15 protein-coding genes (2 of these 15 running past the window's edge) are annotated in these 57,671 nt (G+C 74.2%); 5 read left to right on the top strand and 10 right to left on the bottom strand.

What is annotated here, in order from left to right:
* The 6 genes from ABZV77_RS34075 to ABZV77_RS34050 form a co-directional block, all read right to left on the bottom strand.
* Positions 1 to 1,869: the start of a type I polyketide synthase gene (locus ABZV77_RS34075; protein WP_356265516.1), read on the bottom strand. The gene continues 8,547 nt to the left of window position 1, outside the view; the window shows 1,869 of its 10,416 coding nt (coding positions 1–1,869); it begins with the start codon at positions 1,867 to 1,869; the stop codon falls past the left edge of the window.
* A gap of 46 nt (positions 1,870 to 1,915) precedes the next feature.
* The gene (locus ABZV77_RS34070; RefSeq protein WP_356265513.1) at positions 1,916 to 13,912 is read right to left on the bottom strand and encodes an SDR family NAD(P)-dependent oxidoreductase; all 11,997 of its coding nucleotides are present in this window, start codon (positions 13,910 to 13,912) and stop codon (positions 1,916 to 1,918) included.
* 54 nt (positions 13,913 to 13,966) lie between these two features.
* The gene (locus tag ABZV77_RS34065) at positions 13,967 to 29,230 is read right to left on the bottom strand and encodes a type I polyketide synthase (protein WP_356265510.1); all 15,264 of its coding nucleotides are present in this window, start codon (positions 29,228 to 29,230) and stop codon (positions 13,967 to 13,969) included.
* A 16-nt stretch (positions 29,231 to 29,246) separates the two neighbouring features.
* A complete protein-coding gene (locus tag ABZV77_RS34060; protein WP_356265507.1) occupies positions 29,247 to 43,526 on the bottom strand; it encodes a type I polyketide synthase in 14,280 nt (4,759 codons plus the stop codon).
* 187 nt (positions 43,527 to 43,713) lie between these two features.
* Entirely contained in the window at positions 43,714 to 44,796 is a 1,083-nt protein-coding gene (locus tag ABZV77_RS34055) for an arylcarboxylate reductase (RefSeq protein WP_356265552.1), read from the bottom strand.
* Between the two features lie 13 nt (positions 44,797 to 44,809).
* Positions 44,810 to 45,778 carry an ACP S-malonyltransferase gene (locus ABZV77_RS34050; RefSeq protein ID WP_356265504.1) on the bottom strand — a complete coding sequence of 323 codons (969 nt, stop codon included), beginning with the start codon at positions 45,776 to 45,778 and terminating at the stop codon, positions 44,810 to 44,812.
* Between the two features lie 564 nt (positions 45,779 to 46,342).
* Between ABZV77_RS34050 and ABZV77_RS34045 the strand changes: the two genes are divergently transcribed.
* From ABZV77_RS34045 to ABZV77_RS34035, 3 genes are all read left to right on the top strand, one after another.
* A complete protein-coding gene (locus tag ABZV77_RS34045) occupies positions 46,343 to 46,822 on the top strand; it encodes a diadenosine tetraphosphate hydrolase (RefSeq protein WP_356265501.1) in 480 nt (159 codons plus the stop codon).
* 201 nt (positions 46,823 to 47,023) lie between these two features.
* The gene (locus ABZV77_RS34040; RefSeq protein WP_356265498.1) at positions 47,024 to 47,623 is read left to right on the top strand and encodes an HPP family protein; all 600 of its coding nucleotides are present in this window, start codon (positions 47,024 to 47,026) and stop codon (positions 47,621 to 47,623) included.
* Between the two features lie 321 nt (positions 47,624 to 47,944).
* Positions 47,945 to 49,120: an alanine--tRNA ligase-related protein gene (locus ABZV77_RS34035; RefSeq protein ID WP_356265495.1), complete on the top strand. Its 1,176-nt coding sequence runs from the start codon at positions 47,945 to 47,947 to the stop codon at positions 49,118 to 49,120.
* Positions 49,121 to 49,156: 36 nt separating this feature from the next.
* Here the strand turns inward: ABZV77_RS34035 and ABZV77_RS34030 are convergent, their stop codons facing one another.
* Positions 49,157 to 49,651, bottom strand: coding sequence for a DinB family protein (locus tag ABZV77_RS34030; RefSeq protein ID WP_356265493.1), 495 nt, complete (start codon positions 49,649 to 49,651; stop codon positions 49,157 to 49,159).
* 71 nt (positions 49,652 to 49,722) lie between these two features.
* Positions 49,723 to 50,433, bottom strand: coding sequence for a DJ-1/PfpI family protein (locus tag ABZV77_RS34025; protein WP_356265490.1), 711 nt, complete (start codon positions 50,431 to 50,433; stop codon positions 49,723 to 49,725).
* Positions 50,434 to 50,692: 259 nt separating this feature from the next.
* Here ABZV77_RS34025 and ABZV77_RS34020 point away from each other — a divergent pair, with 259 nt between their 5' ends.
* Positions 50,693 to 51,313 carry an L-threonylcarbamoyladenylate synthase gene (locus ABZV77_RS34020; protein WP_268769108.1) on the top strand — a complete coding sequence of 207 codons (621 nt, stop codon included), beginning with the start codon at positions 50,693 to 50,695 and terminating at the stop codon, positions 51,311 to 51,313.
* Positions 51,314 to 51,355: 42 nt separating this feature from the next.
* Here ABZV77_RS34020 and ABZV77_RS34015 read toward each other — a convergent pair whose 3' ends face one another.
* Together ABZV77_RS34015 and ABZV77_RS34010 are read right to left on the bottom strand one after the other, a co-directional pair.
* Positions 51,356 to 54,604 carry an amidohydrolase family protein gene (locus ABZV77_RS34015; protein WP_356265487.1) on the bottom strand — a complete coding sequence of 1,083 codons (3,249 nt, stop codon included), beginning with the start codon at positions 54,602 to 54,604 and terminating at the stop codon, positions 51,356 to 51,358.
* A gap of 82 nt (positions 54,605 to 54,686) precedes the next feature.
* On the bottom strand, positions 54,687 to 56,474 hold the full coding sequence (locus ABZV77_RS34010; RefSeq protein WP_356265484.1) for an immunity 49 family protein: 1,788 nt from the start codon (positions 56,472 to 56,474) through the stop codon (positions 54,687 to 54,689).
* Between the two features lie 393 nt (positions 56,475 to 56,867).
* Here ABZV77_RS34010 and ABZV77_RS34005 point away from each other — a divergent pair, with 393 nt between their 5' ends.
* A protein-coding gene (locus ABZV77_RS34005) for an alpha/beta hydrolase (RefSeq protein ID WP_356265481.1) crosses the window boundary here: on the top strand, positions 56,868 to 57,671 show its 5' portion. It continues 399 nt past the right edge of the window; only the first 804 of its 1,203 coding nucleotides appear in the window; its start codon is at positions 56,868 to 56,870; its stop codon lies off the right edge, out of view.

Raw genomic sequence — 57,671 nt, 5'->3', positions numbered from 1 at the left:
CTGGACGACGTCGACCCGGTCCAGGGAGGCGGCGCCGGGTGCGCCGCGCACGACGTCGCGCAGGGACCAGTCGACCAGGCCGGTCAGGGCTTCCTCGCAGGAGGCCATGGACCGGGCGAAGGCCGGTGCGGTGTCGAGGAGTTCGCGGCCCATGCCGGGCCACTGGGCGCCTTGGCCGGGGAAGACCAGGGCGACGCGGCCCGGCGGTGGTTCGGCGCAGCCGGTGACGGCGGCCGTGGTCAGCGTCTCGTCGCGGGCCAGTGCGGCGAGGCCGTCGGCCAGTTCCGCCCGGTCTCCCGCCGTCACGACGGCGCGGTGCTCGAAGGCGGTGCGGGTGGTGGCCAGCGAGTATCCGATGTCTTCCGGGCGGGCCCGGGGGTCGGCGGCGAGCCGGGCGCCCAGACGTGCGGCCTGGTCGCGCAGGGCGGCGGCGGTGCGCCCGCTGACCACGCAGGGAACGACGGCGGGGGCCGCCGGGCCGGGCTCCGCGGCCGCCGTCCGCTCGTCTTCGGGGGCCTGTTCGAGGATGACGTGGGCGTTGGTGCCGCTCATCCCGAACGAGGAGACACCCGCGCGGCGCGGCCTGCCGGTACGCGGCCACTCCTGGGCCTCGGCCAGCAGGGCGACCGCGCCCGACGTCCAGTCGACGTGCGGGGTCGGCTCGGTGAGGTGCAGGGTGCGCGGCAGCAGTCCGGCGCGCAGGGCCAGGACGGTCTTGATGACGCCCGCGACACCGGCGGCGGCCTGCGTGTGACCGATGTTGGACTTCAGCGAGCCGAGCCACAACGGCTGCTCCGCCGACCGGTGCCGACCGTAGGTGGCGAGCAGTGCGTCGGCCTCGATGGGGTCGCCGAGGGTGGTGCCGGTGCCGTGCGCCTCCACGGTGTCGATGTCGGCGGCGGTCAGGCCCGCGTCGGCGAGGGCGGCGCGGATGACGCGTTCCTGCGAAGGGCCGTTGGGGGCGGTCAGGCCGTTGCTCGCGCCGTCCTGGTTGACGGCGGAGCCGCGCAGCACGGCGAGGACCGGATGGCCGTTGCGTCGGGCGTCGCAGAGCCGTTCGAGCAGGAGCATGCCCACGCCCTCGCCCCAGCCGGTGCCGTCGGCGGTGGCGGAGAAGGGCTTGCAGCGGCCGTCGCCGGACATGGCGCCCTGGCGGCTGAACTCGGTGAAGACGGACGGCCGTGACATCACCGTCACGCCCCCGGCCAGCGCGAGCGTGCACTCCTCGTTGCGCAGTGCCGCAGCCGCCTGGTGCAGGGCCACCAGGGAGGAGGAGCAGGCGGTGTCGACGGTGACGGCGGGGCCTTCGAGTCCCAGGGCGTAGGCGACGCGCCCGGACATGACGCTCATCGAGTTGCCGGTCATCAGGAAGCCCTGGACGGTCTCGGGGGCTCCGGCGCCCAGTTGGGCGTATCCCTGGTCGATGGCCGCGGCGAACACGCCGGTGCGGGTGGCGCGCAGGGACGCCGGATCGATGCCGCCGCGCTCGATCGCCTCCCAGGCGCTCTGGAGCAGCAGGCGCTGCTGCGGGTCCATCGCCAGCGCCTCGTGCGGGGAGACGGCGAAGAACTCGGCGTCGAAGTCGGCGGCCCCGTCGATGAACGCGCCCTGGCACGGCACCCCGTCGGCGCCGAGGCCTGCGGTGTCCCAGCCGCGGTCGCCGGGGATGCCGGTGACGGTGTCGCGGCCCGCGACGAGCAGCTCCCACAGCTCCTCGGGGGTGCGGGCACCGCCCGGGAAGCGACAGCTCATCGAGACGACGGCGATCGGCTCCTGGTTCCTGGCCTCGGCCTCGCGCAGCCTGCGGCGGGTCTCCTTCAGGTCGATGGTGACGCGGTTGAGGTAGTCGCGCAGTTTCTGCTCGCTCACCGGGCTCCTCCGTCCGTCCGCACGGCGGTCACGTTCTGTACGGGACTCACGAGATGCCCAGCTCCTTGTCGATGAGGTCGAAGATCTCTTCGTTGGTGGCGGACTCGATGGCGTCCGGGCTGTCGGCCCCGCCCTCTTGGCCGTCGCCGCCCTCCCCCGCGGCGAGCCGGTCGAGGGCGCCGCGCAGTCGGCGGGCGAGCTCGGACCGGATCTCCCCACCGGCCGCGCCGCCGCGCGCCGCCTCGGTCACGAGCGCGTCGAGCCGGTCCAGTTCGGCGAGGGCCGCGGGAACGCCGGTCGCGTCGCCGGGCAGGACCGTGGCGGCGAGGTGGCGGGCGAGGGCCTCTGAGGTGGGGTGGTCGAAGACGAGCGCGGCGGGCAGGCGCTGTCCGGTCGCGGCCATCAGGCGGTTGCGGAGCTCGACGCCGGTCAGGGAGTCGAAGCCCAGCTCCTTGAACGGGCGGACCGGGCTGATCAGTTCGGCGGAGGTGTGGCCGAGTACGGCGGCGGCGTGGCCTCGTACGAGATCGACCAGGACCCGGTGTGCCTCGGCGGGGGGAAGTCCGGACAGCCGGTCGGCGAGCGAAGGGCCCGTCGGGGCGGCGGTCGGGGTGCGCCGCCGTGGGGCGCGGACCAGGGTGCTGAGCAGTGCGGGCACGGGCGTGCCGCTCGCCGCTGCCGCCCTGAGCGCGGCCGTGTCGACGTCGGCCGCGAAGGCGTACGGCGCTTCGGCGCGCAGCGCCGCGTCGAAGAGCCGCAGGGCCGCCGCGGTGCTCAGGGCGCCCACACCGCCACGGGCCATCTTGCGCACGTCGGCGTCCGTGAGGTGCGCGGTCAGGGTGCTGCGCTCCTCCCACATGCCCCAGCCGATGGACACGGCGGGCAGTCCTTCGGCGCGGCGCCGGGCCGCCAGGGCGTCCAGGGCGGCGTTGGCGGCGGCGTAGCCCGCCTGGCCCGCGCCGCCGAGCAGGGCGGCGCCGGAGGAGAAGAGCACGAACGCCGCGAGGTCGCTGCCGCGGGTCGCCTCGTGCAGGGCGAGTGCGGCATCCGCCTTGGGCCGCATGACGTGGTCGAGGCGGTCGGGCGTCAGAGCGGTCAGGACGCCGTCGTCGAGGACACCCGCGGCATGCACGACCCCGGTGAGCGGGTGCTGTGGGTGCACACCGGACAGCAGGTCCGCGAGGGCGGCCGGGTCGGTGAGGTCGCATGCCACGACGCGGGCCTCGGCGCCCGCCGCGGCGAGTTCGTCCTGGAGTTCCGTGGCGCCGGGGGCTTCGGCTCCCCTGCGCCCGGTGAGCAGGAGGTGGCGTACGCCGTGTGCGGTGGCCAGGTGGCGGGCGACGCGGGAGCCGAGGGTGCCGGTGCCGCCGGTGATGAGGACGGTGCCGTCCGGGTCGAGGGGCGCGGGCAGGGTCAGGACGTTCTTGCCGATGTGCCGCGCCTGGCCGAGGTGGCGGAACGCCTCGGGGGCCTGCCGCAGGTCCCAGCAGGTGAGGGGCAGCGGGGTGAGTACGCCCTGTTCGAAGAGGGAGAGCACTTCGGTGAGCATGGCGCCGATGCGTTCGGGGCCCGCCTCCATCAGGTCGAAGGCCCGGTAGTGCACGCCGGGGTGTTCGCGGGCCACCGTGTCGGCGTCGCGCACGTCGGTCTTGCCCATCTCCACGAAGCGTCCGCCGCGCGGCAGCAGGGTCAGGGACGCGTCGACGAACTCCCGTGCCAGGCAGTCCAGTACGACGTCGACTCCCCTGCCGTCGGTGGCGTCGAGGAAGTGCTCGGCGAAGTCCAGGGTGCGGGTGGATGCGGTGTGCGCGGCGTCGAGTCCGGCCGCCCGCAGGACGTCCCACTTGGCGGGGCTCGCCGTGGCGTAGACCTCGGCTCCGGCGTGCCGGGCCAGTTGCACGGCGGCCGTGCCGACCCCGCCGGTGGCGGCGTGCACCAGGACCGACTGGCCGCGCTTGAGGCCGCCGAGGTCGAACATGCCGTAGTAGGCGGTGAGGAAGGCGATGGGCACTGCCGCGGCCTGCGCGTAGGTCCATCCGGCGGGGATGCGGGCCAAGGTGCGCCGGTCGGCGACGGCGACGGGTCCGAACGCCCCGCCGAACACGCCCATCACCCGGTCGCCGGGCGCCAAGTCGTCGACTCCGGGCCCCACTTCGAGGACGGCGCCCGCGCCTTCGCTGCCGAGCACCGGCTGGTCGGGGTCGAGGCCGAGCGAGACGACCACGTCGTGGAAGTTGAGCCCGGCGGCGCGCACGGCGACGCGGACCTGCCCTTCTTCGAGCGGCGCCTGGGCGGTGGGTGCGGGGACGACGCTGAGCCCGTCCACGGCGCCCTGCCCCGCGAGCCCGATCTGCCAGGGCTCGTCCGGCGGTGGTGCGAGGGTGCCCTTGGGCGCGTCGGCGGTCAGGCGCGGTACGAGCATCTCGCCCGCACGCAGGGCCAGTTGATCCTCACCCGCCGCGCGGGCCGCGGCGAGCGCCTCGGTGACGGCGGCGTGCGACTCGGGCCGGTCGTCGAGGTCCACCAGGACGAAACGGCCGGGGTGCTCGCTCTGCGCGCTCCGCAGCAGACCCCACGCCCCGGACTGCGTCCAGGCGCCCGCCGCTGTCCGGTCACCGGGGTTGGTGCGTACGGCACCGTGGGTGAGAACTGCCAGGGTGGTGTCCGCGCACCGCTCGTCCGCCAGCCATTCCTGTACGAGACCGAGGCACGCGGCGGTGGTGGCGCGCAGCAGCCCGGCCGGGTCGCCGTTATCGCCGTCGTCGCCGTCTTCGGAGGGGAGCGGGCAGTCCGTGACGACGAGGGCGGGAGCGGTGGTGTCCGTGTCGGCCCGGAAGGCGGTGAGCGAGGGCCAGCGGGTGGCGTCGTCCGTGGCGACCCCGGAGAGCGCGTCGCCGAGCAGCCCCCAACTCTCGTACTCCTCTGCGCCGTTGACGGGGGCGGGCACCCACTCCAGGCGGTGCAGTCCGTCCCGGCCCGGTCGTGTCGGGGTCAGGGCGTCGGCCTCGACGGGGCGCAGGTCGAGGGAGGCGGCCGCGAGGATTTCCTGGCCCGCGAGGTCGTACACGGTCAGGCCGACGGCCGTCGGTCCGTCGGCGGTGACCCGGGCCCGCAGGCTGGTGGCCCCGGTGCCGTGGACGGTGACGTCGTTCCAGCTGAACGGGAGGCGTGCGGCGCCGTCCTGGCCGGGCAGGAGCGCGGCGCTCTGCAGGGCGGCGTCCAGGAGCGCCGGATGCAGGAGGTATCCGGCGGCGTCCGCGTGCTGGCGCTCGTCGAGGACGAGGTCGGCGAAGATCTCACCCTCGCGGTGCCAGGCGGCGCGGATGCACTGGAACGTGGGCCCGTAGGCGTATCCGGCGGCGGCGAAGCGTTCGTAGAGGTCGGCGGTGTCGACGGGTTCGGCGCCGGGGGGCGGCCAGGCGATCAGGGCGGGGCCCGGCTCCCGGGCCGCGGTGGCGACGGTGCCGGTGGCGTGGAGGGTCCAGGGGGCTCCGGACGCGGCGTCCCCTTCCGTGCGGGAGAAGAGGCTCAGCGCCCGGCTGCCGTCCGCGTCGGCGGCCGTGAGCCGGACCTGGACGAGGACGGCGCCCTCCTCGGGCAGGACGAGCGGCGCTTGGAGGGTGAGCTCGTCCACGCCCGTGCCGTCGGCGCCGGTTGCGGCGCGCAGGGCGAGCTCCAGGAAGGCGCTGCCGGGCAGCAGCGCAACGTCCTGGACGGTGTGCTCGGCCAGCCAGGGGTGGGTGCGCAGCGAGAGCCTGCCGCTGAACAGCAGCTCGCCGGAGTCGGCGAGTTCGACGGCGGCGCCGAGCAGGGGGTGTCCTGTCGCGCCGAGTCCGGCGGAGGCGACGTCCCAGCTCGTGGCCGGTACGTCGAGCCAGAGGCGTTGCTCCTGGAAGGGGTAGGTGGGCAACGCGACGCGGGCGGCTCCGGTGCGCGCGAAGACAGGCGTGAAGTCCACCTCGACGCCGTTGGCATGTGCCTGGCCGAGGGAGAGGAGCACGCGGTCCATGCCGCCCTCCTCGCGCCGCAGCGTCCCGGACACCGCGCCGGGTGCGTGCACCGCCTCCAGCGTCTCCTCGACCGCCATGGCCAGTACGGGATGCGGGCTGATCTCGACGTAGGCGGCGAAGCCTTCCGCGGCCAGGGTGCGTACGGCGTCTTCGAAGCGCACCGTGCCACGGAGGTTGGTGTACCAGTAGCGGGCGTCCATGGCGGAGGTGTCCAGCCAGTCGCCCGTGACCGTGGAGAACAGCGGGATCCTGCCGGTGGCCGGGGCGAGGCCGTCCAGCGCCGTGTGCAGTTCCGTCTCGATCCGCTCCACGTGCGCGGAGTGCGAGGCGTAGTCGACGTCGATGCGGCGGGCCCGGACGCCGTCGCTCTCGCAGCGGGCGAGGAGTTCGTCCAGAGCTCGCGGGTCGCCGGAGACGACGACCGTGGAGGGGCCGTTGACGGCCGCCACGGACAGGCGCTCGCCCCAGGCTGCGATGCGTTCCCCGGCCGCCGCCTCCGTCAGGGCGAGGGACACCATTCCGCCGTCCCCGGCCAGTCGGGCGGCGATGGCCCGGCTGCGCAGCGCCACGACCCGCGCGCCGTCCTCCAGGGTCAGCGCACCGGCCACCACCGCGGCGGCGATCTCGCCCTGGCTGTGGCCCACCACGGCGTCCGGGACGACCCCGAACGTCTCCCAGAGGCGGGCCAGGGACACCAGGACGGCGAAGAGGGCGGGCTGCACCACGTCGACCCGGTCGAGTCCGGTGCCGTCACGTACGGCACCGGTCAGCGACCAGCCGTCGGCGTAGGGCGCGAGCGCGGCCTCGCAGCGGCGCATGGACTCGGCGAACTCCGGTGACTCCGCGCGGAGTTGCCGGGCCATGCCCGCCCACTGCGAGCCCTGCCCGGGGAACATGAACACGGTACGGCCACCGGCGGCCGTGGCGGTGCCCGTCACGACGGACGCGTCCGGCTCGCCCGCGGCCAGTGCCCTCAGGCCTGCGAGGAGTTGCTCACGGCCGCCGACCAGCACGGCGCGGTGCTGGTGGCGGGCGCGGGTGACGGCGAGGGAGAGGCCGATGTCGTCGGTGCGGACCTCTTCCGTGCGGAGGGTTTCCGCCTGGAGGTCTTCCGTGCCGTCGGTTTCCGTTTCCGTGTGAGGGCTTTCGGTGCACTGGGCCAGCAGTTGGGCGGCCTGGGCCCGCAGGGCCTCGGGGGTCTTGGCCGACAGCGTCCAGGGCATCGGCGTACGGGGGTCGGGGGCCGGGCGTGCGGGCGGCTGCGCCTCGGCGGCCCGTTCCAGGATGACGTGGGCGTTCGTGCCGCTGACGCCGAAGGAGGAGACACCGGCCCGGCGCGTCCCGTCGCCGCCCGGACCGCCGTCCCAGGGGCGCGCCTCGGTGAGCAGCCGTACGCTGCCCGCGTCCCAGTCCACCTGGGGTGTCGGCTCGTCCAGGTGCAGCGTCCTGGGAAGCAGGCCGTGCCGCATCGCGAGGACCATCTTCATGACGCCACCGACACCGGCGGCCGCCGAGGTGTGCCCGATGTTGGACTTCAGCGACCCGAGCCACAACGGCCGCCCCTCGGGGCGCTGTTGGCCGTACGTGGCGAGCAGGGCCTGCGCCTCGATGGGGTCACCGAGCGTGGTGCCCGTGCCGTGCGCCTCCACGGCGTCGACGTCCTGGGCGCCGAGCCCGGCGTCGGCGAGGGCCGCACGAATGACGCGCTGCTGGGAGGGGCCGTGGGGTGCGGTCAGGCCGTTGCTCGCGCCGTCCTGGTTCACCGCGGAGCCGCGGACGACCGCGAGGACGGGGTGGCCGTTGCGCCGTGCGTCGGAGAGGCGCTCCAGGACCAGCATGCCCGCGCCCTCGCCGAACGCGGTGCCGTCGGCGGCCGCCGCGAACGACTTGCAGCGCCCGTCGGCCGCGAGGCCGCCCTGTCGGCTGAACTCCACGAACAGTTCGGGGCTCGACATCACCGTGACGCCGCCCGCCAGCGCCAGTTCGCACTCCCCGCGGCGCAGCGACTGCACCGCGGTGTGCAGCGCCACCAGCGAGGAGGAGCAGGCGGTGTCGATGGTCAGCGCGGGACCTTCGAGACCGAAGGTGTAGGCGATGCGGCCGGAGACGATGCTGCCGGAGTTGCCGGTGCCGAGGAAGCCTTCGACGTCCTCGGGGATGTGGGGCAGGAGCCGTACCGCGTAATCCTGCTGCATGAGCCCGACGAAGACCCCGGCGGCCGTGCCGCGCAGCGCGGCCGGGTCGATCCCGGCACGCTCGATCGCCTCCCAGGTGATCTCGAGGAGCAGGCGTTGCTGCGGGTCCATCGCGATGGCTTCGCGCGGGGAGATGCCGAAGAAGTCGGCGTCGAAGTCCCCCGGGCCGCTGAGGAAGCCGCCCTCGCGGACATAGGAGGTGCCGGTGTGGGCGGGGTCGGGGTCGTAGAGCGCGTCGAGGTCCCAGCCGCGGTCGGCGGGAAAGGCCCCGATGCCGTCGGTGCCGGAGGCGATGAGCCGCCACAGGTCGTCCGGTGTGCGCACGCCGCCGGGGAAGCGGCAGCCCATCGCGACGATGGCGACCGGTTCGTCGGCGCCGGGGGCGGGGGCCGCGCCTGCGCTGTACGGCGCGCTCGCAGGCGTATCGCCGCCTGCCAGTTCATCGCGCAGCTGGGCGGCGAGCGCGGCAGGTGAGGGGTGGTCGAACACGAGCGTGGCGGGCAGGCGCAGTCCGGTGGCGGCGGTGAGCCGGTTGCGCAGCTCCACCGAGGCCAGCGAGTCGAAGCCGAGGTCGCGGAAGGCGCGCGCCGGGTCGACGGTGTCGCCGGGGGCGTGCCCGAGGACGGCGGCGGCCTGCGCGCAGACCAGTTGCACCAGGGTGCGCAGGCGTTCGGCCTCCGGCTGCGCGTCGAGGCGCTCGGTCAGGGAACCGGCCCCGGGCGTGGCGGGTCCGGCCGCCGCGGCGCGCCGGACGGGGACGCGCACGAGGCCCCTCAGCAGCGCGGGCACCGGCTCGCCCGCCGCGGCCCGGGCGCGCAGGGCCCGGGTGTCGAGCCGGAGCGGCACGAGCGCCGGGGTCTCGACGGTCAGGGCGGTGTCGAAGAGGGCGAGGCCCTCTTCGGTGGTGAGCGGCGGCATGCCCGAGCGGGCCAGGCGGCGCACGTCGGCGTCACCGATGTGCCCGGTGAGCGCGGAGCGCTGCTCCCACAGGGGCCAGGCCAGGGAGTGCGCGGGCAGGCCGAGCGCGTGCCGCCGCTGGGCCAGGGCGTCGAGGAAGGCGTTGGCGGCGGCGTAGTTGCCCTGGCCGGGTCCGCCGAAGGTGCCCGCGGCGGAGGAGAAGAGGACGAACGCCGCGAGGTTCGACTCCCGTGTGAGCTCGTGCAGATGGAGCGCGGCGTCGGCCTTGGGGCGCAGCACGGTGTCCACCCGCTCGGGGGTCAGCGAGGTGAGGACGCCGTCGTCGAGGGCGCCCGCGGCGTGCACGACGGCCGTCAGCGGGTGTTCGGCGGGGATGCCGTCGAGGAGGGTGGCGAGCGCGGCACGGTCGGCCGCGTCGCAGGCGGTGACGGTGACCTGGGCTCCGAGCGCGGTGAGTTCGTCCGCGATTCCGGCGGCGCCGGGGGCGGCGGGCCCGCTGCGGCTGGTCAGGAGCAGTCGGCGGACGCCGTGCCGGGTCACCAGGTGCCGGGCGACGTGGGAGCCGAGGAGTCCGGTGCCTCCGGTGACCAAGACCGTGCCCTCCGGGTCGAGGGCGGCCGGGACCGGGTCGGCGGCCGGGACCCTGGCCAGGCGGGGCGCGCGCACGATGCCGCCGCGCTGGGCGAGTTGGGGCTCTACGGCGGCCAGGACCGCGGCGACGGCCGCGCCCCACGACCCGCCGGGCTCCCCATCGGCCGACTGCGGGTCCGGGTCCAGGTCCAGGAGGCCGAAGCGCCCGGGGTGTTCGGACTGGGCCGAGCGCACCAGGCCCCACACGGCACCACGGGCCGGGTCGGCGGGGCTCCGGCCGGGGTCGGTGGACACCGCGCCCCGGGTGACGAGGACGAGGCGGGTGCCGGAGAGGCGTTCGTCGGCGAGCCAGGTCTGCAGGGCGTCCAGGGCGTGGTGGACGGCCGCGTGCACGTCTCGCAGGTCATCCGGTACGTCGTCGGGGGCGCCGCCGGACAGGGACGGCACCGGCAGGAGGGCAACGTCCGGGGCGGCGGCACCGGCGTCGAGTGCGGCGAGGAAAGCGGTGACGTCGGCGTGGGCCGTCGGGGCCGCCGCGGTGCCGTCCGGTACGGCCCAGTCGCCTTCGGTGTCTTCGGCGCCGATGACCGCCCAGGCGGTGTCCGGGCGCGCCGCGGGGCAGCCGGCCTCCACCCACTCCACACGGAACAGCGCGTCATGGTGCGCCGGTTGCCCGGCGGGAACCGCGGCGGGCCGCAGCCTCAGGGAGGCGACGGAGACGACGGGGCTGCCCGTGGCGTCGGCGGCTTCGAGCGCAAGGGTGTCCTCGCCCGTGCGGGTGAGGCGGATGCGCAGGGCGGCGGCGCCGGAGGCATGCAGCGTCGTGCCGCTCCACACGAACGGCATGCGCCCGCCGCCGCTCCCCTCGTCCACCGCATCGTCGGCGGTCAGCCCGCTGACGTGCAGGGCGGCATCGAGCAGCGCCGGGTGCAGGGCGAACGCGGTGGCGTCCTGGCGCGTTTCGGCGGGGAGCACGGCCTCGGCGAACAGCTCGTCGCCGTGCCGCCAGGCGGCCGTCAGGCCCTGGAAGACGGGGCCGTAGGCGAAGCCGCCCTCGGCGTAGCGCTCGTACATGCCGTCGAGGTCGAGGGGTGTGGCGCCGGGCGGGGGCCAGGCGGTGAGGTCCGCGCTCGTGTCCCGCGCGGGGGTCGGTGCGGTGGGGGTGAGGACGCCGGTCGCGTGGCGCGTCCAGTCCTCGTCGGTGTCGGGGTCGTCGGGCCGCGAGTGCAGGGTGAGGGCCCGGCTGCCGTCGGGGCCGGGGGCGTCGACGGACAGGCGCAGCATGACGCCGCCGAGGGGCGGCAGCACCAGAGGTGCTTCGAGGGTGAGTTCGTCGACGTGGGCGCAGCCGGTGCGGTCCCCGGCCAGGACGGCCAGTTCAAGGAAGGCGGTGCCGGGAAGCAGGGCACTGCCCTGCACGGTGTGGTCGGCGAGCCAGGGGTGGGTGCGCAGCGAGAGCCTGCCGGTGAGCAGGAGACCGTCGCTGTCGGCGAGGGTGACGACCGCGCCGAGGAGGGGGTGGCCGGAGGGGACGAGTCCGACCGAGGCCGCGTCACCCGTGGGGCCTGCGCCGTCCTCCAGCCAGTAGCGCTGCCGTTGGAAGGCGTAGGTGGGCAGGTCGGCCCTGCGGGGGTGCAGCCCGCCGAAGACGGCCTGCCAGTCGACGGGGACGCCGCGCGTGTGCAGTTCGCCGAGGGAGGTGAGGAAGCGTCGCGGGCCGCCGTCGCCGCGGCGCAGGGTGCCGGTGGCAAGGGCGTCGGTGGCGGCGACTGCGGCGGTGTCCTGGAGGGCGCCGGTCAGCACGGGGTGCGGGCTGACTTCGAGCAGGACGCGGTGGCCGTCGGCGAGCAGGGCGCGTGTGGTCTGCTCGAACTGCACGGTGTGGCGCAGGTTGGTGAACCAGTACGCGGCGTCGAGTCCGGTGGTGTCGAGGAGGCCGCCGGTGACCGTCGAGTAGAAGGGCACGTCGGCGGGCCGGGGCGTGATGTCCCGCAAGTCGAAGTGCAGTTGGTCGCGGATCGCCTCGACCTGGGGGCCGTGCGAGGCGTAATCGACATCTACGGAGCGGGCTCGTACGCCCTCCGCGTCCAGGGCGGCGAGCAGGGCGGCGAGCGCTTCGGGGGCGCCGGAGACGACCACGGATTCGGGGCCGTTGACGGCGGCGACCGCCAGCCGCTCGCCCCAGGGCGCGATGCGTTCGCGTACGCGGTCCACGGGCAGGGACACCGAGGCCATACCGCCGTCTCCGGCCAGCGCGCGGAGCGCCTTGGCGCGCAGCGCGACGACCTTGGCCGCGTCGTCGAGGGTCAGCGCCCCGGCCACGCAGGCGGCGGCGATCTCGCCCTGACTGTGCCCGGCCACGGCGTCGGGCTCGACGCCGTGCGCGCGCCACATCGCGGCGAGGGAGACCATCACCGCGAACAGGGCGGGCTGGACGACGTCCACGCGGTCCAGCCCGGGCGCGCCGGGTGCCTCGCGGATGACGTCGGTCAGGGACCAGTCGACGTGCGGGGCGAGGGCATCGGCGCAGGCGTTCATGCGGGCGGCGAACTCGGTCGAGCTGTCGAGGAGTTCGCGGGCCATGCCGGGCCACTGGGCGCCCTGGCCGGGGAAGACGAAGGCGACCGCCTCGCCCGGGCGGGCGGCCCTGTGCGCCCCGGCGTCCGCGTCGGCGTCGGTTCCGTCGGCCAGTGCGTGCAGCCGGTCGAGCAGGGCGTCCTGGTCGTCGCCGACCAGGACGGCCCGGTGCTCGTGTGCCGCGCGGCGGGTCGCCAGGGTGTGGCCGATGTCCACGGGGTCGAGGCCGGGCGAGCTCTCCAGGTGGGCGTGGAGGAGGGCCGCTTGGGCCCGCAGTGCCTCGACGCTGCGGGCCGAGAGCACCCAGGGCAGCGGGCCGGTGTCCCGGAGGCGGTCGGCGGGCTCTTCGGCGGCGGGCGCCCCGTCGGCGGCTTCGGCCTGTTCCAGCAGGACGTGGCCGTTGGTGCCGCTGACCCCGAAGGACGACACGGCGGCACGGCGGGGACGCCCGGTAGCGGGCCACGGGACGGTCTCCGTGACGAGCCGTACGGTCCCCGGGGACCAGTCGACCTGCGGTGTCGGGTCCTGGGCGTGCAACGAGGGCGGCACCACCCCGTGCCGCATGGCGAGGACCATCTTGATGACGCCGCCCACTCCGGCGGCGGCCTGGGTGTGGCCGATGTTCGACTTCAGGGAGCCGAGCAGCAGCGGCTGCCCTGCCGAGTGCGCACGGCCGTAGGTGGCCAGCAGCGCCTGGGCTTCGATGGGGTCGCCGAGCGGGGTGCCGGTGCCGTGCGCCTCGACGACGTCGATGTCGGCCGCGGCGAGGCGGGCGTTCTCCAGGGCCTGACGGATGACGCGCTGCTGGGAGGGGCCGTTGGGGGCGGTGAGGCGGCTGCTCGCGCCGTCCTGGTTGACGGCGGAGCCGCGGACGACGGCGAGGACGGGGTGGTTGTTGCGCCGCGCGTCACTGAGGCGCTCCAAGAGGAGCATGCCGACGCCCTCGCCCCAGCCGGTGCCGTCGGCGGTGGCCGCGAAGGACTTGGAGCGGCCGTCGGAGGCCAGGCCGTTCTGGCGGCTCATCTCGACGAACGGCACGGGTGTCGACATCACCATGGCGCCGCCGGCGAGGGCGAGCGTGCAGTCGCCGTGCCGCAGCGCCTGGCAGGCCAGGTGCAGGGCGACGAGCGAGGAGGAGCAGGCCGTGTCGACGGAGACGGCGGGCCCTTCGAGGCCGAAGGTGTAGGCGATGCGGCCCGAGGCGACGCTGTCGGAGCTGCCGTTGCCGAGGTAGCCCTGGATGTCGTCGGGCACCTGGCCGAGGCGGGCGGCGTAGTCCTGGTACATCACTCCGGCAAAGACACCGGTGCGGCTGCCGCGCAGGGTGTGCGGGTCGATCCCGGCGCGCTCGAAGGTCTCCCAGGTGGTCTCCAGGAACAGCCGCTGCTGCGGGTCCATGGCGAGCGCCTCGCGCGGGGAGATCCCGAAGAAGGCCGGGTCGAACGCGGCGACATCGTCGAGGAAGCCACCTTCGGCGCTGTAGGTGGTGCCGGGACGCTCCCCCGCCGGGTCGTGCAGGGCGTCGAGGTCCCAGCCCCGGTCGGCGGGGAATCCGGTGATCGCGTCGGTGCCCGAGGCGACGAGCCGCCACAGGTCCTCGGGGGTGCGTACGCCGCCGGGGTAGCGGCAGCCCATCGCCACGACGGCGACCGGTTCGCGGTTCCTTGCCTCGGCCTCGCCGAGACGCTGCTTGGTGCGGTGCAGGTCGGCTGCCGCCCGCTTGAGGTAGTCCCGGAGCTTGTCGTCATTCACCGTGCATCGTCACCTTTGTGTGCGCGGGGTCGGGGGGCGGGGCGTGGGGCGGTGTCACGGCCTGCCGATTTCCTTGTCGATGAAGTCGAAGAGCTCGTCGTCGGTGGCGGATCCCATCCGCTGTTCGACCTCGCCGCCTTCCGGGGCCGCGCCTGCTCGCACGGCTTCCAGGAGGCTCTGGAGGCGGTCGGTGACGGCGGTGCGTGCGGCGTCGTCAGGCACGCCGCCCCGCAACGCGGCCTCCACGCGGTCGAGTTCGGAAAGGAGTGCCGGTGCCGACTCGGCGTCTTCGGACCCCCCGGGCTGCTCGGGGGCGATCTCCTCGGCGAGGTGCCGGGCCATGGCTTGTGCCGTGGGGTGGTCGAAGAGCAGCGTGGCGGGCAGGTGCAGGCCGGTCGCGCCGCGCAGCCTGTTGCGCAGTTCGACGGCGGTCAGCGAGTCGAAGCCCAGGTCAAGCAGGGCCTGTTCGGTGTTGACTGCGGTGGCGTCGGGGAAGCCGAGGACCAGGGCCGCGTGGGTGCGGACCAGGTCCAGGAGGATCCGCTCGCGCGGCGGCCCGGTCAGGCCGGACAGGCGGCGGCGCAGCGCCTCGGCGGCATCGGGTCCCGGGCCTTCGCCCGCGGCGGCCCTGCGCGCCGGGGTGCGGACCAGACCGCGCAGGAAGGCAGGGACACCGCCCGCCCCCGCCTGTGCGGCGAGCGCACCGGTGTCCAGGCGCAGCGGCAGCAGTACGGGGGCGTCGAGGCCGGTGGCCGCGTCGAAGAGGGCGACGCCCTCGGCGGGTGCGAAGGCGACGATGCCGCCCCGGGCGATGCGGGCGAGGTCGGCCTGTCCGAGGTGTCCGGTCATGCCGCCGCCGGTCGCCCACAGGCCCCAGGCCAGCGAGGTGCCGGGCAGGCCCTGGGCGCGGCGCCGGTGGGCGAGGGCGTCCAGGAAGGCGTTGGCCGCCGCGTAGTTGGCCTGCCCCATGCCGCCGAAGACACCGGCGATGGAGGAGAACACCACGAACGCGGACAGGGGCCTGTCGGCGGTCAGCTCGTGCAGGTTCACCGCCGCGTCGACCTTGGGCCGCAGGACCTTCTGCAGCTGTTCGGGGGTCATGTCGGCGACGACGCCGTCGTCGATGACGCCCGCCGCGTGCACGACGCCGGTCAGCGGCCGCTGCAGGCCGCGCAGGAGTTCGTGCAGGGTCTCCCGGTCGGCGGCGTCGCAGGCGGCGATGTCCACGTCGGCGCCGAGCGCGGCGAGTTCGGCGCGCAGCCGGTCCGCGCCGTCGGCGGCCGGGCCGCTGCGGCTGGTGAGCAGCAGGTGCCGTACGCCGTGGGCGCTCACCAGGTGCCGGGCGATCAGGGCGCCGATGGAGCCGGTGCCGCCGGTGATCAGGACGGTGCCTTCGGCGTTCCAGCAGGGCTCGGCGGCGGGGACGGTGCCGGGGACGTGGGTGAGCCGGGCCGCATGCACCTGGTCGCCGCGCAGGGCGAGTTGGGGCTCGCCTGCCGTGCGGGCGGTGTCCAGGGCGGCGGCGAGGACGTCCGGGCCGTGCCGGTCACCCTGTTCGCCTGCGCCGTCCTCGTCGATGTCGGTGTCGAGGAGCACGAACCGGTCGGGGTTCTCGGTCTGCGCGGAGCGGATCATGCCCCAGACGGCGGCGTGTGCGGGATCCGGGACGTCGTCGCCCGCGTCGACGGGCACTGCGCCGGTGGTGACCAGCACCAGCTTCGCGTTCTCGAGGCGGTCGTCGGCGAGCCAGGCCCGCACCAACTCCAGCGTACGGGCCGTGTGTACGTGCACCGCGTCGGCCAGGTCGCCCGCACCGGTCGGGGGCAGCGCGGTCACCACGACGTCGGGCACTGCTGCGCCCGCGTCGAGCGCGGCGCCCAGGGCGGCCAGGTCCGCGTGGACCGGGCCGAGCCCGGAGGTGACGGCCGCGGTGCCGAGCACGGCCCGGACAGCCACGGCTGCCGGTGCCTGTGCCGGTGTCTGTGCCTGTTCTGGTGTCTGTGTCTGTGCGAGGACCGGCCATTCCAGGCGGTACAGCTCCTGGTACGAGGACGTACGGGCCTGCTGGATGCGGTCCGCCGTCACCGGCCGCAGCACCAGGGAACGGGCGGTGGCGACGGGCCGCCCGGCCGGATCGGCCACGGTCAGGGCGACGGCATCGCGTCCCGTGGGCGTCATGTGCAGACGTACGGCCGAAGCACCCGATGCGTGCAGCCGCACGCCGTTCCAGGCGAAGGGCAGCCAGCCCTGGTCACTGCCCTCCAGGACCCCGAAGGCCAGGGAGTGCAGCACGCTGTCCAGGAGCGCCGGGTGGAGGCCGAACTGCGGGGCGTCGGGGTGCTGCTCCTCGGGGAGCCCCGCCTCCGCGTAGACGTCGTCGCCGAGGCGCCACACTGCGCGCAGGCCCTGGAAGGCCGGTCCGTAGGCGAAGCCGCCGTCGGCGAGGCGCTCGTAGAGGCCCTCGATGTCGACGGGTTCGGCCCCCGGGGGCGGCCAGGCGCCAAGGTCGTCCGGGGCGTCGTGCACCCCGGTGGTGAGCCTGCCGCTGGCGTGCCGGGTCCAGTCCTCGCCGGGCGGGGCGTGCTCGGGCCGCGAGTGGACGGCGAAGGCCCGGCTGCCGTCCGTATCCGGTGCCTGGAGGGTGAGTTGCAGGGTCACCGCGCCCTGGTCGGCGAGGGTGAGGGGCGCCTCCAGGGTGAGTTCTTCGACCTCGTCGCAGCCCACCTGGTCTCCCGCGTGGACGGCGAGTTCGAGGAAGGCGGTGGCGGGGAAGAGCGCGCCGCCGAGCACGGCGTGGTCGGCGAGCCAGGGGTGGGCGGACACCGACAGCCTGCCGGTGAACAGGAATCCCCCGGTGTCGGCGAGCGGGGATCCCGCGCCGAGCAGCGGATGCCCGCCGGGCAGCAGACCGGCCGCAGGCATGTCCCCGGCGGGCGGGGTGGGCGCGAGCCAGTACCGCTTGCGCTGGAAGGCGTAGGTGGGCAGCTCAGCCGCGACCCCGGCAGCACCGCGCCCGGCATCGGCATCGGTGTCGGCTCCGGCTCCGGCTCCGGCTCCGGCTCCGGCTCCGGCTCCGGCTCCGGCTCCGGCTCCGGCTCCGGCTCCGGCTCCGGCTCCGGCTCCGGCGAACAGCCGCGCCCAGTCCACCGTTACGCCGTGCACGTGCAGCCGGGCCAGCGCCCCGATGGCCGCGGGCGCTTCCGCCTCGTCCCTGCGCAGCAGGGGCAGCGCGGTGGCGTGGCCGGGAGCGGTGAGGCAGTCCTGGCCGAGCGCGGTCAGGGCCCCGTCGGGCCCGAGCTCGAGGAAGGCGGTGACGCCCTCGGCCTCCAGTGCGCGCACGGCGTCCTGGAAGCGGACGGTGCCGCGCACGTGGCGTACCCAGTGACCGGGGTCGCGCAGTTCGTCGGCGGTGGCCAGGGCTCCGGTCAGGTCGGAGACGACGGGGATCGTCGGCTCCTGGAAGGTGAGCTGCTCGGCGACCTTGCGGAAGTCGTCCAGCATGCCGTCCATGTGCGGGGAGTGGAAGGCATGGCTGACGTTCAGCCGCTTGGTCTTGCGGCCCTCGGCCCGCCAGTGGTCGGCGATCTCCTGGACAGCGCCTTCGTCGCCGGACAGCACGGTGACGGCGGGCCCGTTGACGGCCGCGACGGCGAGCTCGGCCTCCCTGCCCACCAATTGGGGCAGCACATCGGCTTCGGGGACGGTCAGGGAGACCATCGCCCCGCCGGTGGGCATCGCCTGCATCAGCCTGCCGCGCGCGGCCACCAGGCAGGCGGCGTCGGGCAGGGTGAGGACACCGGCGACGTGCGCGGCGGCCACCTGTCCGATGGAGTGCCCGGTGACGAAGTCGGGCCGCACCCCGTACGACTCCACCAGGCGGTACAGGGCCACTCCGACGGCGAACAGCGCGGGCTGGGTGAAGGCCGTGCTGTCGAGCAGCGCCGCCTCGTGCGTCCCGGGGGCCGCGTGCACGATGTCGCGCAGTGGCCGGTCCAGGTACGGGTCGAGCTCCGCGCACGCCGCGTCGAAGGCATCGGCGAATACGGGGAAGCGCTCGTAGAGTCCGGCGCCCATGCCCGGGCGCTGGCTGCCCTGCCCGGGGAAGAGGAAGGCGGTCTTGCCCCGGCCCGCCGCCGTGCCGGTGATGACGGCGGCGGAGGGCTCCTCGGCGGCGAGTGCGCCCAGTGCGGCGAGGAGTGCGGCGCGGTCCTCGCCCACGAGCACGGCACGGTGCTCGAAGGTGCTGCGGCCGGTGGCCAGGGCCTCGCCGATGGCGTCGGCGGGCAGGGAGGGGTCGGTGCCGACGCGGTCCAGGAGGCGCTGGGCCTGGGCGCGCAGGGCGTCCTCACCGCGTGCGGAGAGCAGCCAGGGCAGGGCGTGCGCGGCGGGTTCGGGCGAGGCGGGCGCAAACGGCGTCGTCGGCGTGGTCGGCGTGGTCGGCGTCGTCGGCGCCTCCTCGCGCAGCCCGTCCCGCACGCCCTGTCGTACGCGTTCTCGTGCGCCCTCTCGTACGCCGTCCGGCGCGGCCTCGGACACGTCGTCCCGTGCGTCGTCCGGAACGTATTCCAGGATCGTGTGCGCATTGGTGCCGCTGACGCCGAAGGACGAGATTCCGGCGCGCCGCGGGTGGGCGCCGTCCGGCCAGGCGGTGTTCTCGGTCAGGAGCCGCACGGCGCCCGCCGACCAGTCCACGAACGGGGTCGGCTCGTCGACGTGCAGCGTGCGCGGGAGCGTCCCGTGCCGCATCGCGAGGACCATCTTGATGATGCCCGCGATGCCCGCGGCAGCCTGGCTGTGGCCGATGTTGGACTTCAACGAGCCGAGCAGCAGCGGCCGTTCGGCGGGGCGGCCCTGCCCATAGGCGGCGAGCAGGGCCTGCGCCTCGATGGGGTCGCCCAGCTTGGTGCCGGTGCCGTGGGCCTCGACGGCGTCGACGTCGCCGGGGGCGAGCCCGGCCCCGGCGAGGGCCTGGCGGATGACGCGCTGCTGGCTGGGCCCATTCGGTGCCGTCAGACCGTTGCTGGCGCCGTCCTGGTTGACTGCGGAGCCGCGCACCAGGGCGAGGACGGGGTGGCCGTTGCGCCGCGCGTCGGAGAGGCGCTCTAGGAGCACCATGCCCGCGCCCTCGGCCCAGGCGGTGCCGTCCGCCGCGGCCGCGAAGGGTTTGCAGCGGCCGTCGGGGGCGAGGCCCCGCTGGCGACTGAACTCGATGAACGCCCCCGGTGTCGCCATCACGGTCACGCCGCCCGCGAGCGCGAGCGAGCACTCGCCGCCGCGCAGCGCCTGAGCGGCCAGGTGGACGGCGACCAGCGAGGACGAGCAGGCCGTGTCCACGGTGACGGCGGGCCCTTCGAGGCCGAAGGTGTACGCGATGCGGCCGGAGGCGACGCTGCCCGCGCTGCCGATGCCCAGATAGCCCTCGAACTCCTCGGAGGGTTCGGTGACCCGGGAGCCGTAGTCGCGGTAGCTGGAGCCGACGAAGACGCCGCCGTCGCCGCCGCGCACGGAGTGCGGGTCGAGGCCCGCCCGTTCGAAGGCCTCCCAGGCCAGCTCAAGGAGGAGACGCTGCTGCGGGTCGATGGCCAGGGCCTCGCGGGGCGAGATGCCGAAGAAGGCGGGGTCGAAGTGGTCGGCGTCGTAGAGGAATCCGCCCTCGCGGGCGTAGGTGCGGCCCACTCGCCCGGGGTCGGGGTCGTAGAGGCCCGCCAGGTCCCAGCCGCGGTCGGTGGGGAACCCGTCGATGGCATCGCCGCCGTCGCGGAGCAGCTTCCAGAACTCCTCGGGGGTGCGCACGCCGCCGGGGAAGCGGCAGCTCATGGCGACGATCGCGATGGGGTCGTCGTCGACTGCGGCGACCGGCACGCGAGGCGCTGCGACGGCGGGGGTGGTGGTGCCGAGCAGCTCTTCGTGGAGATGGTCCACGAGGGCGGCGGTGGTGGGGTGGTCGAAGACGAGCGTGACGGACAGGCGCAGGCCGGTGGCCTGGGCGAGCTGGTTGCGCAGTTCCACTGCGGTCAGCGAGTCGAAGCCGAGGTCCTTGAACACCCGCTCGGGGCCGATCGCGGACGGGTCGTCGTGGCCGAGGACGGCGGCGGCCCGCTCCCGCACCACAAGGGTGAGGTGCGCCATGCGTTCGGCGGCGGAGAGCCCGGCGAGCCGCTGGGCGAGGGTGTCCTCGCCCGGGCCGGTGCCGGGTGCGGACGCGCTGTCGGCGAGGGCGCGCCGCGCCTCGGGCACGTCACGGAGCAGGGGGCTCGGCCGCAGCGCGGTGTAGGCGCGTACGAAGCGGTCCCAGGCGAAGTCGGCGACGATCAGGTGGGTTTCGTCGTCCGCCAGGGACTGCCACAGGGCGTCGACGGCGAGTTCGGGGTCCATGGCCGGGAGGCCGTTGCGCACCAGCCGTTCACCGACCGCGCCCGATGCGAGGCTGTCACCGCCCCACAGTCCCCAGGCCAGGGAGGTGGCGGGCAGGCCGCGGTCGCGGCGCGCCTGGGCCAGCGCGTCGAGGAAGGCGTTGGCCGCGGCGTAACTGCCCTGCCCGGTCCCGCCGAGGGTCCCGGCGAGGGAGGAGAACAGGACGAACGCCGTGAGGTCCTTGTCCCGCGTCAGGGCGTCCAGGTGCAGCGCGGCATCGGTCTTGGGGCGCAGCACCCCGGCGGCGCGCTCGGGAGTGAGGGAGTCGAGGACTCCGTCGTCCAGGACGCCCGCGGCGTGGAACACCGCGCGCAGCGGCCGGTGCGCGGGGATGGCGTCGAGGAGCCGGGCCAGGTCGTCACGGTCGGCGGCGTCGCAGGCCACGACGGTGACCTCGGCGCCCAGTGCGGTGAGTTCGGCGGCCAGGGCCTGGGCGCCCGGTGCGTCCGGGCCGCGCCGTCCGGTCAGGAGCAGATGTGCGGCGCCGCCGCGGGCGAGCCTGCGGGCGATGTGGGCGCCGACACCACCGGTGCCGCCGGTGACCAGGACGGTGCCGTCGGGTGTCCAGGCGGTGGCGGTGGGTTCGGGGCGGGCGGCGGCACGGGTGAGGCGCCTGGCGAACAGCCCGGAGGCGCGCAGGGCGAGCTGGTCCTCTCCCCCGCCTCCGTCGCCCCCGTCCGGAGTGCCGCTGCCCTGGGCCAGCGCGTCGGCGAACCGGGCGCGGGCCCGGGCATCCAGGTGTGCGGGCAGGTCGAGGAGACCGGCCCAGCGCTCGGGGTACTCGACGGCGGCGACCCCGCCGAGGCCCCAGGCGAGGGCCTGGAGCGGCGCGTCGAGCGGGTCGGAGCGGCCCACCGAGACCGCTCCGCGGGTCACGCACCACAGGGGCGCCTTCACCTCGGCGTCGCCGAGGCCCTGGAGCAGGGCCGTGGTGAGCACGAGACCGACGGGCAGCGCGCTCCCTCGGCCGTACGGGGCCTCGTCGAGGGCGAGCAGCGACACCACGTTCTGTGCGGGCTCCTGTCGGGCCAGCTCGCGCAGCCGGGCGGCGAGCACCGCACGGTCGGCGTCCCGGGACGCGACCTCGACGACGACCGGACTCGCCCCGTGTTCCCTCAGGGCCTGCACGCACCCTTCGACCGCCGGGTCCTGTGCGGCCTCGGCGGGCACGGCCACCCACCAGGTGCCGGTCAGGGCGGGGGTGCCGTCCTGAGGCAGTGCCTTCCAGGTCACGCGGTGGCGCCAGGCGTCCAGAGTGGTGCGGCCGCGGCGCTCGCGCCGATAGGTGGCCAGCGCGGGCGCGAGCGCGGTTATCGCATCCCGTATGCCGTCCTGTTCGCCGCCGAGGTGGAGTGCCGAGGCGAGCGCGTCGAGGTCCTGTCCCTCGACGGCTGCCCAGAAGCGTTCGTCGGCGGCGCCCGTGCCCGCGGGCGCGGGTGCCGCGTCGGCGGTCGGCTCCAGCCAGAAGTGGCGCTGCTGGAAGGCGTACGTGGGCAGTTCGCAGCGGCGGGCGCCGGTACCGTCGAAGACCGCGTCCCAGTCCAGCGGGTGGCCCAGGGTGTGGAGTTCGGCGAGCGAGGTGAGCAGCCGCCCACGGCCGCCCTCGCCCCGGTACAGGGTGCCGACGGCTCCCCCGGCTCCCCCGGCCGCCTCCAGTCCTTCCTGGAGCCAGACGGTGAGTGCGGGGTGGGTGCTCGTCTCGACGAACAGGCGGTGCCCGGCGTCGATGAGGGAGCTCAGTGCCCCGTGGAAGTCGACGGGTTGGCGCAGGTTGCGGTACCAGTACTCGGCGTCGAGCCCGGTCGTGTCGGCCTTGGTGCCGGTCACGGTCGAGTAGAAGGGGACGCTCGAGGGGCGTGGTGCGATGTCGGCGAGGAGAGCGAGGAGTTCCTCGTGGATCTCCTCGACCTGCGGCGAGTGGCCCGCGAAGTCCACGCCGGGGATGGGCCAGCACAGCACGCCGTCGTCGGCGAGCGCGCGCTGCAACTCGTCCAGGGCCGCGGGGTCCCCGGAGACGGTCACGGTGGTGGGGCCGTTGACGGCGGCGATGCTCAGCCGGTCGGGCCAGGGGGCGAGGCGGGCTGTCACGTCGCCGGGCGCGAGGGGGACGTAGAGCATGCCGCCCCGTCCGGTGAGGGCGCGCAGGGCCTTGCTGCGCAGGGCGACGATCCGGGCGGCGTCCTCCAGGGAGAGCGCCCCGGCCACGCAGGCAGCGGCGATCTCGCCCTGGGAGTGGCCGACGACCGCGGCGGGCTCGACGCCGTGGGCGCGCCAGACCTCGGCGAGCGACACCATGACGGCGAACAGGACCGGCTGGACGACGTCGACGCGGTCCAGCGGTGGGGCGCCGGGGTCCTCGCGAAGGACGTCGAGCAGCGACCAGTCGGTGTGCGGGGCGAGCGCGGCGGCGCAGTCGGCGATGCAAGCCGCGAAGACCGTTGAGGTGTCGAGGAGTTCACGGGCCATGCCGGGCCACTGGGAGCCCTGCCCGGGGAAGACGAACACCGGGCGCGGGTCCGGGACCGCCGTGCCCCGCACGGCCGCCGGGCCGCCGCGGCCCTCGATCAGCAGGTCGAGCCCGGCGACGAGCGCGTCCCGGTCGGCGCCGACGACGGCGGCGCGGTGCTCGAAGGGAGAGCGGGTGGTGGCCAGTGAGTGGCCGACGTCGACGGGGCGCAGCCCGGGGTGGTCCTGTAGGTGGGCGCGCAGCCGCAGTGCCTGGTCTCGCACGGCGTCGGCGGTCCTGCCGTAGAGCACCCACGGCACGGCGGCGGTCTCCTGCGCCGGGCCGGGCTCCGCCAGGAGGGCCTCGGCGGGCGGCTGTTCGATGATGACGTGGGCGTTGGTGCCGCTGAGGCCGAAGGAGGAGACTCCGGCGCGCCGGGGGTGGCCCTTCGCGGGCCACGGCACGGCTTCGGTGAGCAGGGACACCTCGCCCGTGGACCAGTCGACGTTCGGTGACGGCTCGTCCACGTGCAAGGTCGCGGGGAGCAGTTCATGGCGCATGGCCAGGACCATCTTCATGATGCCCGCGACACCGGCGGCGGCCTGGCTGTGCCCGATGTTGGACTTCAACGAGCCGAGCCGCAGCGGCCGTTCGGCGGGCCGGTCCTGTCCGTAGGTGGCGAGGATGGCCTGGGCCTCGATGGGGTCGCCGAGGGTGGTGCCGGTGCCGTGGGCCTCGACCACGTCGACGTCGGCGCCGCTCAGGCGGGCGTCGGCGAGCGCCTCGGTGATCACGCGCTGCTGGGCCGGGCCGCTGGGTGCGGTGAGGCCGTTGCTGGCGCCGTCCTGGTTGACGGCGGAGCCGCGCAGGACGGCGAGGACGGGGTGGCCGTTGCGGCGGGCGTCGGAGAGCCGTTCCAGGAGCAGCAGGCCGACGCCCTCGGCCATGCCGAAGCCGTCCGCGCCCGCGGCGAAGGACTTGCACCGGCCGTCGGCGGCGAGGCCGCGCTGGCGGCTGAAGCCGGTGAAGGTCAGCGGGGTGCCGATGACGGTCGCGCCGCCCGCGAGGGCCAGCGAGCACTCGCCGCGGCGCAGCGCCTGGGCGGCCGTGTGGACGGCGACCAGCGAGGACGAGCAGGCGGTGTCGACGGTCACGGCCGGGCCTTCGAGGCCCAGGGTGTAGGCGATGCGGCCGGTGAGGACGCTGGTGGAGATGCCCGCGACGAAGAGGCCTTCGAGCTCGTCGGGCACGTCCTTCATGCTGCCGCCGTAGCCCTGGTAGGCGGCTCCTGCGAAGACTCCGGTGCGGCTGCCGCGCAGTGTCGCGGGGTCGATCCCGGCCCGTTCCAGGGCTTCCCAGGAGGTCTCGAGGAGGAGGCGCTGCTGCGGGTCCATGGCGCGGGCCTCGCGGGGCGAGATGCCGAAGAAGCCTGCGTCGAAGCGGCCCGCGTCGTAGACGAAACCGCCCGCTGCCGCGTAGCTCTTGCCGGGCCGGTCGGGGTCGTCGTCGTAGAGGTCGTCGAGGTCCCAGCCGCGGTCGGCGGGCAGCCCGGCGATCACGTCGCGGCCCTCGGCGACGATCCGCCACAGCTCTTCGGGGGTGGCGGCGCCGCCCGGGTAGCGGCAGCTCATCGACACGATGACGACGGGGTCGTCGTCGACGGCGGTGGCGGGAGGTGCCGACGCGGAAGGCGTCGGCGCGGCCTGTCCGCCGAGGAGTTCGTCGTGCAGGTGGCGGGCGAGGGCGCCGGGCGACGAGTAGTCGAAGACGACGGTGACGGGCAGCCGGAGCCCGGTCGCCGTGTTGAGGCGGTTGCGCATCTCCACGGCGGTCAGCGAGTCGAAGCCGAGGTCGCGGAAGGCGCGCCCGGGTGCGATCGCGTCGTGCTCGTCATGGCCGAGGACACCGGCGGCCTCGGTGCGCACGAGGTCCGTCAGCTGGCGTTCGCGCTCGGATTGGCTCAGTTCCCGGAGCCGGTCGCGGAGCGTGTCCGTGGTCGGGTCGCCGTCGTCCTGTGCCGTCCGGTCCCGGTCCGGGGCGAGTTCGGCGCGTACTTCGGGGATCGATCCGATCAGGGGGCTCGGTCGGCCGGTGGTGAAGACGGTGGCGAAGCGGCTCCAGTCGATGTCGGCGACCAGGACGAGCGTCTCGTCGTGGTCGAGGACCTGTTGGAGGGCGCTCACGCAGGTGGCGGGCGGCATGAAGACGATGCCCTGGGCGCGCAGTTGGTCCTCGACGAGGTTGGCCGCCATGCCTGCGCCGTTCTCGGGGCTCCAGATGCCCCACACCACGGAGGTGGCGGCGAGGCCGCGGGCGCGGCGGTTCTCGGCGAGGCCGTCCAGGTAGGCGTTGGCGGCGGCGTAGGCGCCGTGGATGGCGCTGCCCCACACGCCGGAGATGGAGGAGAAGAGCACGAAGGCGTCGAGGGTGTCCCGGTCGAAGAGTGCGTCCAGGTGCGCGGCGCCGCCCGCCTTGGCGTGCAGGGTGTCGGCGAACTCGGGCAGGTCCGTGTCGGCGAGGGGCACGAGGGATCCGGCACCCGCGGCGTGCATGACGGAGCGGATCTCGCAGCCGTCGGCCTCCAGCGTCGCGACCAGCGCGGCCAGGGCGTCGCGGTCCGCGATGTCGCAGGCGGCGACGGTGGTGCGGGTGCCCAGGGCGGTGAGTTCCGCGGCGAGTTCCGCGGCGCCGGGCGCGTCGGGCCCGCGGCGGCTGACCAGGACGAGGTGCTCGGCTCCGCCGCGCGCGAGCCAGCGGGCGACGTACGCGCCGAGGCCGCCCGTGCCGCCGGTGATCAGGGTGGTGCCGCGCGGGCTCCAGGTGCGGCGCGGCTCGGCGCCTTCCAGCGGGGCCCTGACGAGTCGGCGTGCGTGCACGGCGGAGCCGCGTACCGCCACCTGGTCCTCGTCGCCGAGCCCGGCGAGCACGGTGCGCAGCCGGGCCGCGGTGCGGTCGTCGAGGGCCGGGGGCAGGTCGACGAGGCCGCCCCAGCGCTGCGGGTACTCAAGGGCGGCGACCCGGCCGAACCCCCATCCGACGTGCTGGGCGGGGCTGACGATCCCGTCGCCGCGGCCGACGGAGACCGCGCCGCGGGTCGCCCACCACAGCGGCGCGTCGATGCCCGCGTCGCCGAGGGCCTGCACCAGGGCGAGACCGAGCGCGGTGCCCACGGGCACCGACGGGTGGTGCGGGTGGGGCCGTTCGTCGGTGCCGAGGAGGGAGAGGACTCCGCTGACCGGCTCGGCCGCGTCGGCCAGCGCCTCGGTGAGCCGGTCGGCGAGCGGGGCCCGGTCGGTGTCTCCGTGCTCGAGTACGAGGGTCAGCACGGCCGCTCCGCCCTCTTCGAGGGCGTGGACGCAGGCCCGGGTCTCGGCGTCGTCGGCGAGGGGTCCGGGCAGCAGGACGAGCCAGGTCCCCGACAGCATCGCCGCAGCTGCGTCGGGCAGCGGCTGCCAGGTCAGGCGGTAGCGCCAGGACTCGACGGCGGCGAGCTCCGCGCGCCGTTCGCGCCAGGTGGCCAGGGCGGGCAGGACGGCGCTGAGCGGGTCCTCGGGGCCGACGCCGAGGGTCGCGGTCAGCTCCGGCAGGTCACCGGTGCGCACGGCCTCCCAGAACCGGTCCTCGACGGGGTCCACCGGTGCGGCCGGGGCGCGGTCCGCGGTGGGTGTGGGCTCCAGCCAGTACGGGCGGCGGAGGAAGGCATAGGTGGGCAGCTCCGCGGCCGCGCCGTGCCCGGTGAACACCCGGGACCAGTCGGGCGAGAGGCCGCGCGCATGGGCCTGGCCGAGGGCGAGCAGGAAGCGGTCGAGGCCGCCCTCGTCGCGGCGCAGCGTGGCGAGCACGGCGACGGGCTGCTCCGGCGCGGCGTCCTCGGCGGTCTGTGTCACGCCAGGGGTGAGCACGGGGTGGGCGCTGGCCTCGACGAAGAAGCCGTAACCGTGGTCGATCAGGTCGCGCACGGCTTCTTCGAAGCGCACGGTGCGGCGCAGATTGCGGTACCAGTACGCGGGGTCGAGTGCGGTGGTCTCCAGCCAGCCGCCGTCGACGGTGGAGTAGAAGGGGACGGTGGCGGCCTGGGGTGTGATGCCCGCGAGGGCGCTGTGCAGCTTGTCCTCGATCTCTTCGACGTGCGCGGAGTGCGAGGCGTAGTCGACGGGCAGGACCCGCGCCTGGACGTCGCGCGCCACCAGCTCGGCCACGATCCCCTCGATGGCGTCGACGTCACCGGAGAGCACGGTTGCGGCCGGGCCGTTGACCGCGGCCACCGACAACCGCCCGCCCCACCCGGCCAGGTGGGCCTCCACGTCGGTCACGGGCAGCGCGACCGAGGCCATGCCGCCGCGCCCGGACAGGTCCGCGAGGGCGCGGCTGCGCAGCGCGACGACCTTCGCCGCGTCGTCGAGGGACAGGGCACCCGCCACGCACGCGGCGGCGATCTCCCCCTGCGAGTGCCCGATCACCGCGTCCGGTTCGATGCCGTACGCGCGCCACAGCTCCGCAAGGGACACCATCACCGCGAACAGCGCGGGCTGCACGACGTCCACCCGCTCCGGCGGCGGTGCGCCCGCGCCGCCGCGCAGCACGGCGTCGAGCGACCAGTCCACGTATGCGGAGAGGGCCCGCTCGCAGGCGGCCATGCGGGCGGCGAACACCGGTGAGGATTCGAGCAGTTCGACGGCCATGCCGGTCCACTGCGAGCCCTGCCCGGGGAAGACGAACACGGTCTTGCCGACGGGCCCTGTGGTGCCCTGGGCCAGGCGCGGGGCGGGAGTTCCGGCGGCCAGGGCGGCCAGGCCCTCGGTGAATCCGGCGCGCTCGTCGGCCACGACGACCGCGCGGTGCTCGAAGGCGGCGCGTGTGGTGGCAAGGGCGCGGCCGATCTCCCCGTCGGTGGCCGTGGCGCCGCCGACGTGGGCGAGCAGCCGGGCGGCCTGGGCGCGCAGGGCGTCCTCGCTGCGGGCGGAGAGCACCCAGGGCGCCCATCCCGTGGCGGGCGCGGTCAGGCCGTTCTCCGCGGCCTGCGGAGTCCCGATCCCGTCCTCCGGTCCGGCTGCACCCCCTTCGCCCCCTTCGCCCCCTTCATCCTCTTCGAGTATGAGGTGGGCGTTGGTGCCGCTGACCCCGAACGCGGAGACTCCGGCCCGTCGCGGCCGCCCGTCGGCCTCCCAGGGCCGGGCCTCGGTCAGGACACGTACGTTGCCCTCGGACCAGTCCACGAACGGCGTCGGCTCGTCGACGTGGAGGGTCTTGGGCAGCCGTCCGTGGCGCAGGGCCAGGACCATCTTCATGACGCCGCCGACGCCCGCGGCCCCGGAGGTGTGGCCCACGTTGGACTTCAGGGAGCCGAGCCACAACGGCCGCTCGGTGGAACGCTGCTGCCCGTACGTGGCGAGCAGGGCCTGCGCCTCGATGGGGTCGCCGAGGCGGGTGCCGGTGCCGTGTGCCTCCACGGCGTCGATGTCGCCGGGGGCCAGTCGGGCGTCGGCGAGGGCGTCGGTGATGACGCGCTGCTGGGAGGGGCCGTTGGGTGCGGTGAGGCCGTTGCTCGCGCCGTCCTGGTTGACGGCGGAGCCGCGGATGACGGCAAGGACCTGGTGGCCGTTGCGGCGCGCGTCGGCGAGGCGTTCCAGGACCAGGACGCCGACGCCCTCGGACCAGCCGGTGCCGTCCGCGGCGGCCGCGAACGCCTTGCAGCGCGCGTCCGCCGACAGGGCCCGCTGGCGGCTGAAGGCGACGAACGCGTCGGGGGTCGCCATGACCGCGACGCCGCCCGCGAGCGCCATCGTGCACTCGCCGCCGCGCAGGGCCCCGACCGCGAGGTGCAGGGCGACCAGGGAGGACGAGCAGGCGGTGTCGACGGTGAGCGCGGGGCCTTCCAGGCCCAGGGTGTAGGCGACGCGGCCGGAGATCACGCTGCCGGCCGTGCCGGTGTCCAGCAGTCCCTGGATCTCGGGGAGGTGGCGTGCGTCGCTGCCGTAGTCGTTGCGCATGGCGCCGATGAACACGCCGGTCCGGGTGGCGCGCAGCGCGGTCGGGTCGATGGCCGCCCGTTCGACGGCCTCCCAGGCGGCCTCGAGGACGAGGCGCTGCTGCGGGTCCATGGCGAGCGCCTCGCGGGGCGAGATGCCGAAGAAGCCCGCGTCGAAGTCGGCGGCGTCGTGCAGGAATCCGCCGTGCCGGGTGAAGGAGGTGCCCGGGTGATCGGGGTCGGGGTGGTAGAGGGCCTCGGTGTCCCAGCCGCGGCCCGTGGGCCATTCGGTGATGGCGTCGCGTCCGCTGTCCAGGAGGTCCCACAGCCGCTCCGGGGTGTCCACGCCGCCGGGGTAGCGGCAGCTCATGGACACGATCGCGATGGGGTCGTGGCGGGCGTCCTCCGCCTCGCGCAGGCGCCGCCTGGCGTCTCCCAGGTCGGCGGTGGCGCGCCTGAGGTATTCGAGGAGCTTCTCGTTCTCCGGCATGTTTCTCGGCTCTCCCTCAGGCCCCGTAATTGTTGTCGAGCAGTTCGAAGAGTTCGTCGGCCGTCGCGGTGTCGACCGCGTCCGCGCCGTCGGCCCGTGGACCGTCGGGCGGCACTCGTTCACTCCAGGCCCGCAGCAGGTTCCGCAGCCGGGTGCCGATCTCGTCGGCGTCCTGTGTGCCGGTCCCGGTGGTGGCGAGGGTCTCGGCAAGACGGTCGAGCTGGGCGAGGACCGGCTCGGCGGGCCCGGGTGCCGCGCGCAGCTGCCGGTAGAGGTGGTCGGCGAGGGCCGCGGGCGTGGGGTGGTCGAAGACGGCGGTGGGCGGGATCCGCAGCCCGGTGGCCTCGCAGAGGTGGTTGCGGAAGGACACGGCGAGCATGGAGTCGAATCCGGAGCCCACGAAGGGCCGTTCGGGCTCGACGGCGGAGCCCCCGGAGTGCCCGAGGACGGCGGCGGCATGCGCGGTGACCAGCCGGAGCACGGCACGTCGGCCGTCGGTCTCGTCCAGCGCGGCGAGCCGGGCGGTGAGTTGCGCGGCGGGATCGGCCTGCGTGCCGTCGGTGCCACCGGTGGCGTCCGTGGCGGGCTGCCCGGGACGGGCGGGTGCGGGCGGGGCGGCATGGCCGGACCGGCCCGGGGTGGGCAGCCAGTAGCGCTCCCGCTGGAAGGCGTAGGTGGGCAGGTCCGGGTGTGCGGTCACCGGGCGGGGCAGGGCCGCCGCCCAGGCCACGGGGGCGCCGTGCGTCCACGCCTCGGCGAGCGCGGTGAGGATCCGTCCGGCGCCGCCGTCCTCGCGCCGCAGGGTGGCGACGGTGGCGGCGGACGCCCCGGCGCGCTCGGCGGTGCCTGCTGTCGCGGCGGTGAGGACCGGGTGGGGGCTGATCTCCAGGAACAGCTCGTGCCCGGCGGCGAGCAGGGTCTCGGTGGTACGGGCGAACTCGACCGGCTCGCGCAGGTTGCGGTACCAGTACCCGGCGTCGAGCAGCGCGCCGTCGACGGCCTCCCCGGTCACGGTGGAGAACAGCGGGATGTCCGCGGACCGCGGGCGTACCCCGGCCAGCGCGGTACGCAGCTCCCCGGCCACTTCCGCGACTTGGGCGGAGTGGGCGGCGTAGTCGACGGGGATCCGGCGGGTCCGCACGCCCTCGTTCGCGCAGTCGGACTGCAGGGCGTCGAGGGCGGCGGGCTCCCCGGCGACGACGACGGCCTCCGGGCCGTTGACGGCGGCCACACCGATCCGTTCCCCGTAGGGCAGGAGCAGTTCGCGGGCCCGGTCCTCGGACGCGGCGAGTGAGACCATGCCGCCGCGGCCCGCGAGGCGGGTCAGTTCCCTGCTGCGCAGTGCCACGACCATGGCGGCGTCGTCGAGGGTGAGTGCCCCGGTGACGCAGGCGGCGGCGATCTCTCCCTGGCTGTGTCCGACGACCGCGTCGGGTGTCACGCCGTACGCGCGCCAGACCTCGGCCAGGGCGACCATGACGGCGAAGAGCACCGGCTGCACCACGTCGACGCGGTCCACGGGCGGCGCGCCGGGCTCCGCGCGCAGCACGGCGCGCAGCGACCAGTCGGTGTGGGGTGCGAGGGCTCGCTCGCACTCGGCGATGCGGTCGGCGAACACCGGGGAGGTGTCGAGGAGTTCGCGGGCCATGCCGGTCCACTGGGAGCCCTGGCCGGGGAAGACGAACACGGTGCGGGTCCGCCGCGCCCGGCCCGAGGCGACGCCGGGCGCGGGCATGCCGTCGGCGAGGCCTCCCAGCGAGGCGAGCAGTTCGTCACGGGTGGTGCCCGTGACGGCGGCGCGGTGCGGGAAGGCGGTGCGGGTGGTGGCCAGCGCATGGGCGACGTCCCCCGGCGGCGCGTCAGGGGCGGCTTCGAGGTGGTCCAGGAGACGGCGGGCCTGGGCGCGCAGCGCGGGTGCCGATGCGGCGGACAGGAGCAGGGTGTGCGCGTCGGTGGCCAGCGGTCGCGCCGCGGGGACGTCGGCAGAGATCTGTTCGGGCACCGGAGGCTGTTCGAGCACCACGTGGGCATTGGTGCCGCTCATTCCGAACGACGAGACCCCGGCCCGGCGCGGGCGCCCCGCATCGTCCCAGGGGCGGGCCTCGTCGAGCAGCCGGACCGCGCCGGTGGACCAGTCCACCTTGGTGGACGGCTCCGCCGCGTGCAGAGTGCGCGGCAGCACGCCGTGCCGCAGCGCCATGACGGTCTTGATGACTCCGGCGACGCCCGCGGCGGCCTGGGTGTGCCCGATGTTGGACTTCAGCGAGCCCAGCCACAACGGCCTTTCCGTGGGCCGCTGTTGCCCGTAGACGGCCAGCAGTGCCTGCGCCTCGATGGGGTCGCCGAGGGTGGTGCCCGTGCCGTGCGCCTCCACCAGGTCGACGTCCGCGCCGGTGAGTCCCGCGGCGTCGAGCGCACGGCGCAGCACCCGCTGCTGCGCGGGGCCGCTCGGCGCGGTCAGGCCGTTGCTCGCCCCGTCCTGGTTGACGGCGGAGCCGCGGATGACGGCGAGGACCTGGTGGCCGTTGCCGAGCGCCCGCGAGAGCGGTTCGACGACCAGGACGCCGACGCCCTCTCCCCAGCCGGTGCCGTCGGCGGTGTCCGCGAAGGAGCGGCAGCGGCCGTCGGCGGACAGGCCGCGCTGGCGGCTGAACTCGACGAACACGTCCGGCGATGCCATGACGGCGGCGCCGCCGACGAGGGCGAAGTCGCACTCCCCCGCACGCAGCGCCTGTCCCGCGAGGTGGAGGGCGACGAGCGAGGAGGAGCAGGCGGTCTCGACGGTGACGGCCGGGCCCTCGGTGCCCAGGGTGTAGGCGATGCGGCCGGAGGCGACGCTGGTCACCGTGCCGCTGAGCAGGTGTCCTTCGACGTCGGCTGCCGGGTCCCGGGGTCCGGTGCCGTACCCCTGGGAGGCGACGCCCAGGTAGACGCCGCCCTGGCTGCCGCGCACCGCACCGGGGTCGATGCCCGCGCGTTCGAGCGCTTCCCAGGACGTTTCCAGGAGCAGCCGTTGCTGCGGGTCCATGGCCAGCGCCTCGCGCGGGGAGATCCCGAAGAATTCCGCGTCGAAGTCCCCTGCCGCGTCGAGGAATCCGCCGCCGCTGGTGTAGAACGTGCCCTCGCGCTCGGGGTCGGCGTCGTAGAGGGAGTCGAGGGGCCAGCCGCGGTCCGTGGGCAGCGCGCCGATGGCGTCCCGCTCGCCGACGACGAGGTCCCACAGGTCTTCCGGCGAGCGCACGCCGCCCGGGAAGCGGCAGGCCATCCCGATCACGGCGAGCGGCTCGTCGGTGGCCGTCCGCGCGCTCGGCCCCGTGGCGGGGACGCGGGTGGCGGCGGTGCCGGTCAGCTCGGCGTGCAGCCGGGTGGCGAGGGAAGCAGCCGTGGGGTGGTCGAAGGCGATGCTGGCGGCCAGGTCCAGCCCGGTGGCCGTGGCGAGGCGCCCCCGCAGTTCGACGGCCATGAGCGAGTCGAACCCCAGGTCGTGGAAGGGTCGTTCGGCTTCCAGGGCCGCCGCCGAATCGTGGCCGAGCACGACCGAGGCCTCGGTGCGCACGAAGTCGGTCAGGGTGCGGTGCTGTTCCGCTTCCGGCAGGGCGGCGAGCCGGTCGCGCCAGCGGGCGGTGACGTCGGAGCTGTCGCCTTGGGCATCCGCGGAGTCCTGCGGGCCGCGGGGGCCGTCGGGCACGTCGTCCGGGCCGGAGGTCCCGGATCCGGTGCGGGTGGCCACGAAGTCCGGTCTGGCGTCCGGCAGTTCACTCAGCAGCGCGCTGTTGCGCCGTGCCGTGAAGGCGGGCGCGAAGCGGGCCCAGTCCATGTCGGCGACGACGGCGTGGCCCTGGTCCCGGTCCAGTACGTCTTGGAGCGCGGCCAGCGCCGTTGCGTGATGCATGGGGACGAGGCCGAGGCGGCGCAGCGCCGTGCCGACCTCGCCGCGTGCCATGCCCGCCCCGGCCCAGGGGCCCCACGCCACGGATGTGGCGGCCAGTCCGCGGGCGCGCCGCCGGTCGGCGAGGGCGTCCAGGTAGGCGTTGGCGGCCGCGTAGGCGGCCTGTCCCGCGCTGCCCCAGGTCGCGGAGACGGAGGAGAACAGTACGAAGGCGTCGAGGTCCTCGTCTTCGCCGAAGAGGGCGTCGAGATGGGCGGCGCCGTCTGCCTTGGCCGTCGTCTCCTCGGCGAGTCGGCCAGGGGTGCAGTCCTCGATCCGGGTGTCCGAGGTGACCCCGGCGGCGTGGAAGACCGCGCGCACGGTGTCGCCGTCGGCTTCGAGCCGGTCCCGCAGGCCTGCCAGCGCGGCCCGGTCGGTCACGTCGCAGGCCGACAGGGTGACGCGGGCGCCCAGTCGGTCCAGCTCGGCGGCGAGCGCGTCGGCGCCCGGGGCATCCGGGCCCCGGCGGCTGGTCAACACCAGATGCCGGGCACCCTGCCGGGCGAGGTGGCGGGCCACGTGAGCGCCGAGGCCCCCGGTGCCGCCGGCGATCAGGACGGTGCCACGCGGGGTCCAGCCGTCCGCACCCGAGGACGACGCGCCCGCATCCCTGAGGAGCCGTCGTCCGTACAGACCGTCGGGCCGGACGGCCAACTGGTCCTCGGCGCAGCCGTCCTCGGCGGCCCGCACGTCCCCTGCCAGGGCGGCGCACAGTCGGCGCAGCACACCGGCGTCGAGTCGGCCGGGGCCCGCGGAGTCCCCCAGCCCCGCGGGCAGGTCCACCAGTCCGCCCCAGCGGTCGGAGTGTTCGAGTGCGGCGACCCGTCCGAGTCCCCATACCTGCGCCTGCTCCGGATGGGCCGGACCCTGGTCCGCCGCCCCCACGGCCCCACTGGTGACGCACCACAGCGGAGCGCGCAGCCCGGCGTCGCCCAGGGCCTGCACGAGGAGCAGGGTGGCCCGTGCCCCGCCGTCAGAGCCTGCGCCCGGGGCGAGCAGCGACAGCACGCCGTGGCCGTCACCCCGCACCAGCGCGGCGAGCCGGTCCCTCGTCACGTCTGCCGGAACGGAGACGGTGCGCACCTGGGCGCCGTGCTCGGTCAGGGCCCGGCCGCAGGCCTGCGCCAGCGGCGTCCGCTCGGCACCGGCGGGCGTGACGAGCAGCCACGTCCCGTTGAGCCGGGGCTCGCAGGGTTCAGGCAGGGCGCGCCACTCGACGCGGTAGGTCCGGTCCTGCGCGGCCTCGGCCGTCGGCACGCCGGGCACGGCGGGCCAGAACCGCCGGTGCTGGAAGGGGTAGGTGGGCAGGGTCACCCGGGGTGCGTGGGCGGGCAGTCCGGCGGTCCAGTCGACGGGCACGCCCCGTACGTGCAGGCCCGCGAGCGCGGCGGTGAGCGACTCCGCCTCGGGCCGCCCGTCGCGCAGCAGGGGCAGGGCACGGCAGTCGGCGTCGGCGGGCAGGCACTCCTGCACCAGTGCGGACAGGACGCCGCCAGGACCGAGTTCCAGGCAGCTGGCGGTGTTCTCTGCGTGCAGCTGCCGGGCGCTGTCGAGGAAGCGGACGGTGTCGCGGACGTGCCGCACCCAGTACTCCGGGTCGCACAGCTCGTCGGCGGTGGCCCGTTCCCCGGTGAGGTTGGAGATCACCGGGATGCGGGGCGCCGCGTAGGTCAATTGCTTGGCCACGGAGCGGAATTCCTCCAGCATGGCGTCCATGTACGCCGAGTGGAAGGCGTGGCTGACCTTGAGTTCCTTGACCCGGCGGCCGCGGGCACGGAACTCCTCGGCCAGGCCCAGGACGGCCTCACGGGCGCCGGACAGGACCGTGGAGCGCGGGCTGTTGAGGGCCGCGATGCCCACCTCGTCGGCGCCGTCCGGCAGGGCGGCGAGGATCTCTCGTACCTCTGACTCGTCGGCTTCCACGGCTGCCATGGCCCCGCCCCCGGGCAGCATGTCCATCAGGCGGCCGCGGGCCGCGACCAGCGTGCAGGCGTCCGTCAGGTCGAGGACTCCGGCGGTGTGGGCGGCGGCCAGCTCGCCGATGGAGTGCCCGATCAGCAGATCGGGCCGCACGCCCCAGTGCTCCATCAGCCGGAACAGCGCCACTTGGAGGGCGAACAGGGCGGGCTGGGTGCAGCGGGTGCGGTGCAGCAGCGCTTCCTGGTCCGTCCCGGGCTCGGCGAACATGACGTCGCGCAGCGGTACGTCCAGGTGCGGGGCGAGGTGGCTGAGCACGTCGTCCAAGGCGTCGGCGAAGACCGGCTCGGTCCGGTACAACTCGGCGCCCGCGCCTGCGCGTTGGCTGCCTTGGCCGGGAAAGAGGAAGGCGGTCCTGCCGGGGTTGCCCGCGTGTCCGGTGGGCACGTGGCCCACGGAGGTGCCGTCGGCCAGTGCCCGCAGGGCCGCGTCCGACGCGGTGCCGTCCCGGCCGAGGACCGCCGCGCGGTGGTCCAGGGCGGTGCGCCGGGTGGCCAGGGCGTGGACGACGTCGGCCAGGCTGTGGGTCTCCGGCCCCTCGCCGTACCCGTTCAGGGAACGGCGGCCCTCGGAGTCGCCGAGGCAGGTGCGCAGTTGCCCGGCCTGCGCGCGCAGCGCTTCGGGGGTGTGGGCGGACAGCAGCAGCGGGACGGTGACGGCGGTGTCCGGCGGGCCGTCGTCCGGGGCGGCAGCGGCCTCCCGCTCCTCGCTCCCGGCGGCCTGTTCGAGGATGACGTGGGCGTTGGTGCCGCTGATGCCGAACGAGGAGACGCCCGCCCGGCGCGGCTCGTGCGTCGCGGGCCAGACGGTGTGGCCGGTCAGCAGCCGGACGCCGCCCGCGGACCAGTCGACGTGCGGGTTCGGCTCGTCGGCGTGCAGCGTGCCGGGCAGTTCACCGGCCCGCAGCGCGAGCACCATCTTCATGACCCCGGCGACGCCCGCGGCGGCCTGGGTGTGCCCGATGTTGGACTTGACGGAGCCGAGCCACAGGGGCCGGTCGTCGGGGCGGTGGCCGTGGACGGCCTGGAGCGCCTGGGCCTCGATGGGGTCGCCGAGCCGGGTGCCGGTGCCGTGCGCCTCCACGGCGTCGATGTCGTCGGGGGTGAGCCGGGCGTCGGTGAGGGCGGCGCGGATCACCTGTTCCTGTGCGGGGCCGTTGGGGGCGGTGAGTCCGTTGCTGGCGCCGTCCTGGTTGATCGCGGAGCCGCGTACGACGGCGAGGACGGGGTGGCCGTGGCGGCGGGCGTCGGAGAGCCGCTCCAGGAGGAGGACTCCGGCGCCCTCGCCCCAGCCGGTGCCGTCCGCGCCCGCGCCGAACGCCTTGCAGCGGCCGTCGGCGGCCAGGCCGCGCTGGCGGCTGAACTCGACGAACAGCCGCGGGGTGCTCATGACCGTGACGCCCCCGGCGAACGCCTGGTCGCAGTCGCCGCGGCGCAGGGCCTGGGCGGCGAGGTGCAGCGCCACCAGGGACGACGAGCAGGCGGTGTCCACCGTGAGGGAGGGGCCGCGCAGGCCGAGGACGTAGGAGATGCGGCCGGAGAGCACGCTGGCGGTGTTGCCGGTGAGGAGATGGCCCTCGGAGATCTCACGGTCGGCTGCCGCGAGGTGCGGGTAGTCCTGGCCGTTGGTTCCGACGAACACACCGACGCGGCCACCGCGCAGCGTGCCGGGGTCCAGCTCCGCGCTCTCGGCGGCCTCCCAGGCGGTCTCCAGGAGCAGCCGCTGCTGCGGGTCCATGGCGAGCGCTTCACGGGGCGAGATGCCGAAGAACTCGGCGTCGAACCCCGCGGCGTCGTCGAGGAAGCCGCCTCGTGTGCAGTAGGTGGTGCCGGTGCGGTCGGGGTCGGGGTCGTAGAGCCCGGCCGCGTCCCAGCCGCGGTCGGTGGGCCACTCCCCCACCGCGTCCCGGCCCTCGGCGAGCAGCCGCCACAGGTCGGCGGGGCGTCGCACCCCGCCGGGGAAGCGACAGCCCATGCCGACGATCGCGATCGGTTCGTCGTACGTGACCGGGGCGCCGCCCACCTCCTGCACGGGCTCGCCGTCCGCACCCGCGTCGGCGGGCGCGACGTCGCCGAGCCCGTCCAGGAGGTGGGCGGCGAGAGCCGCGGGCGTGGGCCGGTCGAAGAGGACGGTGGCGGGCAGCCGCACCCCGGTGGCGGTGGCCAGGCGGTTGCGGAGCTCCACGGCGGTCAGCGAGTCGAAGCCCAGCTCCGAGAACGCCCGGTCGGGGCGGACCGCGTCGGGCGTCGTGTGCCGCAGGACAGTCGCCGCATGGGTGCGCACCAGGTCGATGACGAACCGTTCCCGCTCGGCGCCGGGCACCGCCGCGAGCTGTCCGCGCAGCGCACCGCCTGCGGCCGCCGTGTCCGGCCCGGCGGGTGCGGCGCGGCCGACGAGCGCGCTCAGCAGGGCGGTTGCGCGCAGGCCCGTCGCGTCGGCGAAGCGCTGCCAGTCCGCGTCGGCGACGACCACGAGGGCGTCGTCCTCGGCGAGGGCGCGGCCGATCGCGCCGACGGCGGCGGCCGGCGCCATGGAGGGCAGTCCCCGCTCCCGGAGCCGGTCGGCGACCCCGTCGTCGAGCATGCCCTCCCCGGCGGCCCAGGCACCCCAGGCGATGGCGGTGCCGGGCAGGCCCGCGCCGCGCCGCTCGGCGACGAGGGACTCCAACGCGGCGTTGGCGGCCGCGTAGTTGGCCTGCCCCGCGTTGCCCACGACCCCCATCAGGGAGGTGAAGACGACGAAGGCCGCCAGCTCCTGCCCCTCGGTCGCCGCGTGCAGGACGCGGGCCGCGGTCAGCTTGGCCCGCAGCGAGGTGGCCAGGCGTGCGGGCGTCAGGGAGTCCAGCATGCCGTCGTCGAGGACGCCCGCCGCGTGGATGACGGCGCTCAGCGGCCGGTCCTCGGGCAGCGCGGCGAGCAGTCGGGCCGTCTGCCCGGCCTCCGCCACGTCGCAGGCCGCGATCGTCACGGCCGCGCCGAGCCCTTCCAGTTCGGCCCGCAGCGCGTCCGCGCCCGGTGCGCCGGGGCCGCGGCGGCTGACGAGGAGCAGGTGCGGGGCGCCGTGTGCGGTGTTCTCTGCGGCCAGTGTGCGCGCCACGTGGGCGCCGACACCGCCGGTGCCGCCGGTGATCAGCACGGTGCCGTGCCCGAGCGCGTCCCCCAAGGCCGCGGGGGCGGCGCCGTTGCGGCGTACGGGCGCGGGCAGCAGACGGCGGCCGTGCACGCCGGTCGGGCGCACCGCGACCTGGTCCTCGTCCCGCACGGAGGCCAGCACGGCGGCCAGCCGTCGCAGGGTCCGCTCGTCCGGGCCCGCCCCGGGGACCACCGGCAGGTCGATCAATCCGCCCCAGCGGTCGGGGTGTTCGAGGGCCGCGGTGCGGCCGAGTCCGGCGACGGCCGCGTACGGCGGGGGCCCGGGCCGCTCTCCAGCCCCCAGCACCGCCATCCCTCGGGTGACGCACCACAGCGGGGCGTCGACCGCCGCGTCCCCCAGGGCCTGGACGAGGGCGAGGGCGAGGGCGAGGCCGCCGGGCAGGTCGGGGTGGTCCGGGTGCGGGCGCGGCTCGTCCGCGAGGAGGGAGAGGACGCCGTGCACGGGCCGGCCCTCGGCTGCGGCGGCCAGTACGCCCGCGAGGGAGGCGCGGCTCTGGCCGGGCCCCTCGGCGGAGATGACGGTCAGGTCGAGCCCGAGCGCGACAAGGCCGCGTACGACGTCGGCACTTACGGCGTGCTCGGCTCCGGGGCAGACGACGAGCCAGTGGCCCGTCGGGGCCTGGGCGGGCGGCAGGCTCAGCTGCTGCCAGGCCACGCGGTGGCGCCAGGCGTCGACGCGCTGGGCACGGTCCTGCTCGGTGCGCCAGGCCGTCAGCGCGGGCAGTACTTCGCCCAGGGCTTCGGGTGTCACCCGCAGCGTCTGCGCGAGGCGGGCCGGGTCCTCGCGTTCGAGCGCCTCCCACAGCCCGTCATGTCCCGATCCCTGGTCGGCAGTTGTGGGCTCGTGCCAGTAGCGCTCGCGCTGGAAGGGGTAGGTCGGAAGGTCGACGCGGGTGGCTCCGGTGTCCGCGAGCACGGGCGAGAAGTCGACCGCGAGACCCCGTACGTGCGCCTCTCCCGCGGACAGCAGCATGCGCGCCAGGCCGCCCTCGCCCCGGCGCAGCGTGCTGAGGACCGTGACGTCGCGCTCCTGGCTCTGCACGGTCTCCTCGACCGCCATGGCGAGGACGGGATGCGGCGCCACTTCGACGAACGCGCCGTAGCCCTGGTCCGCGAGGGCCCGCACGGCCGGTTCGAAGTCCACGGTGCGGCGGAGGTTGGTGTACCAGTAACCGGCGTCCATGGCGGAGGTGTCCAGCCAGTCGCCGGTCACCGTCGAGTACAGCGGGACCGTGCCGGAGCGGGGCGTGATCCCTTCGAGGGAGGCCAGGATCTCGCTCTCGATGGGCTCCATGTGAGCGGAGTGCGAGGCGTAGTCGACATCGACGCGCCGAGCCCGTGCGCCTTCGGTCTCGCAGGCGGCGAGGAGCTCGTCCAGGGCGTCGGTGTCTCCCGACACCACGACCGCCGACGGCCCGTTGACCGCCGCGACCGACAGCCGTGCGCCCCAGGCCGCGATGCGCTCCCGCACCTCGTCCGCGGGCAGCGCGAGGGAGACCATGCCGCCGTGTCCGGCGAGCGCGGCGAGCGCCCGGCTCCGCAGCGCGACGACCTTCGCCCCGTCCTCCAGGGACAGTCCGCCCGCCACGACGGCGGCGGCGATCTCGCCCTGCGAGTGGCCGAGCACGGCGTCGGGCTCGACGCCGAGGGAGCGCCAGAGTTCCGCGAGGGAGACCATCACGGCGAACAGGGCGGGCTGGACGACGTCGACCCGGTCGAGGTCCGCGCCGGACCGCAGCACATCGAGCAGGGACCACCGCGTGTGCGCCGCCAGGGCGGCGTCGCACCGCGCCATCTGCTCGGTGAACTCGGTTGACTGGTCGAGGAGTTCCCGGGCCATGCCCGGCCACTGCGAGCCTTGCCCGGGGAACACGAATACGGTTCCCCGGAGCTTGTCGGCCGTGCCTGTGACCACCGAAGGGCGCGGCTCACCTGCGGCCAGCGCGGCCAGCCCCGACCGCAGCTCCCCCGGGTCGCCGACGATCACCGCTCGGTGCTCGAGGGCCGCCCGGCCGGTGGACAGGGAGAGGGCCAGGTCGGCCGGGGAGAGCTCCGGGGCGTCCGCGAGCCGGTCCACGAGGCGGCAGGCGCTCTCCCGCAGCGCTGCCTCGGTGCGGGCCGAGAGCCGCCAGGCGAGGGCCGCGGGCGGGGCGGTCCGGCCGGGGGCGGGGTCGGAGGCCTGGCCGAGGGCGGCAGCGACGGGAGCCTGTTCCACGATGACGTGGGCGTTGGTGCCGCTGATGCCGAATCCGGAGACGCCCGCCCTGCGCGGCCGCCCGTGGTCCGGCCAGGGGGCCTCTTCGCCGAGCAGCCGCACCCGTCCGGCGCTCCAGTCCACGTACGGACTGGGCTCGTCGGCGTGCAGCGTCCTGGGCAGCAGCCCGTGCCGCATCGCGAGGATCATCTTCATGACGCCGCCCACCCCGGCAGCCGCCTGGGTGTGCCCGATGTTGGACTTCAGCGAGCCCAGCATCAACGGGCTCTCTGCCGGGCGCTGTTGGCCGTACGTGGCGAGCAGGGCCTGCGCCTCGATGGGATCGCCCAGACGCGTGCCGGTGCCGTGCGCCTCCACGGCGTCCACGTCGGCGCCGCGCAGCCCCGAGTTGGCCAGAGCCTGGCGGATGACGCGCTGCTGGCTCGGCCCGCTGGGCGCGGTCAGGCCGTTGCTCGCGCCGTCCTGGTTGACGGCGGAGCCGCGGATGACGGCGAGGACGGGGTGACCGTTGGCGCGGGCGTCGGAGAGCCGCTCGAGCAGCAGCACACCGGCGCCCTCGGCAAGCCCGAATCCGTCGGCGGCCGCGGAGAACGCCTTGCAGCGTCCGTCGGCGGCAAGACCGCCCTGGCTGCTGAACTCGACGAACATGCCCGGCGTCGGCATCACCGTCGCGCCGCCCGCGACGGCGAGTGTGCACTCGCCCTGGCGCAGCGCCTGGACCGCGAGGTGCAGGGCCACCAGGGAGGACGAGCAGGCCGTGTCGACGGTGACGGCCGCGCCCTCGAACCCGAAGGTGTAGGCGATGCGGCCGGAGGCGACGCTGCCTGTGGTGCCGGTGAGGAGATGGCCGTTGCCGTCCTTCGCCTCGTGCAGCCGGGGCCCGTAGTCCATGGTCATGGCGCCCATGTAGACGCCGGTGCGGCTGCCGCGCAGGGTGGTGGGGTCGATGCCCGCGCGCTCGAAGGCCTCCCAGGAGATCTCCAGGAGCAGCCGCTGCTGCGGGTCCATGGCGAGTGCCTCGCGCGGGGAGATGCCGAAGAACCCGGCGTCGAAGCGGTCGGCTTCGTGCAGGAATCCGGCCGTGCGCTGGTAGTAGCGGCCCGGACCGATGTCTTCCGGCGCGTCGGGTCCCGCGCCGCTCCAGCCGCGGTTGACGGGGAACTCCGAGAGCGCGTCGGTCCCCTCGGTGAGCAGGTGCCACAGCGCTTCGGGGCTGTCGGCGCCGCCCGGGTAGCGGCAGCCCATCGCCACGATCGCCACCGGGTCGTCGTCGGCGGTCCGCTCGGGCGCGGGGCCGCTGTCCGCACCGGCTCCGGTCTCGTCCGGCTCGTCCAGGATCCGGGTGCGGAGCAGTTCGGCGAGCGCCCGCGGGGTGGGGTGGTCGAAGAGGACCGTCGCGGGCAGCGCGACCGCGGTGGACGCGACGAGCCGGTTACGGATCTCCACCGCCGTCACGGAGTCGAGGCCGAGGCCGAGGAACGTCGCGTCGGGGTCGATGGGGCCGGGGCCGCCGAGCACGGCGTCGACCTCCTGGCGTACGAGTTGCATCGCCCGCTCGCGCCGCCCCGCCGGGCTGAGCACCGCAAGCTCCGCGCGGAGGGCGGCGGCCCGTGCCTCGTCCGTGCCCGAACCGGGCCCTTCGGCACCGCGGTCGAGGTCGTCGTCCTCCCCGCTCGGCGCGCCGTCGGCCTCGAAGAGGTCTTGGGGCAGTTCGGCGGGCGGCACGTCGAGGTCGGCGAAGACCGTGTCCGTGGAGGGTGTGGCGCCGTGGACACAGAGCTCGCCCAGCGAGGTGAGGAACCGGGTCCGGCCGCCGTGCCCGCGGCGGAGCGTCACCCCGATGCGAGCGGGGACGCCGTGGACGTCGGCGCTCGCCTGGAGGGCAGCGGTGAGCACCGGATGCGGACTGACTTCGAGGAGTATCCGGTGTCCGTCCCGCAGCAGAGCCGCGGTGGCCTCGTCGAAACGGACGGTTCGGCGCAGATTGCGAGCCCAGTAGTCGGCGTCGAGCACCGGGTCCGCGAGGAGACCGCCGGTCAGACCTGAGTAGTAGGGGAGCCGGGCGGGCAGCGGCCTGATGCCGGCCAGGTCGGCCTGCAGGCGGGGCACGATGGCGTCGATGTGCGGTGAGTGCGCGGCAAGTCCGACGGCGATCTTCCGTGCGTGCAGGCCCGCTGTGGTCAGCCGTGCTGCCAGGTCGGCGGCGGCATCGGCGTCACCGGACACGATCACGGACTGCGGACCGTTGACGGCGGCGATGCCCAACCGCCCGTCATAGGAGGCCAGATGCGGTTCGAGCTCGCCGGGCGACGCCATGACGGAGACCATGTCGCCGCGTCCGCTCAACGTGGCCTGCGCCTGGCTCCACAGGGCGACCACGCGGGCGCTGTCGTCGAGGGAGAGGGCGCCGCAGACGGCGGCGGCGGAGATCTCGCCGCAACTGTGTCCGAGCACGGCGCCCGGCTGCACCCCGTGCTCGCTCCAGAGTGCGGCGAGAGAGACCCCCACCGCGAACAGGACGGGCTGGACGACGTCCGGCCGCTCCAGGCTCGGCGCACGGCCGACCGCGCGCAGGACGTCCATGAGCGACCAGTCGATGAAGGGTTCGAGCGCTTGGGCGCAGTCGTCCATCCGGGCACGGAACCCCGGCGCGGTGTCCAGGAGTTCCTTCGCCATGGCGGGCCACTGCGCACCCTGGCCGGGGAAGACGAACGCGGTACTGGTGTCGTGCTCCAGCCCGCGTCCCTCGGCGAGTCCGGCCGCGCTGTGCCCGTCGATGAGCGCGTCCAGCCGCTCCAGGAAGCCTTCCCGGTCCTGTGCCACGAGGGCCGCACGCCATCCGACGGGGGCGTCCGGTCCCGCACCGGCGCGGGTGAGCGCGAGCCCGACGCCCGCCGGGTCCCACTCGCCCGCGGCGTTCAGATGGTCGCGCAGCCTTCGCGCCCGCGCCTTCAGCTGAGTCCTGCCGGTGGCGGACAGGACCCACAGGACGGGCACCCCGGTGGGGGGCTTCGGCAGCCTCATGCCACAACTCCTTTGCGGGGACGGCGATTTCGTCACTGCACGGCGGTGGGGAGCGACGTCGACTGAAGGGCCGGGGCCCCGGGAGGGGGACGCACCGGAGAGAGCGGGGGCACTTGTCAGTGGGCGTGCCCGGGCCGGGCTGCGGGCAGGCCGGAAGCCGGACGCACGGCGGCCGGGCAGGACCCTGTCAGTACAGGCCCTCGGGAGCGGAGTTCGTCACTTGGAGCGGCCGGACATCGGCGACGCCGTCGCAGGGCCAGTCATCGTCGACATGGCGCGCCGCCTGGTCGCGTTCCAGGACGTTCGGGAGGAAGAGGTCGTCGTGCAGCACCGTCAGGCGTACCTGCCCGGAAGCGCCGGGGGCGACCACCGAGGTCCAGTCGTCCTTGCGCACGACCTGCATGGTGACCTGTGGGTAGTTCGGCATGTACGGGATCGTGGCGCTGCCCTGCCGTACGCCGAGGAAGGCTGCGTTGCCGAGGGTGTTCCCGTAGCTGATGCCGCAGATTCCGCCGTCGAGCGCGCCGAGGAAGTCGCGGTACATCGTGGCATTGATCTGTGTGCCGCTCAGGCGCACTCCGTCCAGCGCCGCGACGTGCTCGGGGAAGCGCTGTTTGAGTGCTTGGAACAGGGCCGGGGTGGTGTTGAGGTAGTGGATTCTCCCCTGACCGAGAGCATCGGTGATCTGGTCGAGGAGGTGCGTCGTGTAGTGGCCGACGTCCGCGAGGCGTCCTTCACGGATGAGCCGTTTGATCCAGCGGGGGTCCATGTCGATCGCGTACACCTGCCCGTCGTGCAGGTCGGCGGCTTCCCACACGCCGTGCCCGATCAGGTGCGGCCCGGTGGGAGTCGCCTGCAGCCAGGTCCGTCCTGGAAGAAACCCTTCCTGCACGAAGGACCAGCGGCGCCAGACGGCCCGGTGACGGAGCATGTCCGGTGTGTAGAAGACGCGGCACGGGGTGCCGGTGGTGCCGCCGGTCTCCCACACGCGTCCGGCCAGCGGCCGGGGCACGGCCCGTGGCACGAGGTCGGCGGGGTCGGTCGTCCGGAGGTCGGCCAGGGGAAAGGGCCCGAACGCGGAAAGCTCCTCGTAGCGCGCGATTTCAAGGGGGTCGAAATCAAGACGGGGCACCTGCCGGAGCCAGTAGGGGCTTCCGAAGTCCGGGTCGAAGGTCCGCCTGACGACTTGCCGGGTCCATCGGTCGATATCGATGTCCAGCCATTCCTTGACCAGGGCACCGGGGTCGGCCGGAGTCGCTGCTCCCCACATGTCGGCGAACACGTCACCGGCCCTGCGCGTCGGATAAGTCGATGCCCAGATCGTAGGCGGTGGTGAGGGCGAGTTGAATGTGTTCGGGCCGCTCCACGTGCACGACGGGGAACGGGAAGTCCAGAATTCCTTCGGGAATGGAAGGACCCATCACGAGGGCGAGGCTGACACCGTGGTCCCGCATCCCCTCGTACACGTCGACCAGGCTGATCGGGTCGGTGGAGTTCCGCTCGAACATGTCCCGCACATCGTCCGCGGTCTTCAGCGACCCGCGCTCCAGACAGGACAGCAGATTCTTGTCGGGCGCGGTGAAAGGCATGGTGGCGATGTACGGGGCCATGAACTCCCTGAACTGCCTGCGCAGCGGAGAATGGACCGCGATGGTGCGGCCCGGCAGCGGCACGATCGTGCCGGGGGCCGCGTCGGCCGCCAGCCGCTGCAGCGCGGCCTCGTGTCCGGCGAGCATCAGGATGCGCTGGGAACCGTCGGCGGTGGGGCCGAAGTCGCCGGCGCGGTGGACGCCCTCCCTCCCGTGCCACGGCGGCGGGGAGTCCGCGGACTCCCCGGAGTTCGCGGGTTGGAACGCCAGGGCCACGCCCTGCCGAGGGTCGTCGGGCCCGGGACCCGGCGCGTCTCCGGCGTGCGCCAGCATCGTGAACAGGGCTTCCCTGCCCAGGGCCCCGGCCAGGGAACTGGCCGTCATCGCCCCGAGGCTCAGACCGCCGATCACCGACGGCCGCAGGCCCGCCTCGGCGAGCAGGTCGTGCACGGACAGGGCGAGCGCCGCTTCGCGGATCGTGCCGACGCTCTGGCGCCGCTCCTGCTCCTCGGGCAGTTCCGCCCTGAGGATCTGCTCGGACGTCAGGCCCGTCCACCCGGATATCTGCTCGTACAGCTCCCGCATCAAGGGAGATGACTCATAGAGCTCTATGCCATGGGGCTCGCTGCCCACTCCGCCACCGAATAGATACCCCAGAGACATTCAACACTCCCGTCAAACCGTTCGACACGTGCAGCCGTGCGGGACTTTCCTGTCACCCGAAACGTGAGCTCGGCATCGCACATGCCGGGCGCGTTCAACACGGGGACAGAGAGCAGAAGTTGAGCAACAAGATAGCTACGGCCCTACGGCCGAGGAGCCGTATGGATCTTCGGCGAGCCTAACACCGTGACTACGGCGGCAAATCAGAAACCTAGCAATCCGGCCACGCCCGCGAAAACACGGCCAACATTTCCGGACCGCATATATAAGCCAATCCACAGACCCGCGGGCAATTGATTTCATATTTGACCAAACAATAAACCTCTTTCATCCGCACCGCGGGGAAAACCGCATGCCCCCTTTGACCTCGGGCGATGTACACCTCCCCCACTGCCCGAACCACAGGACGAAGGAGGGCAGCCGAGCTCCCCTCAGCGGTACCGCTCAAGAACGAGTGGAGCCGTTCCCGGGACGGGTCAATAGGGTGAAGTGTCCTGAACCATGAGGAACTTCACGCCGCGACAGCAGGCAACCGGACAGGGGCCCTCTGGGTAGGTTCGCCGCATGAGCGGAGACTGGAAGAGGGACCGGATCGGGAGCGCGCTGCAGGGTGAGAACCCCTCAGTGCTGCGGAGGCTGAGTGCGGGCTTCGCGGTGATCGGGGACGTTCAGTTCCTGCCGGGGTACTCGGTACTCCTCGCCGACGACCCCGCCGTGCAACGCCTGTCGGACCTGCCCAAGGAGCGGCGGCTTCAGTTCCTGTCCGACATGGATCAGCTCGGGGAGGCGGTCGAGCGGGCCTGCCGCCGGATGGATCCGGCCTTCCGCCGCGTGAACCTGGAGATCCTCGGCAATACGGACCCCTTCCTGCACGCACACGTCTGGCCGCGGTTCGAGTGGGAGCCCGCCGACATCGTCCGCGGGCCGGTGTGGCTCTACCCGCGGGAACGGTGGAGTGACGACCGGTTCGCGCTCGGGCCGCAGCACGACGCGCTGCGGGAGGCCATCGGCTCCGAACTCGACCGGTTGACGGCGGGTCACTGACGTACGGGGTTCAGCAGGACCCTGACCTGCGGCTACGAGACGGCGCCGCCTAGAATCCAGGGTGAGTACGCGGATATCCCGACCCCGGACCGCCGCCGGTGCCCACATCCCTGCCGACCGCGAGGGAAGCCGGGCCGACTCCTGCCCTGCTGCCTTCGCCGTCCGGGTCTCCCGTCGGCCCTGCCCCGGAACCGCACTGTCTTGAGCACCGACGAAATCACCCACACACAGCCCGCAGCCGTATCTCCTGCCCCCAGTCCTCCCATCGCCGCCGACCGGCCCGCCCCACCCGTCCGCTCCCGCTTCCTCGCGAGCCTCGCCGGTCGCGCACCCGCACCCCCGTCACCCGGAGCCGCACTGCACAACGTCAGTGCCGCGACCGCCGTCCTGCTGGTCCTGGTGGCCATAGGCTCGCTGATCCACGAGCCCGTGCTGATACCCCCGCTCGCCGCGTCCGCGGCGATCATCCATGGCGCCCCGGGGTTGCCGCTCGCTCAGCCTCGCAGTGTGATCGCCGGTCACCTGCTGTGCGCCGCCGTCGGTTACGCGGTCGTCGCCGCAGCGGGCAGCTCACCGTGGGCGGCGGCCCTCGCTGCCGGGATCAGCCTGGCCGTGATGACCGTGGCCCGTACCCCGCACTCCCCCGCGTGCGCGACCGCCGTCGTCATCGTCCTGAACACACCGCGCCCCGCGACCTTCGTCCCCCTGCTCGTGGGCTCCGCCGGGCTGCTCGTCCTCGCGGGCTGGGCCGCCTCGTACGCCCGCTCCGGAACGCACCGCTACCCCGCGTACTGGTGGTGAGGTGCGCAGGGTGCGAGCGGGCGGGACCGTCCTGGACGAGTTCGAAGGACACCACGTCCAGCTGGCCGACCCGGAGAATAATCACGTGCCCTTCCCCTCCGGGCTCGTTATCCTCGGCCACATGAACGTCACAGGCCCGAGCACCAACGCAACCGCGCGAGCGACCAGCTCGCCGGTTGCCGCCGCCTGACGTCTTTCCCACTCCATCGGCGACCGGAAACGGACCGCCGATGATGTTCCGTGGCTCACCCCACACTCCACCCTTCGTGCGGACCCGTTGTCCGGTGCCTCCCCCGCTCGTACCCGCGAAGGAGCCACCTCATGAACACCGACCAGGTCATCCGTACGTTCGTCGACTACTTCCAGGAGCGCGGACACCGCCGCATCACCGGGTCGACCCTGCTGCCGCCGCCCGGCGACCCCGTGCTGTTCACCACCTCGGGCATGCACCCCCTCACCCCGTACCTGGAGGGACGCCCGCACCCCCTCGGCAACCGGCTCGTCAATGTGCAGCGGTGTCTGCGCACCACCGACCTCGAGGAGGTCGGCGATCCCACGCATCTCACCGTCTTCGAGATGCTCGGCACCTGGTCACTCGGTGACTATGAGGGGCCACAAAGCCTGCGTTGGGGGTACGAGCTCCTCACCGAGGGCCTCGGTGTCGATCCCCGCATGATGTACGCCACCGTCTTCGGCGGTGACGAGCGCACCGGTCCTGACACCGCTTCCCAGGAGGTGTGGGGGGAGCTCGGGGTTCCCGTGGAGCTGACCGTGGAGGACAACTGGTGGTCCAACGGGCCGACCGGCCCCTGCGGACCCGACTCGGAGATCTTCCTGTGGACCGGCGACACCCCGCCGCAGTCGACGCCCACCCAGGACGACCGTTGGGTGGAGATGTGGAACCACGTGACGATGCGGTACCGGAAGCTCGACGACGGTTCGCTCGTGCCGCTCCCCCAGCGCAATGTCGACACCGGGCTCGGCCTCGAACGGCTGGTCTCGACCCTGCAGGGCAAGTCGTCGGTGTTCGAGTGCGATGTGTTCGACCCCTGGCGTTCGCTCGTGCCCGGGCTGTGGCCGCTGGACGAACCGTCGCTGCGGCTCGTCTGCGACCATCTGCGTTCGGCCGTGGTGGTCATCGGCGACGGGGTGCGGCCCGGCAACACCGGTCGCGGCTATGTGTTGCGTCGGCTGGTGCGGCGCCTCCTCACCGTTCTCTGGCGTGACGACCCCGAGCCCGGGTCGCGCGGCCTCGGAGATCTGCCGGACGACCTGATCCGGCACACCCTGGACCACTTCCGTCAGGACATCGACCCCGTCGACGTACGCGTGATCCTGCTGGACGAGGAGCAGCGGTTCCGTCGGCTTCTGGAGCGAGGGCGGCGGATCCTCGCCCAGCCCCGCTTCCGAGGACCGCTGGACGAGGAGCACCTGCACTACCTCCACGACACACACGGCCTGCCCCGTGATCTTGTCCTGAGCCTGCGCCCGGAGTAAGGGTCCGGGCGGGTGCGGGCCGGGGTGGCTCTCCCGTCAGAGAACCATCCGCTGCCTGCCGTCGACGAGTTCGCGCACGGCGTCCAGGTGGCCCGCGTGGGTGGCAGTCTCGGTGATCACGTGCAGGACGATCTCGCGCAGGTTGTCGAGGTGCCAGTCACCGAAGAAGTCCGGCCACCAGCTCGGGGCGGCTTCCAGGTCGGCACCGGCCAGGAAGGCGTCGGCGAGCTCCCCTTCCTTCCGGTAGAGAGCGAAGATCTCCTCGGCCGTCTTCTCCGGGGCGGGCTGCCACGCGTCCTCCCCGGAGCCGAGGATCTCTTCGATCGCCGCTGGGTCCCCCGCGGCAACCGCGCGGAACCAGAACTTCTCGTCGTCCAGGGCGAGATGGTGCACCAGTCCGAGGCATGTCCAGCCGGACGGCAGAACCGGGCGCCGCAACGCCTCCTCGTCCAAGCCCTCCAGGATGCCCAGGACGTGCTCACGCTTGCTCCTCAGAACGCCGAGCAGCGTCGTCAGTTCAGTGTCAGCCATGGGCGTGACCCTATGCGGCCCCACTGACATCCGGCCCGCTGAGCGCCGTGAACAAGCCGGAGGCCCGGTTCTCAGACTGCCGCGTCGGCGATCAGTCTGAGAGCCAGCGCCTCCGTCTCGGCGTCGGCCTTCTCCGGGCTGCCGGTGTCGTAGGGCGGATCGGGGTCGTACTCGACCGCGAGCTGCATGGCCTGCGCCACCTTGGTGCTGGAGAGGCGGGCGGCGAGGTGGAGTCCCATGTCGATGCCCGCGGAGACGCCCGCGGCCGTGATGATCTTTCCCGCCTCGACGAATCGTCCGGGCTTGTACGTCGCGCCGACCTTCTCCAGATAGAACCGCGACGCCCAGTACGTCGTCGCGGGCAGGCCGCGCAGCAGGCCCGCCGACCCCAGAATCAGCGAGCCCGTGCACACCGAAGTCGTCCACACCGAGCGGCGGTGGATGCGCCGGATCCACTCGTGGGCCGCGGTGTCGCCCATCATCGCCGTCATCCCCCGATCCCCTCCTCCGGGGACGAGCAGCACGTCGGCAGCGTGTACGTCCCGCATGGCACGCTCCGCCACCAGGCTCAGCTCCCCCGTGTCCGTACGCACCGGACCCACCTCGCGGGCGACCATCGTCACCCGCACTCCCGGGACCCGGCAGAGCACCTCGTACGGCCCCACCGCGTCCAGCGCCGTGAAGCCGTCGTAGAGCAGCACCGCGACGTCCAGCTGTCCATCCCGTGACGCCGCCTGCGCCGAGCCGCCCACCCCCACGGCGGCCGCGGCTCCTGCTGCCACTGCCCCCGACACCGCGCCCCGCAGCACTCCACGCCGACTCGGCTGCGCCCGACGGATCTCGTCCCTGCCCATGACCACCGATTCCCTTCCTGGTACGGGCGTTGATGCCCGCGTACTTCCACCCACTTCCACGTACTTCCAAGTAGTCGTGCGCAGCCGTGTCCGAGTTCCCCGCCGTCCCCGCCGCAGTTCGTGGGAGAGCGCCACACCCGCCCCGCCGCGCCCCGGCGGACACGCCCTGGTCACCTAGACTCGGCCAATGGCCAAGTACTTCGACGTGCATCCCGACAACCCCCAGCGGCGCAGCATCAGCAGCGTGGTCGACGGGATCCGCTCCGGCGCTCTCGTCGCATATCCGACGGACTCCTGTTACGCGCTGGGGTGTCAGCTCGGCAGCCGTGACGGCATGGACCGCATCCGGTCGATCCGGCAGCTCGACGACCGTCACCACTTCACCCTCATGTGCGAGAGCTTCGCGCAGATGGGGCAGTTCGTTCATCTCGACAACGACGTGTTCCGCGCCATCAAGGCCGCCACGCCCGGCAGTTACACCTTCATCCTGCCCGCCACCAAAGAGGTGCCGCGCCAGATGATGCACCCGAAGAAGAAGACGGTCGGCGTGCGCATCCCCGACCACACGGTCACCCAGGCCCTCCTCGCCGAGCTCGGCGAGCCGCTGCTGTCCAGCACGCTGCTCCTGCCCGACCAGGAGGAGCCGCTGACCCAGGGCTGGGACATCAAGGAGCGGCTCGACCACCTCGTGGACTCGGTCATCGACTCCGGCGACTGCGGTACCGAGCCCACCACCGTCATCGACTTCTCGGACGGCGAGGCGGAGATCGTGCGCCGGGGCGCGGGCGACACCAGCCGCTTCGAGTAGCGGTCCTCCACGGCGCGGGGCCGGACAGGTGCGCGGATCGGCTCAGCTCACCGGTGCACAGCACCCGTCCCTGCGCATCAGGCGGCCCGCCTTCAGCCAGTACGCCTCGTCGTGTGCGGCGGCATCGTGCCCGGCCCCGTTCTTCCGCTGCCGCCGTTCGAACGCCGACGTCAGGTCCTCCGTCCTGTACAGGGTGCCGCCCCGGAGCACCGACACGGTCCGCACCATCGTGTCGAAGTCCGTGAACGGGTCGCCGTCCACCACGGTCAGGTCGGCGACCTTGCCCGCCTCGACCGTGCCCAGCTCCTGGTCGAGGCCGAACACCCGGGCGGGCAGCACGGTCGCGGTGCGCAGCGCCTGCGCCGGGGTCAGGCCGCCCAGATGGAGGGCGCGCAGGCCCAGGTGGAGGGCGAGGCCCACCGGGACGATGGGCTGGTCGGTGCCTAGGGCCACCTGGCCTCCGGCGGCGAGGATGCGCCGGTAGATGTCGGTTTCCGTGCGGAGCGTGGCCAGCTGGGCCTCGCTCGGCGGGACGGCCGCGCCCGCCTTCACCGCGGCGGCGTCCCACGGTGGCATCACCGCGGTGACGCGCGGGTCGTCCGCGAGCCCCGGGTCCGCGCCGAGCAGGGGCGCCGAGGTGAACGGTGTGGCGATGAGGGAGAAGGCCGCGCCCTGTGCGGTGTAGATCTCAATGACGTCGTCCCAGGCGCGGCCCGTGGCCGTGATGGCGTGCCCGAACTCCGCGCGCTGGGTTGCCTGCAGATGGGTCGTCAGGTCCTGGCCGAGTTGGATGCCGGGCGAGAGCAGATGGCCTCCCGAGCGCACACCGAGCTTCTCGTGCGCGAACTGTGCCGCCTCCTCCATCACCCAGCCCGGCGCCCGTACATAGGTTTTGACGAAGTCCCAGTCGAGTGCCGTGCCGCGCCGCAGCGAGCGCCGCAGTGCCGCCCGGCTCCGGTGGGCACGGCCCATGCTGTACGCGACGCGGGCGCCGTCCAGGAGTTCGCCCGTCGTGAGGAGGCGGGGGCCTGCCAGTTCGCCCGCGGTCACCGCCTCGCGGATGCGGGCCTGTTCGTAGGCGAAGCCGCCCAGTGACACCGCCGTGGTGATGCCGTACGTCAGTTGGCCTGCCGTCTGGCGTCCGCCGTAGGTCGTCTGCCAGGGGTGCGTGTGCGTGTCCCACAGTCCGGGGACGACCGTGTGCCGCGTGGCGTCGACGCGGCGGCCCGCGGGGCTGCCGGGTCCGGCCGGGCGGTGCGCTCGTACGGAGGCGATGCGGCCGTCGCGGACGACGATGTCGACATCGTCCCGTACCTCGTCCCCGGTGCCGTCCCACAGTCGGCCTGCGTGTACGACGACGTCGGCGGGCGAGGGCCTGCGCTGGTCCACCGGCACCCGTACCGTGCGCGGACGCTCCCCTCCGACACCGATGAGGCGCAGCCGCCCGCTGGAGAGGTAGAGGAGGGACTTCGCGTCGCCTGCCCACGAAGGGTGGTCGGCCGGTTCGTCGGAGAGCATCCGCAGTGCGCCGCGCGGGGTGCCGTCGGGCGTCACGGGCAGCAGGCACAGGGCCGATTCGACGATCACCGCGAGCCATCGGCCGTCGGGTGACCAGACGGGGCCCGAGTCGTACCGGTCGGAGAGCGAGGCGTGCGGGGCCACGGCGTGCAGGCGGTCCGCGCCGGTGTCCGCGTCGACGATCCGGATGAGGTTGTAACCCTCGCGGTAGCGCTGGTTGATGCGGTTGCGGTCGCACAGCGCGACGTACCGGCCGTCGGGCGACCAGCTCGGCCTGCCCGGCAGGCCGCCCCCGCCGAGCGGTGTCACCAGCGCGCGTTCGGTGCCCGCCGCGAGGTCGCGCACGACGAGGCGACCTGTCATGTCCAGGCAGGCGAGGCGTTCGCCGTCGGGTGAGAGTGCCGGGTGGACCCGGCCGCCGGTCGCCAGTGCGGTCTCGGCTCCGGTGGCGAGGTCGTGGCGGTACGCGCCGAGCAGTCCGTCGCGGTCGTCGGCGTACACCAGGGACTTGCCGTCCGGCGCCCACGTCGGGCCGAGCAGGTAGCCGGTGGCCGCCGCCCGGTGGAGTCGCCGGGGCGGTTTGCCGCCCGACGTGTGGGCGAGCCAGAGTGAGTTGAGGGCGGCGAAGGCGATCCGGCGGCCGTCCGGCGAGAGCGCGGGCAGGTGGATGCCGCGCGTCGGACGTGCCCGCCCGAGGCCCAGGTCGTACTCCTTGACCCGGTAATGCGGGCGTGTCACCGGCAGGGTGGCGTCGAAGGGGATCACTTCGGGCCCGCCCGGGGCACCGGCGCCGCCCCGCTCTCCCGAACTGTCGGGACGTACGAGTGTGAAGCGCCCGTCCACGGTCAGCAGGAGCTTCCCGTCCACCGTCCAGCGCGGCGGCACCGGAGCCAGGTCGCCGTCGAGCGCGACGGGCCTGCCGTCGACGACGAGGGTGCAGGACGCCTTGGGTGCGGCCGTGGTCCGCAGGTAGGCGAGGCGCTTGCCGTCCGGGGCCAGGGCGGGCGTCATGACCTGGGCGGTCGCCGTCTCGGTGTGGGCGACGGTGACGGGGCCCGCGCCTCCCGCCGGGACGGACGCGATGGTGCGGGCTTCGAGTGCGGTGCTGCCCTGCGGGGTGGTGACCGGTTTGCCGCGGACGAAGAGCAGGTGTCCGCCGTCCGGCGACCAGGTGGGGTCGAAGTCTTCCCACCGCCCGTCCTGCAAGGGCCCTTCCTGGCCGGGTCGGCCGGTCACGCGGGTGATGCGACCGCTCGCGAGGTCCAGGACCTGGATGCGGTACGAGCCGCCCCGCACCGGATCGCCGCCGCGCTCGGACGCGAAGGCGATGCGCGATCCGTCGGGCGACCAGGCGGGGCCCCGGTCGTCCCACGGGCCATCGGTGCGCTGCCGCAGCCCCGTCCCGTCGGCATGCATCGTCCAGATGTGGAATCCGCCGTCCTGATACGCGCAGAACGCGACCGACGCCCCGTCCGGCGCGTACACGGGCCGGTTCGGTTCCAGTCCTGCCGGTGTCAGCGGCACCGCCTCGCCGCCCGTGCGGGGCAGGGACCAGAGCGTGGCCTGCGCCTCGACGACCAGCCGGTCCGCGGCCGGTGAGAGGGTCGCCGCGCCGTTCGTGACGCGGGTGAACGAGAGGGGGACCGTGGCGCGCGGCCGGGCCGGGGCGGGAGCGGCGACCCCGAGGGCGGCGACAGCCCCGGACGCGCCCGCGGCGAGGAACAGTTGACGTCGGGACAGAGGCAACACCGTGTTGTGCCGGTCACAGTCCATGACACAGAACACTCGCCCATCGCCACCGCCGTGGACAACACCAAACGACGCCAACACGCCGGTGTGCGCACTCTTCTCTGTCCTACGTCGCGAACTCGCCGAGCCAGCCGCGGGGGAGGAAGTGCTTCGGCAGGTACGGCGACGTGTCGTCGACGGGGAAGTCCGAGTCGTACGCCAGACAGGCCATCGCGAGCGGGCCGAGGGCCACCCGGCCGTACAGCGGCGTGGTCCCGGCCCCTGCCCTGCCGTTCCAGTACCGCTCGTGGTGGGCGAGCGCCTCGGCGAGGGCCTCGGTGAAGGCGTCCCGGTCGCCCGCGATCAGGCGGTGCAGGAGAGCAGCGGGCTGATAGTCGATCAGGTTGAGGAAGTCGGTCGGGGTGCGGGTCGCGACGTCGGGGTGGGAGGTCTCCATGGTGGCGATCAGGTGCTGGACGACGTCGTCCATGGGCCGCCTGAGCCAGAACGCCCGCAGCGTCTCGATCCAGTGGAAGACGTACTCGTCGACGGGCGTGGCCCGGCGCAGGTCGTCCAGCGGCACGTCGCAGAGCAGGGTCAGCCGGTCCCGTTCCCTGCAGACGAGGGCGAGGTAGAAGGCGTCGAGCCAAGCGTGCGCGTCCGCGCCCGGCACGGGTCCGGTGGCGGGCAGGTGCAGGGAGCGGTCGGCGATGCGGCACTCCACAGTGCCCTCGGCGGAGGCGGTCGTGCGGAACAGTGCCGAGCCGGTCTGCATCGCCCAGACCCACGCCTCCCAGGTCTCCAGGCGTGCGCCGTCGGGGTCGGCGGCGAAGCGCACGTCGCTCAGCCGCTTCGTGGCGGCGAAGGTATGGGCGACGCCCGCGGAGCTCTGCGCCAGCCGGGCGATGCCTTCGGCCGCGGCGGCGGGGTCGAGCTCGGCCGCGTCGGCCTCCGCGCCGACCGGTGCGGGCTGCGACTCGGGCTGGGCGGGCTGCGGTTCCGGCCGCGCGGCCGCGCTCTCGGCGTGCAGCTTCTTCATCACCTCCATCAGCTCGGGCGGCGGCACCACGGTGAAGGTGCGGGTCTCGTGGTCGAAGGCGGTGAGCGAGGTCAGCCGCCCCTGGTGCCACCAGTACAGCCGCGGCGACAGCGCGCCAGGACCGTCCTCGTAGGCGCCGAGCGCGTACGCGCCCAGGTCGTTGACCGCGTCCACCACCGTGCCGTCCTCGATCGGGTGGAAGGCCAGCAGGTTGCGGCTGGGGAGGACGACGAGCGCGCCTGCCTCCGGCAGTTCACTGCCGGTGGTCGCGCGGGCCAGCTCGGGGAGCACGAGCGCTTTGCTCGCCACGAAAGGCGAGTCTCCGTAGACGGTCCACAGCCGTGCGCCCTGCGGTCCTGTCACCTCGTCGTGCTCGACGAGTTCACGGATGAGGTTGTTCCTGGCCGCTGCCCAGAGCTGCTCGAGCCCGGCGCGTGCCACGTCGTGGTCGTCGAGGATGCGTACGGAGGTGGGGGCGTCGAGGGCGAGCGCCAGGAGGAGGCCATCGGCGACCGGACGCGCGTACCGGAAGGCGTTCGCCATCTCGCCGGGGAAGGCGTCGTCGGGCAGCAGGCGCAGGACCGTTCTGTCGAGCAGTTCCTGCGCGCTCTCCCCGCCCTGCGAAGCGTTGTCCAGCGTCGTGAAGTGCTGTTCGACCAGGCGGGGCCAGTGCTCCTCGGCCGTGGCACGGCACTGGTGCGCCAGGTTCGGGAGCGGGCTGCGATGCCCGTCGCCCCACAGCACGGCGTCACCCGCGACCCGCGGGCGTATCCCGCTGCGGGTGAGGAAGTGATCGGCTGTCAGGTTCCGCAGGTGTTCGGCCTGCGGGCGAGTCAGCATCGGCAGGTGGGGGTCGGATGCGTGGTGTTCGTTCACCCGGCGACTCTACGAAGGGAGTACCGGGCCGGTGCAAGAAGGGTGGCTCTGCGTGCACCGCAACGGGCCGTGCCCGCTCCGTGAGCCGTAGGAGAAGGGGCGACGCGCCGTGCAACGAGGGGAGACCCGGATAGCGGTCACGCATGTCCCGCACCGTGCGGTGCAGGGCGTCGGCGGCGGTGTCGGGCGCGAGACTTCCGACGGAGTCGCCACCCGCGGACTGAGCGTCGCGCCCCGCAGGCGGCCGTCCGTCGGGGGGAGTTGGCACAGAGGCACGTCGGGGCACCTCATACCAGGAGCTGACATCGCAGCCGCGCGTACCCCCAGGGTCTGGTCGCGCCGGATACCGTAGGCCGACGAGGCGTCGACCACCTCTCTTCTAGCGTTCTCGGCATGTCGGATACTCGAACCACCCTGCGTAGACGCGTCCTTGTCAGCGCCCTCACCGCTTGCCTCGCGCTGCCTGTGGCGGGTGGAGCCACGGCCGTGGCCGTGGGGCCGAGCAGCACGGTCGGCCCCGCCGTCGCCGAGAAGTCCACAGCGGCACTCCACCTTCCGCGCCCCACCGGCCCCTACGCGGTCGGCCGCGACACCCTGCACCTCGTCGACAAGAGCCGCCCCGATCCCTGGGTGCCTTCGGCGGGTGCTCGTGAGCTGATGGCGTCCGTGTACTACCCCGGACGGCACGGCGGCGGGCGTCCCACCGCCTACACGTCCGAGGAGGAGGCGCGGCTCCTGCTGGAGTGGTGGAAGCAGGACAAGGCGCTCTCCCCCGCCGAGTACAGCGCCACCCGCACCTACGCGCGCACCGGGGTGCGCCCCGCGCCGGGGCGGTTCCCGCTGATCGTGCTCTCCCCCGGGTTCACCGCCCCGCGCTCCACGCTGACCCACCTCGCCGAGGATCTGGCGAGCCGGGGCTTCGTCGTGGCCACCGTCGACCACGCCTACGAGTCCCTCGGCACGGAGTTCCCCGGTGGCCGTGTCCTCACCTGCAAGGCCTGCGGTCCGGTCGAGGAGCCCGGCGGGGGCGAGATCGCCACCAAGGGGCGGGCCAAGGACCTCTCGTACGTCATCGACCGGCTGACGCGGACCGGCGGCAAGGACGGCTGGCGGTACGCCCGCATGATCGACGACAAGCGGATCGGCGCGGGCGGGCACTCCATCGGCGGGTCCGCCGCGCTCGCCACGATGGCCGCC

Origin of the sequence: Streptomyces sp. NPDC004732 (assembly GCF_040609235.1) — a bacterium.
Taxonomy (GTDB): domain Bacteria; phylum Actinomycetota; class Actinomycetes; order Streptomycetales; family Streptomycetaceae; genus Streptomyces.
This window is presented reverse-complemented; position numbering and strand designations above follow the sequence as displayed.

What these genes read in the sequence shown, in the direction of transcription:
- ABZV77_RS34065 (WP_356265510.1), bottom strand. Translation starts at nt 29,230, where the DNA reads ATGCCGGAGAACGAGAAGCTCCTCGAATACCTCAGGCGCGCCACCGCC.
- ABZV77_RS34035 (WP_356265495.1), top strand. Translation starts at nt 47,945, where the DNA reads ATGAACACCGACCAGGTCATCCGTACGTTCGTCGACTACTTCCAGGAG.
- ABZV77_RS34055 (WP_356265552.1), bottom strand. Translation starts at nt 44,796, where the DNA reads ATGTGGGGAGCAGCGACTCCGGCCGACCCCGGTGCCCTGGTCAAGGAA.
- ABZV77_RS34050 (WP_356265504.1), bottom strand. Translation starts at nt 45,778, where the DNA reads ATGTCTCTGGGGTATCTATTCGGTGGCGGAGTGGGCAGCGAGCCCCAT.
- ABZV77_RS34045 (WP_356265501.1), top strand. Translation starts at nt 46,343, where the DNA reads ATGAGCGGAGACTGGAAGAGGGACCGGATCGGGAGCGCGCTGCAGGGT.
- ABZV77_RS34020 (WP_268769108.1), top strand. Translation starts at nt 50,693, where the DNA reads ATGGCCAAGTACTTCGACGTGCATCCCGACAACCCCCAGCGGCGCAGC.
- ABZV77_RS34060 (WP_356265507.1), bottom strand. Translation starts at nt 43,526, where the DNA reads ATGAGGCTGCCGAAGCCCCCCACCGGGGTGCCCGTCCTGTGGGTCCTG.
- ABZV77_RS34015 (WP_356265487.1), bottom strand. Translation starts at nt 54,604, where the DNA reads ATGGACTGTGACCGGCACAACACGGTGTTGCCTCTGTCCCGACGTCAA.
- ABZV77_RS34030 (WP_356265493.1), bottom strand. Translation starts at nt 49,651, where the DNA reads ATGGCTGACACTGAACTGACGACGCTGCTCGGCGTTCTGAGGAGCAAG.